The organism is Embleya sp. NPDC050493 (assembly GCF_044458105.1).
In the GTDB taxonomy this organism is placed as follows: Bacteria; Actinomycetota; Actinomycetes; order Streptomycetales; family Streptomycetaceae; genus Embleya.
Window position 1 is genome coordinate 1 of sequence record NZ_JBITHP010000049.1, and the last position, 52,434, is coordinate 52,434.

Here is a 52,434-nt window from a genome sequence, read left to right on the forward strand (position 1 = left end):
AACGTTTGCCCCGTCGCGGTGTTCGGTGCGGTGCATCGGTGTCGCGCCGGAACGTTCTCGTACTGGAGTACTCGGACGTTTCGGCGGGGCGGCGAAGTGCCGTGCTGGGCGCCGTGGCGGGGTGAACGTTGCCGGGCGCGGCACTAGCGCTGTTCCGCCAGCCACTGGTCGAAGGTGGTCGGGGCGAGGTGCGCGCCCTCGGCCGGCAGCATGACCTCGCCGGCCATGCTCGGGCCGAACAGGGACGACCACGTCGGTACCAGCTTCACCGCGTGGCCGCGCGCCTCGTTCGTGCGCCGGGCCATGTCCACCAGGTCCTGGGTCTCGGGGCCGGCCACGTCGACATGCCGGCCCCGCGGCTCGCCCGTCGCGATGTCGGCGAGCACGTCGGCCACGTCCGCGGGGGCGATCGGCTGGACCAGCAGCGGCGCGATCGGGGCGACGCCGTCCTGCTCGGTCCAACTCGCCACCATCGCGGCGAAGTCGTGGAACTGCGTCACCGGGACGATCGTCCACGGCACCGCGCCCTCGGCAACCAGGCGCTCCTGCTCGCGCTTGCCGGCGTAGTGCGCGTTGCCCTCGACCCGGTCGATCCCCACGATCGACAGCAGCACGTGGTGCCGGACCCCGGCGCGCTTCTCGGCGGCCAGCAGGTTGCGCGTGGTGGTGCCGAAGTACGCCACCGTCTCGTCCCGGCCGGTCGCCGGTCCGTTGGTCGCGTCCACCACGGCGTCGACGCCGGCCAGCGCTTCGTCGAGGCCGTCGCCGTCGACCAGGTCCACGCCGAGCGAACGGCTGATCCGCACCACGTCGTGGCCGGCCCGCTCCAGCGCCGCGGCGGTGAGTGCGCCGATGTTTCCGGTCGCGCCGGCGATTGCGATCCGCATGATGATCCCTCTTTCTCTCGCTGCACCGCAGACGCTATCATGGACTAAATAGGTCCACAATCTCTACGATAGACTGAGACTCATGAAGCTGCCCGGGAGCACCGAATGGGTCTTGCACTGCGCCGCGTCCCTCGGCCAACTCGACCCCGGATCCAGTGCGTCGACGACCCGACTCGCCGAGTACTACGACCTTCCGGCGCACTATCTGGCCAAGCAGTTGAAGACCCTGGTCCGGGCCGGCGTGCTCGCGGCGACCACCGGCCCCGGGGGCGGATTCCGGCTCGCCCGACCCGCCGCCGAGATCACGCTTCTCCAGGTCGTCGAGGCCGTCGACGGCACGGCCTCGCCGTACGAGTGCCGCGAGATCCGGCAACAGGGACGCGGCGCACTGCCGGCCGAGGACTGCCGCGAGACGTGCATCCTGGCGGCGAAGATGGCCGAGGCGTACGAGGCGTGGCGCGGCAGCCTCGCGGGGGTCACGCTCGCCGACATCGTCGATTCGCTGCCGCCGACGGCACCGGCCCGCACCCGCGCCCGCCTGATCGGCACCGCCTGACCCGCGGGGCACGATCGACCCCGATCCGGCGACGAGTTCCCGATTCCCGATCGGTCATCGCCTCGGAGGACGCGCGGTCGCGCCGGCCACCTCGGCCCATCGGGGTTCGGGACGACCGGGTGCGCGAGCGCATCGTGGCCGCCTCCGAGTCGCCCCTCGACCCGGGCCGGACCCGCTGCGACCGGCCCGACCGCGGCCGGCACCGGACGGAGTGTCCCGCCCGGTGCCGGCCGCCCGTTCAGCCGCCGGTCCCCGTGCCCGCCCTCCGCTCGCCCGTGCTCGCGGACGGGATCGGCGTACCGGCGTCCCGAACCAGGGTGATCGTGTCGATCTGCGCGCCCGTGGCACTGAGCGTGCGGATCGTCATCGTGGTCTCCCGCCCGGCCGCGGCCGGGCGCACGTCGACGGCGACGAAGGCATTGCCGCGGAACCGCACGCGCGACCACTCGACGGTCTCGTCCAGCCTGCCGCCCCCGGTGTGGAAGCCGCCCTTGACCGCGTCGGTGACGTCGGCGGGCCCGCCCGCGTACGTCTCCGGCGCGGAGAACTCGTAGCCGCTCTTGCCGCCGCTGCCCACGGTCAGGTACGTGGTGCCGTCGGTCGCCGGCCGGATCCGGTCGCCGATGTCCGCCCGCCGGGTGCGCACGCCGCCGCGCATCGGATCGGCCCGCTCGTAGACGTGGTTGTGTCCGTTGATCACCAGATCGACCTGGTAGCGGTCGAACAGCGGGATCCACTCCTCCCGGATCGCGCCGTCCGAGACGTGGTCGGTCGCCGTGCAGTAGGCGCAGTGGTGGAAGAAGGCCACCACGAAGTCGATCCCGGGCGTGCGCCGCACCTGGGCCAGATGCCCGGCCAGCCAGGTCGTCTGCGCACCGGCGCTGTAGCCGCGGTTGTGCGGGATCTCGTGCGAGACGTCGTTGGCGTCCAGGCTGACCACCGCGACGTTGCCGTAGCGGAAGCCGTACGTGGCATGCGCGTTGCGCGGTCCGTTGCCGGGCAGGTGCCAGCGGGCGAGGTGGCCGCCGTACCCGTCCGGCGAATACAGCGCCTCCATGTCGTGGTTGCCCATCGCCACCATCCACGGCACCGACGCGGCCACGGGGTCGATCATCCGCAGGTACTCGTCCCACACCTCCGGCTGGAGCTTGTCCGCACCCTCGGCGCTGTGGTGGCTGGAGGGCAGTCCCGCGCCCGAGGCGGCGTAGGCGATGTCGCCCGCGAGCAGGTGGAACACCGGGTTCTGCCGGAGCATCAGGGTCTGGTTGGCGGCGGCGCCGAACTCCACGCCCTCGTCGCCGAACGCGGTGAACGTGAAGGGCTCCGGGATGCCGTTCGTCGCCGGTGCGGTGCGGAACGAACCGACGGTCGCGGCGACCGAGCCGGCATCCAGGCCCTCGTGGCCGAGCGCGTAGTAGTAGCGCGTGCCCGGGTCGAGCCCGTCCAGGGCGGCGTGCAGGTGGTACTGGTCGTAGTCGAAGTAGGCCGAGGCGGGGTTGTCGGCGTACTCGATCAGGTGCGAGTGCAGGTGCCGGATCTCGGCCGGCACCACCTGGTCCAGTTGCCCGGGCGAGGTGCCCAGGCGCAGGTACGGCCGGCGCACCGGCTGCGGTACCTGCCAGCTCATCGCCGCCTGGCTGCGCGGGTCCGCGCCCAGGGCGAGGTGCCGGCCGGAGGGCTGGAGCGCGTTCCCGTCGATGTAGTCCGTGCCCGAGAGCAGCGACGGCGCTCGGCGGACGCCGGCCGACGAGGACGTGCCGAACAGCGGAACGGCCGCGCCGCCGAGGCCGATTGCCGTGAGCACGCCACGGCGGGAGACGGTACGGCGCCTGCTGCGCAGGTATTCGTGTTGTTCGGCGATGCTCATCGTCGCGGCGAGCCGGTCGGGTACGCCCGAGCGGGGCAGGTGCGGGTTCCGGTCGGGGGCGGGGCTCATCGGGTGCTCCTGGAACGTGCGGCGAACAGCAGGACGAGGCCGGCGCCGAGCGCGGCGGTGCCGAGGAGGACGGGCAGGACCACGTCGGCTCCGGTGCGCGAGAGGCTGCCGCCGCCACCGGTCGCGGTCTCCGGGACCGTGCCGGACCCGGAACCGGAACCGGCCGTACCCGAGTTGCCGGAGCCGCCGCCGTCCGAACCCGCCGTCGAGGTGGTGCTGGTAGTGGCGCCGGGGCCGGTCGGCGTCGAGGTGTGGGTCGGCCCGCCCGAGGGTTCACCGGTCGGCGGCAGCGTCGGCGGTCCGGTGGGCGGCCGCGTGGTGGGCGGCGTCGTGGTCGGCGGCGTCGTGGTCGGCGGCTCGCTGGTGGGCGGCTCGCTGGTGGGCGGGGTCGTCGTCGGTGGCGTCGAGGTCGGCGGCGTGGTCGGCCGCTCGCCACCCAGCGCCCAACAGCCGCCGGCGGGCTCGAGCGCCGTCTGCTTCGCGCCGTCGCCGCCGTGGTGGTCGGCGCTCAGCGCGACCAGCGTCCACGCGTTCGGCACGATCGCCGCGGCCTGCGCGGGCCGGGTGCCGACCACGTGCGCGGCGGGCCCCTGGGGCCACGGCTGCCCCCAGATCGGCCCGGCGGCGGTGGCCACCTCGTGCCGGGCGCCGGCCTCGTCGGCGAACGTGAACACCGCCGAGGTGATCGCCGGTGCGCGCACCCCTCCGTCGCCCAGCGCGGCCGTGAACACGGCGCGGTCGGCGGGCACTCGCCACTGGGCGGCGGTGACGCACGACTCGGGCAGGTCGCCCACCTTGACCGCCGGTCCCCGCCAGGAGGCGTGCCGTACCGGGCCCTGGTCGGTCGGGCTCGGCGGCACCCCGGTCGTGGGGATGGTGGGTCCGGAACTGCCGCCGCCGGGGGCGGGGAAGCTCCCGGCCCGGCCCTCGCCGTGGTCGCCGACCACGAGTACACCCTTGACGGGCGTCGCGCCCGACGGCACGGCGAAGGTGAGCGAGGCGCCGTCGGCGGCCACGTGCAACGCATCACCGGTGACCCGCTCGGGCGAGCCGTCGACGTACACGCCGAGCCCGCCCGCGTCGAGGCCGGTCCCGGTCACCGTGACCGTGGCGCCCGGGCCGGCACCGGGCGGGCCGAACCCGGTGACCGTGGTCGTGGGCAGCGCCGGGCGCCGGAACACCGCGGCCGGGTCGCCCGCGGTCACCTCGGCGATCCGCGTGTCCAGGTAGCGTTCGTTGCCGTCGATGCGCAGTCGCAGCGTGTCCCGGGCGTCGATGCCCACCCGCCACCGCATGTCGATGGTCACGCCCAGACCCGCCCGCGCGGAGTCGGAGGTGGTCGAGGCGAGGTCGGCGACCAGCACGGTCCAGGTCGCGTCCAGGAAGCCGGTGCCGTCGCCGAGCATGGCCCGGTACATCGCCGGATCGCCCTTGTACAGGCTCTTCATGACGAGGCCGTCGTCGTCGGTGCGAAAGTGCAGGGTACGGGTGAGCAGCCCGCCCGGGATGCGCCCGTCGGGCAGGTCGACGCGCTCCTCGCGCGGCGAGCCGGGGAAGAAGGTCAGGCCGGTGACCGCGGTCGTGGCGCGCGGGACGTCGGCGGCGGCCTCCCCCGGGGTGCTCGGGGCGCTCGCCGTGGCCGCGGTGCTCGGGGCGCCCACCTCGGCGTGCACCCTGTCGATGTGCACCAGGGACGACACGCCGACCACCTGGTCGAGTTCGCGGAACTGGTTGAGGGGGTGGTCGAATCCGGCCACGTCGGACCCGGCGTGCAGGGTCTGCCCGGTGCGCGAGACGTTCATCGTCGCCGACGCGATGGTGGCGGTGCGCTTGCCCAGCGGCGTACCGGCGGGCACGGATCGATCGGCCGAGGCGGTGCCGTCCGCCCCGGCGGCGGGCACGGTCAGCCAGTCCGCCGCACGCGAGCGGGTGTCGCCGAAGCTTTCGTCGGGCCCGGAGGCCAGTTCGCTGTAGCTCCCGGATCGGGTGACCAGTCCGGGGGTCATGGCGCGTTGTTCACCGGTGAGGTAATCGGCTCGCGCGGTGCGTGTGGGCGGCGATTCCGCCGCCGAGGAGATCATCGGAAACAGCAGGACCAGCAGTCCCAGCACGATCAGGCCGGCGGCGGCCCGTCGTAGCCGGAGAGTGCCGAGCAAAGGACGACTACGCGTTGTGCCCATGTGGAGGTGATGACCCGTCACTCATCCCGGCGCCTGCGGCTGCCCGTGGTGGAGACCGTCGGGAGCGTGCTTGGGATCGGGAAGCCAAAGGAACCGAAGTCGACGAATTCCAGCCGGCGATCGTCGACAACGATCGTGAGTATGCAAGACGGACGAGTCAAAATCCGGCCCGGCACAAACCTTCGACGGGAATTGCGCCGGCGTTCCCGCCACATCGCTCCGGGGTTCACCGACCTCCGGAGATACTCGCCTGCCGCCGCCCGGGTGATTACGCGGCGTAGCGATCGGCGGATCGGGTCGGCATGAACCGCCCGAGCCCGGCCCCGACGGCCGGCCCCGCCCAGCCCTGCCCCGCCCCACCTCCGGATGTGACCCACGTCATACAACGCGGGGAAATGGTCGCCGTGTCACAGGGTTGTGAAGCGAACTCCTGCCGGGACCGAGCTGTCGGTCGTGATACCCGTGTTCAACGAGTCGCGGCGGCTGCCGGCGACCCTGACGGCCGTACTCGACCACCTCCGCGGCACCGGGATCGACTGGGAACTGATCGTCTCCGACGACGGGTCCACCGACGATACGTACGCCGTCGCCGCGGCCGCGGCCGGGCACGACCCGCGGGTGCGCGTGGTGCGGCATCCGGTCAATCGGGGCAAGGGGCACGCCGTCCGCCTGGGTGTGGCCGGCTCGCGGGGCCGGCGGGTGCTGGTGTGCGACGCCGATCTGGCCACCCCCATCGCCGAGTTGGACCGGCTCCAGGCGGCCCTGGACGACGGCTTCGATGCCGCGATCGGCTCGCGCGGCGGGCCCTTCACGGTGGATCGGCCGCCCGTGCGGCGGATGTTGTCGGACGTGGGGGGCCGGCTGATCCGGGCCGTCGCGCTGCCCGGCACGGTGGACACCCAGTGCGGGTTCAAGCTGTTCGACGGCGCCAAGGCACGCGCCGCGTTCGCGCGCGCGTGCGTGGACGGCTGGGCCTTCGACATCGAGGTGCTCCGGCTCTTCCTCGCCTCCGGCTGGAGCTTCGTCGAGGTACCGGTGGCCTGGACCCACCAGAGCGGCTCCAAGTTGCGCCCCGGCCACTGCCTGGAGGTGCTCACCGACCTGGCCCGGGTACGGCTGCGGCACGGTCCCCCGCAGCGACCCGGGACGAGGTCGGCGCGCCCGGACGGGGGTTCGGACGCCTCCCGGGACCCTTTCGCGATCCCACTGCCGCCGGGCCGGGCCGCGTGAGCGCGGTACGCGAGGCCGTCGCCGCGCCGCGCACGATGGTTCTCCCGCGCACCGCACGGGCCGCGGACGCACTGGCCTGCGCCGCCTACCTGGTGGCCGCGCTGCTGCTGTACCGCGGACTGTGGGCCGGCGGCCCGGCCGGGCGATACCTCGTGGACAGCGGTCAGGACCAGCGCCAGTGGGAGTGGTTCTTCGCGGTGACCGCGCGCGCGGTGTCGCACGGCGAGAATCCGCTGACCACGACGCTGCAGAACCACCCCGCCGGGGTGAACCTGATGGCGAACACCTCGATGCCGGGGTTGTCCATCCCGCTCGCGCCGATCACCTGGCTGTTCGGCCCGGCCGCGACCTGGGCGATCGTGCTCACCGGCGGGCTCGCCGCGACCGCCGCCGCCTGGTACCACCTGATCTCCCGGCACCTGGTCGCCTCGCGGCCCGCCGCCGCCCTCGGCGGCGGCTTCTGCGCGTTCGCCCCGCCGATGGTCTCGCACGCCAACGCACACCCCAACCTGGCCGTGCTGTTCGTGCTGCCGCTGATCATCGACCGGCTGATCCGGCTCGCCGCCGGCCGCCGGCCGATCCGCGACGGCATCCTGCTCGGCCTGTTGACGGCCTATCAGATCTTCCTCGGCGAGGAGGCGCTGCTGCTCGCCTCGACCGGCATCGCGCTGTTCGCCCTCACCTACGCGTGCGTCGCGCCGGCCGCGGCCCGCGCCGCACTGCGCCCGCTGGCCCGCGGCCTCCCGATCGGCGTGGCGCTGTGCGGTGTCCTGATCGCCTATGCGCTGTGGTGGCAGTTCACCGGCCCGCAGAGCTACACCAACCTGCTGCACGGCCCGGCCGGCAACGACCTCGCGGCGCTGACCGCCTACGCCGACCGCTCGCTCGCCGGCGACATCGACGTCTCCGCGCGCCTGTCGATGAACCGCACCGAGGAGAACGCGTTCTTCGGCTGGCCGCTGCCGATCCTGGCCCTCGCGATCACCGCGGCGCTGTGGCGCACGGCCCTGACCAGGGCCCTGGCCGGCGTGCTGGTCGGCGCCGCGCTGTTCTCGCTCGGCCCGGAGATCATCCTCGACGGCGAGCCCACCGGAATCTCCGGACCATGGCGGTGGTTCGGCCGACTCCCGCTGTACGAATCGGTGTTGGAGAGCCGCTTCACCATGGTGTGCGTGCCCGTGCTGGGCATTCTGCTCGCGCTGGGTGCCCAGGCGGTGCGCGACGCGGGCGATCGGCGGTTGTGGCTGCTGTGGTGCGTCGCGCTGCTCCAGGCGCTGGTGCCGCTGCTGCCGCAGCCGCTGGCCACCGCGCCGCGCGAACCGACCCCCGCGTTCTTCGCCGACGGCACGTGGCGCCGCTTCACCGGGCCCGGCCGGGCCATCGTGACCGTGCCGCTGCCCGACCCCTCCGACGCCCGCGCGCTGGGCTGGCAGGTCGACGCGGGGCTGGGCTTCCCGCTCGCCGAGGGCTACTTCGTCGGCCCCTTCGGGCCGGACCGGCTCGGCGGCTACGGCGCGGTGACCCGACCCACCTCGCAACTCCTGCGCGAGGTGCGCGACAGCGGGACCGTGCCGGAGGTCACCGACACCGAACGCGCGCAGGCCCGCGCCGACCTGGACTACTGGCGCGCGGACGCGGTGGTGCTGGGCCCGCACGACCGGCGGGAGGCACTGCGCGCGACGCTCGACCGGTTGCTCGGTCCCGGTGTGCCGATCGGCGGGGTGTGGCTGTGGGACGTACGGGCGGGGGGTGCGGCCCGTGCCGGCTGAGCAGGCGGCCCCGTACCGTACCGGGGAGTTCGCAACCGGTACGGACACGGGGCGGGAAGGCACTCCGGCCGGCGCCGGAGTACCCGGGGAGGGTGGTCGGGTGCGGCGCGGCGACGAGCACGCGTACACCGAGTACGTGAGCGCCCGCCTGCCCGCCCTGCGCCGGGTCGCCCGACTGCTGTGCGGTGATCCGCACCACGCCGACGACATCGTGCAGAACACCATCACCCGGCTGTACGTGCACTGGCGGCGCGCGGTCGCGGCGAACGACCTCGACCGGTACGTACACCGGATGCTGGTGCGCGCCTTCCTCAACGAGCGCCGGCTCGCCTGGGCCCGGGTGCGGCTGATCGGCGCGCCGCAGGACACCCCGGTGCCGCCGGCGCCGCCCGGGCCCGACGTGGAGACTCGGGACGCGGTCCGGATCGCGTTGTCGCGGGTGCCGCCCAGACAGCGGGTGGTTCTGGTCCTGCGCTTTTTGTGCGACCTGCCGGTCGCCGAGGTGGCCGAGATCCTCGGCTGCTCGCAGGGCACGGTCAAGAGCCAGACCGCGCAGGGACTCGCGCGACTGCGCACACTGCTGGACGGGCCGGTCGTGGCCCGCTGGGAAGGGGAGTAGACCGGCCATGGACACCGACGAGCACGAGGGCGCCCGACTACTGGCCGCGCTGCGCGAGACGCCGCGGATCGCGCCCGACGAACCCGGCGTCGACATGGCCCGCGCGATCCGGGAGGGCCGGCGCACGGTCCGGGTCCGGCGCGCGCTCGCGGTGACGGGCGGCGCCCTGGCGGTGGCACTGGTGGTGCTGGTGACGGTGCTGATCGCCGCGCCGTTGCACAACGGTGCGACCGGTCCCGCGGCGGGCGGCACGTTCGACGTGCGGCAGCGCGCCTTCCAGGTGGGTTCGGCCGGCGGCTTCACACCGGTGCTCTACGAGACCGGGAAGTACCGCCAGCGGGTGATCCTGGGCCCGGAGAAGCGCAGCGGCGCGCCGGACGACGTGGCGGCCACACGGGCGACGGTGACGATGTACGCGCCGGACCGGCTGCCCGGCGGGGAGGCCGGCCTGGGCGCGCCCGCTCCGCTCGTGAACGGGCATCCGGCCGCGTGGTTGACCGGGCCGGACCCGGTCGACGGTCGGATCCAGTTGGCCTGGCAGTGGACGTCCGGCGCCTGGGCGGTCGCCTCGTTGGCCGGCCCCGCCGCCGACTCCGCCCGGGTGCATCGGGTGGCCGAGAGCGTGGCCCGGGGCAGCCGCCGGCCGACCGGGGTGCCGGTCGGGCTGGATCGGGATCTGCTGGCCGCCGGCGAACACCTGACCTCGCTGGTGTCCTCGATCGGCAAGACGACCGACCCTCCGGTGTACGCACTGCGCTTCGGCACCGACGACCCGCCGAACCTGGACGGCACCGACCCGCCCTGGTTCGCGGTCGGGTTCGGCAAGCCGCCGGTCGGTTTCGACGACCGCCGGCCCGACCGGGTCTTCCGCACCGACGGCGCCTACGTCGAATCCGACCCGCCCCTGGACCGGAACCGGCTGTCCGCGATCCTGGCCGGCATCCGCATGGACGCGTACCCGTCGGCCGGCCCCACCGCGCCGACGGACCTGCCGAGTGCGGACGACTCGCAGTCGCCGCCGCCCGCCTCCGCCCCGGAGACCGGCGAGGCGTCCACGGAGCCGGCGACCAAGAGCACGGACACCGGCCCGAACGGCACCCCGAGCACGAGCGGCAGCACGAATCCTTCGACGTCGCCGCCGACGTCGACGTCGACGTCGACGTCGACGTCGACGTCGGGTGCGACACCCGCCGGCGGCTGACGACGCGTCCGTGAGCGCGGACCGGCAACCGGGAGGGCGCTCCGGACCCGTCACCCGGCGGCGGTCGGGAACTCCGGTTGCCGGAAGCCGCCTCTTCCCGGAAGCCTCGCGCGTCGACGACGAAGCCTCCCGGTACCGTTCGCCACCGCCCGCCGGACACCCGCCTAAACTGTCTCGGATGCACGCCATCACCATCAAGCGGGCGGGTGCCGGGGATGCGGAGCGCCTCACCGCGCTGATCCGCTCGTCCGGCGCCTACACGGGCATGTACGCCTCGATCGTCTCCGACTACGTCGTGACCGTCGAGTACATCGCCCGACATCACGTGTTCGTGGCCGTCGATGCCACCGATCGGCTGCTGGGCTGCTACGCGCTGGTGTCGGAACCGCCGGAGCTGGACCTGGCGTTCGTGGCGGACGACGCGCAGGGCCTGGGCGTCGGGCGGCTGCTCGTCGAGCACATGCTCCATCGGGCCCGGGCCACCGGACTCGCCGAGGTGCGCGTGGTCTCGCATCCGCCCGCCGAGGAGTTCTACCGCCGCATGGGTGCGGAACGGATCGGCACGGTGGCCCCCACACCGCCGAAGGTCACCTGGCAACGTCCCGAACTGCGCTTCACCCTGGACCCGGCCGAGCACTGACCCGACCGGCCGGGTGCCGGTACGGGCGCGGGCCGGGTGCGGCCCGTCGTGCGCCCGCGGTCGTGGCGTCGAGTGCCGATGCGGGTCACCCCGCGCCGTCGCGGCGTCACCCCCGGACGTGGTCGGGCCGGGTGGTCACCGGCGTTCCCGGTCGCCGAGGTCGCCGTCGGCGGAGGTCGTTCCGCCCAGGTCGTGGAAGTCCTCCTCCCAGCGGTTGCGCGCGTAGCGGTGACCGACCGGGGTCTCCCACCACAGCAGGTCCTTGGCCAGTCGCACGTGGTCGAGCGCGATGCGCCTCGCCCGGAGTTCGGGCATCAGGCCGCGCAGTCGAGCGGCGAGCTCCTCCATCGTGGCCGCGTCGACGGCGGCATCGAAGCGTGTGCGTTGTCGCCGCTGCACCAGGGTGCCCTCGGGCACGAGTCGCAGCGACAGGTCACGGCAGGCGGCGCCGATCGAGGTGCCGTCCGGGCGATGCAGCGACGCGGCGGTGCGTCCCTGGTGGATCACGTACAGCGTGACCACCTGCGCAACGGCCCGGGTCGCGCGCCGGCGGTCGAGCGTGTGCGGCAGGTGCGCGGTGATCGCCTCCAGGGCCGACGCGCAGGGCCCCGCGTCGACGCCGGCCGGAAAGCGCGCCGCCAGGGTCCGATCGCCGTGCACGCGGACGAGGAACGTGTGCAACGCGTGCTCCCAGGGCGCCCAGTAGGCGGAGACGCGCGGGATCGACGGCGCCGTCATCGTGCGCACTCGGTCGGGAACGGCATGACGTGGTCCTTACTGCCGGCGTTCAACGGACGGATCCGTGTCGGCATCGCCCCGGGCCGGTTCCCCGCCGGCCCGGGCCGATGCCGCTACGTCATGCATATGACGACGGACGCCCGCTTTTTGTGACGACGGGCGCTTGCGTCGCCGTCGCTGCGCCGGCGGGTGATCCGCCGGGGGGCCGCGCTGCTCCCGACTCCGCGCAGCGCTTCGTGCCCGTTGTCGCCCCGCCTCGACTCGGGGGCACCACTACCGCGCGCGCCACGGGCCACCCCGCACCGCAGTAGCCCGCAAACACACAGTTGGCAACCTAAAATGCAGAATATGACCGATTATGGGCGCCCGTTGGAGTTCGGTGTCTTTCCTACACCCGAAAGCTCACGGGTCGACGAGATCCTCGCGCTGGTGGGCATGGCCGAGCGTGAGGGTCTGGATCTCGTCGGGGTGCAGGACCATCCCTACCAGAGCCGCTTCCTGGACACCTGGGCGCTGATGGCGGTGATCCTGGCGAACACGCGGCGGGTGCGCGTCTTCCCGGACGTGGCGAACCTGCCGCTGCGTCCCCCGGCAATGCTGGCCAAGACGGCGGCCAGCCTGGATGTGCTCTCCGGCGGGCGATTCGAACTCGGCCTGGGAGCGGGTGCGTTCTGGGAGGCCATCGGGGCGATGGGCGGTCCGGCGCGTACCCCCGGCGAAGCTGCGGGCGCGCTGGAGGAGGCGGTCGACATCGTGCGCCTGATGTGGTCCGCGGAGCGCTCGGTGCGCTACACCGGCCGGCACTACCAACTCGCGGGCGTGCATCCCGGCCCCCGGCCCGTGCACCCGATGGGCATCTGGTTGGGCGTGCTGGGCCCGCGCATGCTGAACATGCTCGGCCGCAAGGCGGACGGCTGGTGCCCCTCGAACAGCTACGCGACCCCCGAGAAGCTGCCCGACATGCAGCGCCGCATCGACGACGGCGCAGCCGAGGCCGGACGCGATCCCGCCACCATCCGACGCGTCTACAACGTCTTCGGGGCCATCACGCACGGCCCTTCCAACGGCTACCTGGTCGGCCCGCCCCGCCAGTGGGTCGAGGAACTCACCGCGCTGGTGGTCCAGTTCGGCATGGACACCTTCATCTTCGGCGCCGAGTCCGACGACCCGACCCAACATCAGCGCTGGGCCACCGAAATCGCCCCCGCCGTCCGGGAGTCCGTCACCCGCCACCGAGGCCACCCCGGACGCACTCCCACCGGCTGACCGCAAACGACCCGGACACACCTCAAATGTGCGCCCGAACCTGGCGCACGGGACACTCGAGAGCATCCGCGAGCATCGCCATCTCCTCGTCGTCGAACCACATGCGCTCCGGATTCCACACCGCTATCTCGAAACGCGCGAAGCCGCACGTCCGGTCGAAGTCCAACCTGGCCGGCGAGGTCGTCGCGCCGCAGCACGGAACCCGCACGACAACCGACCCGAACTCGCCGTCGGCGTGCTCCTCCAGGAGGTCCGCCCACCAGTCGGCGTCGATCGACCCGGCGCAGTGCGGGCAGCCGATCCGCTCCGGATTCGCGTCACAGGCAACGACGGTGACGACGTCGTACCACTCGACGTCGATCTCGACCTCGACGCCATCGGGAAGGCCCGGCGCCAGGTCCGCCACAATCGCGGCGGCTCGTTCGGCCGCGACCCGATCGGGCTGCCGATTGGGGTCGGTCGGGATGACGGAGAGTACGTCGTCGCTCAAAGTCCGCTCGATTCGTAGTGGGCGGGGAGGTCGCGTCAGGTCGTCGGCGGGGAAGGAGGCGCGACGTGCGGGCTGCGGAGCCAGGTGGCGACGGTGGTGAAGTCGGCTTCGGTGAGACCTCGGCGGGGGTCGACGTGGTGGAGCAGGGCGGAACTCCTGTGGTGTGCGGCGACCCAGGCTCGGTCGGTGTCGGTGAGTTCGTCGTCGACCCAGACGAACGGGCGGCCGGCCGCCCGGACCACCAGGGTGCGGGTCTTCCAATGCAGCCCGGCCCGCTCGTCCCGATCGTCGACCTCGGTCTGTTCCGGCCAGATCACCACGGCGAGCTCCGGCAGGCCGAGACGAGGGGCGATGTACGTGTTCGCCTCCTCCATCCAGGCCGTGGCCCAGACCAGATCACACGGCAGCCGCAACAACCGGGGCCCGTGCCCGGGATCGAGCCTGGCCAACAGCGGGTTCGCATCGGCGTCGCACGCCCGGGGATCCGTGCCGTGGTTCGGATACTCGGCCGCCCCGAACGGGAGAAGCGGTCCGTCGACGTCGAGGAAGAGCAGCGCGCGCTGCGGCGGACCGGTCACGCCCGCACGATAGCGGCCAGGCCGGACAAGGCACGGGTATGGGTACGGGGCGACCGGGGCGACCGGGGCGACCGGGTCATGCTCGCGCGATCGCGTTCCCGCGCGGCCGCGTCCCGTGTGGCCGCGCCATCGCGTCGCGCTGCCTCCGCAGCCGGTGCCGGTGCCGGTGGGGTGCGCCGTCGCATCGGAGTGCTGCCGCGCGATCGTGCCCTGTGCCAAACGTCCCGCCCCCCGGGACCCTGCGTGCCTCGTTCCCCGTGCCCCACTCCCACTCTCGCTCCCCGCCTCAGCGGTCCAAATACGCCAAGACCGCCAACACCCGCCGGTTGTCGTTGTCCGACGGTTGCAGGCCGAGCTTGGTGAAGATGCTGCCGATGTGCTTCGCCACCGCTTTCTCGGAGATGAACAGGCCCTCGGCGATACCCGCGTTGGAGCGACCTTGGGCGAGCCATTCCAATACCTCGCGTTCGCGCGAGGTCAGGCTGCCCAGGTGGGTGTCGCGGTCCTTGCCGGTCAGAAGTTGCGAGACCACCTGCGGGTCCATCGCCGTTCCGCCCCGGGCCACCTGTCGAATGGTGTCGACGAACTGCCCGCCGTCGAAGACCCGATCCTTGAGGACGTAGCCGACCGCGCCCGCTCCGTCGGCCAGCAACTCGTGGGCGTACAACGGCTCGACGTACTGGGACAGCAGCAGCACGGGCAGGCCCGGCACCCGACGCCTGGCCTCCAGGGCCGCACGCAGGCCGTCGTCGGTGAAGGTCGGCGGCAGGCGGATGTCCACGATCGCGACGTCGGGCCGCAGTTCGGTGAGCGCGGCGAGCAGGTCGGGCCCGCTCTCCACCGCGGCCACGACCTCGTTGCCGTACGCCTCCAGCAGTCGGATCACCCCGTCCCGGAGGAGGAAGTGGTCTTCGGCGAGGACAATGCGCACGGGATCTCCATCGTCACCCGGGTCGGGCCGTTCGGCGGGCTGGTCACGGCCAGGGCACCGTCGAACGTGGCGAGCCGGCGCTCGATGCCGCGCAGGCCGCTCCCCCGGCGGGGATCCGCCCCGCCCAGCCCGTCGTCGGTGATCCCGATGCGCAGCCGCCCGAGAGCGTAGCCGATGTCGATCCGGACCCGGTCGGCGCCCGAGTGCTTGGCGGCGTTGGTGAGAACCTCCGAGACGGCGAAGTACGCGGCCGATTCCACCGGCGCGTCCGGACGCCCCGGCAGGTCGATGTCGACCTGCACGTCGAGGGGGCAGATCATGGCGAGCGAACGTACGGCGTCGCCGAGGCCCCGGTCGGCCAGGATCGGCGGATGGATACCGCGGACCAAATCGCGCAGTTCCTCCAGCGCCATGGACGAGGATTCGCGGACCTGGACCAACAGCGCGCGCACGGCGGCGGGATCGCTGTCCAGGAGGTGCTCGGCCGCGCCGAGCGTCATGCCCATCGCGACCAGCCGTGCCTGCGCGCCGTCGTGCAGGTCGCGTTCGATCCGCCGGATCTCGGCCGACTGCGTGTCGGCCGCCTCGGCGCGGGTCGCGGTGAGCTGTTCGATCCGGTACGCCATCTGCGCCTTCTCGCTCGGCGCGAGCACGGCCCGGGTGTACCGGGCGTGCAGACGTACCGCACGCGGCGCCAGCCACAACGCGAGGGGCAGCTGGAGCAGACCGAGCACGCCCGCGAGGGTCGCGGTGGTCTGATCCCGGACCGGGACGAACAGGTACCAGAGGCCGTCCCATTCGTGCGACAACGGGACTCCGTAGAACGCCAGCCCGATCGCCCAGAAACCACCGAGGAACAGCACACTCGGCCCGGCCGCGAGGGTGGCGCCGACGATCGGGTCGAGCACCAACCAGAGCCAGTCGCGCCAGGTCTGCGGATCCCGGGCGATCCACCGCAGCCGAGCAAGGAAGCCGCGCCCACCGGGAATCGGCTCGGGCGCGGGCAGGTAGCAGGCCGGGATCCGCACGTTCGACCACCGATCCGCCAGCGCACGCTGCCGATTGGCAAGCCGCCGCACCGCGCATACGACCGGCGCCAGCAGGAGCAGACCCAGACCGGTACCGAGCAACGACACGACCACCGAGACCGCCAACGACAACAGCGCCGCCCGGAACGACAGCCACCACAGCACCAGCGATCGCCGCAGGGCAACGAACCCCTCCGCAAGGGAGAAACCACCGCCCATACCAGGCAACCGGGCTTCGGCTCCCGAATCCGCATGAATCATCCGCCTTGCGCCCTTCTCCACGGCTTCGGTACATCGGCCGCATGGCCGCGTCGCCAGTATGCGGGGAGGCGGCGGGCATGTCGGTGGAGGTAAGTCCCCTCTTCACACGCGAATCGAGCCAGGTCTTGACGGGCTGTCAGGGCGCGGCGATACCCGGTGTGACCGCCGGCCGAGGACCACGGTCGGAGGAAGGGGTGAACGGGTGAAGGTGAACAGGGAACGGGTGAACGGGTGAACGGGCCGCCGGGCGGGGCCGCCACTCGTTCCCGGACCCCCGTTACGCCGAAGACGCCGGTGTCGCCGCGTCGATGACGGCCTCGATCGCCTGCTCGTAGACGTACCCGTGTCCGTTCACGAACACCTCCGCGCGCGAACCCGGGCCCACCTCCCGGTCCGGGACGTGGAGCCGGACCACCCCGGCGGGCGTACGCAGCTTGAACGCCTCGTAGCCGCCACCGCACGCGTCCACGTCGACGTTCACCTCTTCGTCCCGCAACACCAGGCCGCGCCGCGCGAGTTCGGATCGGAACAGCGCGAGGTTCCGGGCGAAGGCGACCACCCCGATCGCCTCCTCGGCGAGTTCCTCCACCAGGTCGGCCCACGCGTAGGAGTCGGTGTCGCATTCGATCGACCAGGGGCCGTTCGGCTCGGCCGCACGGACCACCGCGAGTTCCACGCCGGGCATGGCGATCCAGTGCTCCATGTCCGCATGCGGCCGAACGGCGAACAGGCGGTATTCGGGCCGCCCTTCGTCGTCCTCCTCGGCCGCGTCCGGATCGACCAGCCCCTCGGCCGCGCAGCCACGCGCAACGAGCTCGGCCGCGAACGCGACCATGTTCGCGCGCGCCAACGCCTCGATGCGGGCCGGCTCCGGCTCGGGGCTCGGCATGACCGAATCGGACTCCTCGGGCATCGACTCGCCCCTCCTCGCAACGTCGCCGTGGCCGTCGTCCGCGTCCTGCGCGTCGTGCGCATGCGCGTCGTCCTCGTACACGAGGCCATCCTCGCGGGCCCGAAGCGCGAGTGGCGACGGGGACATCCATCACCATGGGCACGAGGCCGGATGGTGCTTCGGACGCACGATCACTTCGGCGGCTTCGAGCCGAGCTGCCGAGCCAGTCGGACCCTCGACGCAGCGGCACCCGCCCCACGCCCAGCCCGCTCGCCCGGGCCAGGCTGCCGGGCCGGGCTTCCGGGTCGGGCTTCCGGGTCGGGCTTCCGGGCGGGCGTCCGGCCGGGCTTCCGGGCCGGGTCTCGGCAAATGCCCCGCATCACCGGGACTTCGACGGCACCCGGGCACGAGGTTGGCGAGACGGGACATCGCGCACCGGGCAACGAGTTCGAGCCAGAGGGCCTATTCTCGAACACATGTCCGAACGATTGCCCGACAGCCCGCCCGATCGCCCGTCCGACAGCCCGGCCGGTCGCCTGCCCGAGCGTCTGCTGCCGTTGCTCGACGTCCAGCTCGGGTTCGAGCGTGCCCACCTTGCCTGCCTGCGCGCGGCCGAAGCCGGCGACGAGGACGCGCTGCACCGCGGCCGGGCCGCTCGCTTGTCCGCCATGCGGGCGCTGATCACCGCGCGTGCCGCCGCGGGCGCGGACAGCGCGCCCGACCGGGACCTGCTCAGGCTGGCCGCGCTGGCCGCCCTCGAACAGGAGTCCGCCGACCCCGCCTGACGGCCCGCCACGCCGACGGCCCACCCCGCGGCAGCGCGTTCAGCCCGTCTTCCTGCCCGGCCGCGTGGTCGTGCTCTTCTTCGCCGAGGCGCGGCCGCTCGCGGTCTTCGCCGTCGTCCGGCCCTTCGTCGTCGTGCGTGTCTTGGTGTCCGTCTGCTTCGCCGGCTTGGGGTGGTCCTTCTCGGCGGCCTTGACGCTCGCGGTGAGCACGGACATCAGGTCGACCACGTTGCTCTCACTCGCCTCCTTGACGACCGCCTCGTCGGGGTGCGTGCCGGTGGCCTTGGCCTCGACCAGGGCGTCCATGGCCCGCTGGTAGTCGTCGTGCACCTCGCCCAGGTCGAAGTCCTCGCTGAGGGTGTCCATCAACGAGGCGGCCATCTTCATCTCCTGCGGGCGGATGGTGACGTTCTCGGTGGGCGCGATGCCCTCGGGCGCGCGGAGTTCATCGGGCCACAACATGGTCTGCAGGGTCAGGATCTCGCCCTGGGCGCGAACCAGCGCCAGGCTCTCGCGCGTGGAGAGGGTGATCTTCGTGACCGCCGCCCGGGACTGCCCGGCAAGCGCCTCGCGGATCAGCACGTACGGCTTGGCCGCCGCCGGTGTCGCGGGCCCCAGGTAGTAGGGCTTGGACAACATCAGCGGGTCGATCTCGGCCTCGTCCACGAAGGCGAGCACGTCGACGACCTTCTTGCTCGGCAGCGGCAGCTCGGACAGGTCCTCGTCGCTCAGGACGACCTGTCGACCGTCCGCGGCCTCGTACGCCTTGGCGATGTCCGCGTAGACGACCTCCTCGCCGTCCAGCTCGCACACCCGCTTGTAGCGGATCCGGCCGCCGTCCTCGCGATGCACCTGATGCCCCGGCGAGCGGTGCTCGGACGTCGCCGGATACAGCTGGACCGGGATGCTCACCAGTCCGAACGAGATTGCGCCCTTCCACGTCGCCCGCATACCAACCCCTGACCGATTTGATATGAAATAACCACCTTCAACGGTAGGCCACCACGGCACGGCCCGCCTCGGCCGCAGGGGGGCCGCGGCTTCGGTGCGGGCAACGGACGCGGCACGGAGGCGGCCGAGGGGCCGCAAACGACGGACTGGCTCATTCGACCTTCCTCCCCCGGCCGGACCGAAGGTCCGGGTCGGCGGCGGCAAGCTGCTCGGCGACCCGACCGACCCGACCGACCCCGATCGGCCCGCCCGGCAGCGCAGGCCGGCGCGACCCGCCGGGTGGGGGGCGAGCGGTGGGCGCGGGCGTACTCCGGGCGTGGGTCGACGCGCTCGGCCGAAGATCGGTCGGGTGTGCCGCGATGAGTTTCGGGGCGGCGGCGGGTCCAATCATGTGAACGCGGTCCCACACCTCCCGAGGAGAGCACGATGACGTCCAGCGCCCCCACCGTCGGATACGCCCCGGTGAACGGCATCGAGCTGTACTACGAGCTGCACGGCAACGACGGGCCGCCGCTGGTCCTGCTGCACGGCGGCGCGCTGACCATCGACCTGAGCTTCGCCGCACTGCTGCCCGCGCTCGCCGCGAACCATCGCGTGATCGCGGTCGAACTCCAGGGCCACGGCCACACCGCGGACAGCGACCGCACGATGTCGCTGGAGGTCTTCTCCGACGACATCGTCGCGTTGCTGGACCATCTGGGCATCGAACGCGCCGACTTCCTCGGCTTCAGCCTCGGCGGTCTGGTCGCACTGCGCACCGCGGTACGCCACCCGCAGCGCATCGACCACCTCGTCCTGCTCGCGACGCACTACCGGCACGACGGCTACCACGCGGAGATCACCGCGCCCGAGCAGAACTCCCCGCGCCTGCCGACCGCCGCCGACTTCGCCGCGATGGTCGACGCCTACGCCCGGGTCGCCCCCGACCCCGCCCACTTCGAGACCACCCTGACCAAGCTCCAGCCGCTGGCCCACGGCTTCGTCGAGTGGACGGAGGACGAACTGCGTTCGATCGCCGCCCCCACCCTCCTGGTCATCGGCGACACCGACTTCATCCGGATCGAGCACGCCGCGCGCATGCACGACCTCATCCCCGACGCCCACCTGGCGATCCTCCCGAACACGACCCACATGCAGGTGCCGAGCCGCACGGACCTCCTCGTCCCGATGCTGGCTTCGTTCTTGCCCACGAAGGTGTGAGGGAGCACCGGGGGCCGGGTGGGGTGGTGCGGGGGCCGCGATCGCAAGGGTCGCCGGCCCGCCCGCGCCCGGCAACGGCAGGCACCGAAGCCTGTTCAGGCCCCATCCCGCAGTCGCGGGCGCCCGGGGATGAGCAGGCGGATCCGGCGACGGCGCAAGCCCGCAGGGCCGTGCATACCGGTCCGCCCTCGCGCACACGCGGCAGGAGCGCTCCACCCTCGCTCACATGCGGCAGGAACCGGGCGTCACGCCGGTGGCCGGGCGAGTTTGGCGGCCACGGCGTCGAGGACCCAGTCCAGGCCGGTCGCGAAGGACACCTCGGCGTCCACGTCCGTGCCGTCGTACACCGCCTTGGCCAGTGCCGGGAAGCGGCCCGTGGCCAGCATCCTCGTCAGATACGGGCCGGAGGCGCGCTGCCAGTCGCGCTTGGACAGACCCGTGGCGCGCTCGGCTCGCAGGTTCGCGATCTCGCGCCTGATCGCGCCGGTGAAGTAGGCGCCGACGGTCTCCACAGCGCGCATGACGGTGTCGACGTCGGCGAGGCCGTCGAGGGCGGCCAGCGTGGTCTCGGTCACGGCGAGGGCGTTGGGGCCCAGGGTCGGGCGGCCGCCGAGCAGGTCGGCCAGCCATTCGTGACGGAGGGCGGCCAGTCTGGTGCGGTGGGCGAGAGTGCGCAGCGCCTCCCGCCAGTCGCCGGGCTGCCGCTCGGGGAGGATCTCGGCGTAGACCTCGTCCACCATGAGGTCGAGCAACTCCTCCTTGGTGGAGATGTATCCGTACAGCCGCATCGGGCCGGCGTCCAGTCGGGCGGCCACCTTGCGCAACGACACCGCCTCGAGCCCGCCCTCGTCGGCCAGCGCGATGGCGGCGGCGACGATCCGCTCCCGGTCGAGCGGCGCGGGGCGGGTCGGCGGCTCCGGTCGGTCCCACACAGTCATGGTCACACCGTACTGTTGCGATACAGCGTAGTGGTGCAATACGGTGTATCGACATGAGACATCGTATCGCCGTGGTCGGGAGCGGCCCTGCCGGTCTTACCTTCGCCCGCGTCCTGAATCGCCACGATTGCCCCGTCACCATCCTCGAACGCGATCCCGCCCCCGACGCCCGCCCCCCGGGCGGCGCGCTGGACCTGCACGAAGGCCTGGGCCAGCTCGCGCTGGACAAGGCGGGGCTGCTGGCGGAGTTCCAGGCGCTGTCTCGTCCCGAGGGGCAGGCCATGCGCATCCTGGACACGGACGGGACCGTCCTGCGCGACTGGCAACCGCACCCGGACGACCGGGCCAATCCCGAGATCGACCGCGGGCAACTCCGGGACCTGCTGCTCGGCCCTCTCGACGTCCGGTGGGGGCAGGGCGTGACGCAGGTGGTACCGGGGACCGGGGACGGCGTGGCGGTCCATTTCGCGGACGGGCACCAGGAGACGTTCGACCTCGTGGTCGGCGCCGACGGCGCCTGGTCCCGGGTCCGCCCGGCAGTCTCCTCGGTGACGCCGCACTACACCGGCATCACCGCGGTCGAGACGTCCCTGGACGACGTCGACACCCGCCACCCCGACCTCGCCCGGATGATCGGCGACGGTTCCTTGGCCGTGTACGGCGTGAACCGAGCTCTCGTCGCCCAGCGCAACAGCGGCGGCCACGTCAAGGTGTACGCCCAGTTCCGCGCCCCACTGGACTGGCACACGGACCTGGATCCGGCCGACGTCGAGGCCCTGCGATCGAGCCTGTTGGCTCTGTTCGACGGCTGGTCCGCTCCCGTGCTCGACCTCCTCCGCCACGGCACCGATTTCGCCCACCGCCCCCTCCACGTCCTGCCCGTCTCCCACACCTGGACGCACGTCCTCGGGGTGACGCTCCTGGGCGACGCCGCCCATCTGATGCCCCCCTTGGGAGTGGGCGCGAACCTCGCGATGCTGGAAGGCGCCGAACTCGCCGAGGCCCTCGCCGCCGACCCCGCGGATCCGGACGAGGCCGTCCGCGCCTTCGAGGAACGGATGTGGGCACGGGCCGGCAGGTGGGCGGAGTTCACCATGGCCGGTCTGGAACGCCTCGTCAGCCCGGACCCCGCCCAAGCCCTCGCCCTCTTCGACCGGCTCCAGCCGTCCTGACCGCCGGGACGAACCGTGCGATGTGGGTGAGCGGCCGGCAACCGGCATGATTCGGGCCTGCGTTCGCCGGTGTGGCGTGAACGACGACGTGCGAGGCCGGAATCGGGGTAGCAGGCAATACTCGGGGCGACGGGTCGAGTTCGACCTTGCCCGGCTCGGATCGTGTCGGCCCGACCCGGGTCGTGTCGGCCCGGGGCGACCCGACCCGGGTCGGCCCGAGCCGTGACACGTCACGTCGTCCCGGGTCGACGTTCGGAAAGGATGGGTGCGGGTGTCACACGGACAGGTCGGAATCCGGAGTTCGCCGGATCCCGCTGTCCCGGGGGCGAGTGGACCCGCCGTCGAAGCCCCTCGACGGGGCAGGTTGCGGGTCTATCTCGGTGCGGCGCCCGGGGTGGGCAAGACGTACGCGATGCTCGACGAGGCGCATCGCAGACTCGCGCGCGGGACCGATGTGGTGGTCGGGGTGGTGGAGTGCCACGGCCGGCCCCGCACCGAGGAGATGCTCGACGGGTTGGAGGTCGTGCCGAGGAGGCAACTGTCCCATCAGGGTGCTTCGTTCGCCGAGATGGACGTGGACGCGGTGATCACCCGTCGGCCCCGGGTGGCGTTGGTGGACGAACTCGCGCACACCAACGTGCCGGGTTCGCGCAACGCGAAGCGGTGGCGTGACGTCGAGGAGATCCTCGACGCGGGAATCGACGTGATCACGACGGTGAACGTGCAACACCTCGAATCGCTCGACGACATGATCGAGACGATCACCGGCGTGGCGCAGCACGAAACGGTGCCCGATGGCGTGGTACGGCGTGCCGACCAGGTCGAGCTCGTGGATCTGACGCCGGAGGCGTTACAGCGGCGGCTCGCGCACGGGAACGTGTACCCGCCCGAGACCGTAGGCGCCGCACCGGCGGACTACTTCCGGCCCGGAAACCTGACGGCGTTGCGGAAGTTGGCGCTGTTGTGGCTCGCGGACCGGGTGGGCGAGCAACTACACGATCACCGCCACGAGCACCTGGACGATCAGCTACCCGATCCCCTGCCCGACCACTGCCACGACCACGGGACCGACCACCCCCGCGGCCCCGGAACGGGCCACCCCCACTCCCCCGGGCCCGACCACCGCCGCGGCCGCGGAATCGACCCCCGCCACGAACACGGGATCGACGCGACGTCGCCGGCCCGGGAGCGGGTCGTGGTGGCGCTGACCGGCGGCCCCGAAGGCGACACGCTGATCCGCCGCGCGGCGCGGATCGCCCGGCGGGCGGCCCCGGTTGCGGAACTGCTCGCGATACACGTCGCCCGCAGCAACTCACCGTCCGGGGGCTCGCCGGCCAACCTGGCCCGTCAGCGCAGATTGGTGGACTCGCTGGGCGGCACGTTCCACTCCGTGGTCGGCGACGATGTACCCGGCGCCCTGCTCGACTTCGCCCGCGGGGTGGACGCCACGCACATCATCCTGGGCGGCAGTCGGCGCAAATCCTGGCAATCCCTCCTCGGCCCGGACATCGGCGCCACCGTCGCCGCCCACTCCGGCGACATCGACACCCACATCGTCGCCCACGAACACATCGGCCGCGGCCGGGACACCACGCCCAAACGCTCGACCACCGCCCCGTGGCGAGCCATCGCAAGCTGGGCGGTCGCCCTGCTCGGCCCACTGATACCGGCCGCCGCGCTCGTGCCGATGCGGGGCGGTGTGGCGCTGCCCGGAGACATGCTCCTGTTCCTGGCACTCACCGTCGGGGTCGCCCTGTTCGGCGGCCTGTGGCAGGCGGTGGTCACGGCCGTGGTCGGATCCCTGCTGCTGGACTACTACTTGACCGCGCCGACGCACACCCTGAAGATCGCCGCCCCGGGCAACATCCTGTCCCTCGTGATCTTCGTCGTCATCGCCCTGGCGGTGGCGTCGGTCGTCGACCTGGCCGCGCGCTGCGCCCAACAGGCCGCGCGCAGTCAGGCCGAGGCGGACACGCTCAGCTTCCTGGCCGGCAGCGTACTGCGCAGCGAAGGAGCGTTGCCCGCGCTGCTCGAACGGGTCCGGAAGACGTTCGACGTGGAGTCGGTCGCCGTGCTCCAACGCGACGGGCCCTGCCAATCCTGGGAAAGCGTCGGCTCGATCGGCCCCAATCCGCCGACCCGGCCCGAAAAGGCGGACGTCGAGGTCCCCGTGGACGAGTCGCTCGCGCTGGTGTTGTCCGGCAGCGCGTTGCCCGCCGACACGCGTCGTGTCCTGGGCGCGTTCGCCGCGCAGGCCGCACTGGTACTGGAACGACGCACCCTGGTCGCCGAGGCGGCGGAGGCGCGCCGACTCGGCGAGGGCCACAGCGTCGACACCGCCCTGTTCGCGATCGTCGCCCGCGACCTGCGCGCGCCACTGGCCGCGATCAAGACCGGCGTATCCGGGCTGCGTTCGCGCGAGGTGCACTGGACACGCACCGAGCGGGCCGAGTTGCTCGCCACCATCGAGACGGGCGCCGATCGGCTCGACCAACTGATCGGCAACCTGCTCGACATGAGCCGACTGCGAATGGGCACGATCGAACCGCTGCCGAGCGACATCGCGTTGGACGAGGTGGTCCCGGGTGCGGTGGCCAGGGCCGCGCGGACGGCCGTACGGGTGTCCGTACCCGACACCCTGCCGACCGTGCGCGCCGACGGCGAACTGTTGGACCGGGTGGTGGCGAACCTGGTCGAGAACGCCGTCCTGCACACCCCACCCGACACACCCGTGGTCGTCGCCGCGAAGGCGGTCCGCGACCGCATCGAACTGCGCGTGGTCGACCGCGGTCCCGGCCTGCCCGACGACGCCAAGGACCGCGTCTTCGAAGCCTTCGCCCGCCACGGCGACGCCCCACGAAGCCGCGGCGTCGGCCTGGGACTCGCCGTGGCCCGCGGATTCGCCGAAGCCATGAACGGCTCCCTCACCGCCGAGGACACCCCCGGCGGCGGCCTCACCATGATCCTCACCCTCCCCGCCTCCACCACCCCACAACCGAACAACCCCCCACCCGAACCAACCTCCTGACCAAGCCGCCCAATCCCCCAAGCCCCACCCCGACCGGCAGCCCAACAATCCCCGCGACCCCCGCGTCACGAACTCGCCCCGACACCGCCCGTCCGGCCTCGCCCGCCGCCGGCGAAGCCGCGGATATCCGGTGTGTGCGATCTCCAGGAAAACAACCGAACAGCCCTTGGGATCAAGCCGTGCCCGAACGCACCGCCGCCGCGGCCCGTACCTCGGCAACCTCCATCGGGTCGTCACGCAGCTCCACGATTCGCACCCGCGTCATGGCGTTGTCCGGCGCCTGGGCGACACCGAGAAGTCGGGCCTGCTCCTGACAGTCCCAGAGCGACTCCGTACGGGCGCAGCCAGCATCTCCCGGAACCCTGCCCGAGGCCGGCTCCCGCCGCCACGCGATTTCCTCCCGTGCCGCGGGGGGCCTCCTTGAGAGCCGGCCCCTGTCCTGGCACCGGGGGAACGGCCGCACGGTGCGGAACCGGGTGATCGGCTGCGCTCGCGACGCCATGTCACGCCACGCCGCGTCCGCGTCCGGCGGTTGTCGGTCGAGCGTGCTTTTGTGATGTGACGCCGGTTACAACGACGGGACCGCCGATGAGTTTTGTCGGCGCGGCTGGTCTACCCCTCGACACCACGAGAGCACGAGAGAACACCGGCCGCACAAAATGTGCGTGGCACAGCCGGGTTCACCACCGAAGGAGCACAACATGGGCATGATCAAGGTGCACGAGTTCACCACCGTCGACGGCATCATCGGCGCGCCGATGTGGACCATGGACTACGCGTTCACACCGGCCCTCGGCGAGGCGATCGGCGGCTTCATGGCCTCGTGCACGGCGATCCTGCTCGGCCGCACCACGTACGAGGAGTTCGCCCCGGCCTGGTCCACGCGCACCGCCGAGGACGACCCGGGCGCGCCGTTCTTCAACGACACCCCCAAGTACGTCGTCTCCTCGACGCTGAAGCAGGCGGACTGGAACAACTCGACCGTGCTGGGCGCGTACGACGCGGAAGCCATCCGGCGGTTCAAGGAAAGCATCGACGGAGACATCTACGTCAGCGGCAGCGCCACCCTCGTCCGCGCACTCCTCGCCGACGGCCTGGTCGACGAACTGCACCTGCTGGTCTACCCGATCGCTCTCGGCACCGGCCCGCGGCTGTTCCCGGAGGGCGCCCCGCAGACCAAGCTCGAACTCGCGGGCAGTCAGGCCATCGACAACGGTGTGCTGCACGTGACCTACACGCCGGCGACGACGGACTGAGCCGAGCCGGCAGGCTGGTACCGGCCTGCCGCCGAACCGGGGTGGGCGACCGGGATCGTTCCCCGTCCGGCAGCGCTCTCGGCGGTCATGCTGCTCTGGAGGGCGCACCCGAACCACCGCCCACCACGGAGGAAAAGCAGTGAAGCGCATCGGCATCATCGGAGTGGGCGAGATCGGCCGGGCCATCGTGGCGGGCCTGTGCGACGGGGTCGACCGGTCGCCGGACGTGTTCCTGTCTCCCCGGGGAGCCCGCGCGGCCGCGGAGTTGTCCTCGCGCTACGAGGGCGTACGGGTCTGCGCCGACAACCAGGAGGTGGTGGACCGCTCGGACGTGGTGATCGTCGCCGTACGCCGCCAGGACCGGTACGAAGCCCTCGCCGACGTGCGGGTAAACGACGACAAGACCGTGGTGAACGTGATGGCCGGCGTCGCCAACGACGACCTGCGCCGGACCCTGGCCACCGACGCGCCGCTGGTACGGGCGATCCCCCTGCCCTCCATACGCGAACGTCGCTGCGTCACGGTGACGTACCCCTCGCACCCGGTGGTGGATCGTCTCTTCGAGCACCTGGGCGGAGCCCTCCCGGTCGCGGACGAGGCGGCCTTCGACGTCTTTTCCGCGCTCACCGGGACACTGACCACCCACTACGCGTATCTCGCCACGCTCACATCCTGGGCCGTCGGCCACGGCATCGCCTCCGCCGACGCCGACCGCTACGTCCGCGGACTCTTCCAGGGCGTCGGCCGCACCCTCGGCGACGAAACTCGCTCGTTGCAGCGACTCGCCGCCGACCACGAGACCCCGAACGGAAGCAACGAACGCATCCGCACCACGTGGTTCGACCCGGCGAACTCCGCAGCACTCACCAAAGCCCTCGACGGCCTCCTCACCGATCTGCGGTAACCCTGGGCGTCTCCCGAACCAAGACCCTCCACCCGTAGCCGTCCCGTGAAACGAACTCGGCCTGCCGGCTACGACTTTGGGACATCGGTGCGGTCGTCAACGCCCAGCCGATGATCTCGAGTGTCCGAAACGGTCGACCGACCCCGCCACGAGGACGAGATGAGCACGCCCGCGCCCGGCGGAGGCCGTTCCGGCTCCGACCCTTCATGGCGCGAAGTCCCCCATCAACTCGGGCGGGTTGGCGGCCTTGGTCGCCTCCTCCTCCCAGCCCGGGCAGTCCATGTCGAACACGACGACGGGCAGCGGGCGGCCGAAGATCCTCTCGATGGTACGGCTCGCGTGCAGGTGACGGGCGAGGTCGATGACGGCGTCGTGGAAGTGCAGTTGGAGGAGGCCGGACTTGGCGCCGAGTTCGTCGTCGTCCAGCATCCGATCGAGATCGAACTCGCCGTCGTACCAGATGCCGATGCGCCTGGCCTCCTCCTCGTAGAGCGGGCCGCCGACCGGGTCCTCGGGGACGTTACCGAGTTTGTCGAAGCCCTCCAGGATCCAGAAGGCATAGTTCCAGCGCACCTCCCGGGGATCGGAGTTGCCCCGGCGTATCTCCTCCTCGTACCGGCTCTCCGTGTTGTAGCCGATGTCCACGTACGGGTGGCGGTCGTCGGCATCGATGCGCCAGATGTTGAAGGCCAGGACGTATATCTCGCGCTTCAGCTGCTCGGGGACGCGCTCCAGGATGTCGGCGGCCGCCTGTCGCAGATGCGCCGGGAAAGTCTTCGGTTCCGTCACAACGACACCCTCTCACCCATCCACCCGAGGTCGGCCGGATCCGCGCCGGGCGGGTCGACCCGCTTCCGCAACGCCGTCACGATGGGAAATTCACCTGGATCCGGTGGGTCGATCGGCCACGGTCACCTCGAAGTCGGCCGCCGCCGTCACCTGGTACGCCCTTCCACCGGCGCGAACCGCCGCGGACTTGTCGAGTGCGCGTGTCCGTATGCGGGTCGGCTTATCATCGCCAGGGCCTGTTAATAGGATTATCGTTTACCGAGCCGCACGTGGTCGTGCATATCGACGGGGCGAAGCTCGAACCTCCTCGAAAGGTCACCCGCGTCGCGTTTCCGTACGCGACAACAAACCAGGAGCCGGCCGGCGCCTGTACCGTTCGACACCCGGGAACCGCGACGGGCCGCCGAGCGGCTTCGAGCACCGCGGCGGGCACGGCGGGGTGGGGCAGGTATCGGGAACGCACCGGTTGACCCGGCCTGCGCTGCGCCTTGCAACTCCAAGTGGCGGCGATCACCATGAGCGGATGGGGAACTTCGCGGTGGTCGACCGGGATCGGATCCTCGTGCCCGATCCGGATCCGCTGGTCGCCGGACTGGTCGAGGAGGGGCTGCTCCCCGTGGCGGCGATCCGGGACGCCGATCCTGACGCGGCGCCGCCGGAGATCCGCACGGTCTCGGGGCTCACGGTGTTCGTATCGGCCGTTCAGCGCGAGATGTTGGCGCAGTTCTGTGCCGCAACCGGCGTCCCTCGACGGCGACGCCGGGACGTGTGGGCCGATCTTCTCGAACCCTTCGTCGACACCGAATTCGGCGACCGACTCCAGGAGGCCACGGCCCTGCGGCTCGGTGAGGTCGGCCTTGGGCCCGCCGAAGTCGCCGCCATCCGAGCGCAGGTAGCGCCGGCCATGTCGGCATACAACGCTTTCCATGCGGACTGGTGCCATCTGGGCCTGTGCGACCTGATCGATGCGACCGACGCCGACAACTACCGCCGCGTGGCTACGTTCTCGGGTATCGACCCGCATGCGACACCGGCCGACCTGCCGGCGAACTTCCCGAACCACACCGCGTTCCTGACCTGGGCCATGCACATCGCCGATCTCGGCCACTACGAAGGCCACGCCGCCTAGTCCGTGTCGGTGGATCTTGGTGCGGCCCCGGTGGGGATGGTGGCGAGGAGCGGGCGCGTCGTGGCGTTCGTGTCGACGCACGATCGTTGCCGTGGAAGCTTGGCTGCGAAATTGGGCTGTTACGGGTTGCGGGTGGGGGGTTCCGGTGTGGTTCGGTCGTCTCGGTAGGGGGCCAGGAACTCGGTCAGCGCGGACAGCGTCGCCTCCGGGGCTTCCTCGGCGGGGTAGTGGCCGCATTCGGGGATGACCACACTCTGCACGTCGTCGGCGGCGAGCCTCATCGTTGCGCCGACCCCTTCGCCCGCGTTCTCCGCTCCCCCGATCGCCAGGACGGGGATGTTGAGCCGTCGAGTCCTGCGCTCCTGGTTCTGTTCGATGGTCGTATCGAGTGCCCGGTAGAACTCGAAGCTGCCTCGCAGGGCTTCCGGGTCGGCGGCGAGGATGTCGACGTAGTGTCGGACGGCGTACTCGGGCAGCGCCTTCGCGGCCTTCGAGGCGAACTGGTGGCCGAAGTACAGGTGTTCCCGTCCGCGGACCAACTGCTCGTTGACGTCGGCGAGTCGGTTGAAGCCGAAGTGCCAGAGACGGTTGTTGGCCTCCCGGCTGCCGAAGAGCGGTGGCGACGGGGACAGTCCCGGGATCGCGGCCTCGGCGACGGCCAGGCGGTCCAGCCGGTCGGGGTGATCCGCAGCCAGGGCGTAGCCGGTCCACATCCCGATGTCGTGGCCGACCATGGCGAAGCGGCCGTGCCCGAGTGTGTCCATCAGCGCGACCAGGTCGCGGGCGAGCGTGCCGGTGTCGTACCCGTCCGCGGGCTTGTCGGACAGTCCGACGCCACGCGGATCGACCGCGACGACGTGGAAATCCCGGGCCAGCGCGGGCATCAGGAGGCGCCATGCGTACCAGGTCTGGGGCCAGCCGGCGACCAGCAACAGTGCGGGGCCTTCGCCGCCGGTGACGGCGTGCAGGCGCAGTTCGCCGGTGTCCACGTACCGGCTGGTGAAGGTGTCGGTGAATCCGGTCGGGAGGTCGGGGACTCGGGAGACGGAACCGAGGCCTTCCGGCATGGGCAGTCGGGTCACTGTGTGGACGTCTGGTGCAAGGTCGTCGGTCATCGGGTGGCCTTTCGGATGAGCACGGGTGCGGGAACGGGTGAGGAGGCACCGGTCGTCGCCACGCTAGCCATCCTGGATCGATCGGTCAAAGATAATTTGACCGATCGATCCAAGATGGGGATAGGCTCGTCACTGGAACCCGAAACGGGAGGTGCCCGCTGTCCGGCCGGAAGCAGTTCGATGTCGGCGCGGCCCTGGACCAGGCCATGCGCGTGTTCTGGGAGCGCGGGTACACGGATGCCTCACTCGATGCCCTCACCTCCGCCACCGGTCTGGGCCGCGGCTCGCTGTACGGCACCTTCGGCAACAAGGACGCCCTGTTCGGCCGGTGCCTCGACCTCTACGCGTCGATCCACGGCACGCGGTACGAGCAGGCGCTTGCGGCTCACCCCGATGATCCGGTGCGCGCGGTCGGGGCGTTCTTCGACGTGGTCCTGAGCCGTATCGCCGACCCGTCGGTCCCCGCGGGGTGCCTCATCGTCCAGTCCGCCGCTCAGTCACCGATGTTGAGTGAGGAGATCGGCATTCGGGTGCGCGGCCTGCTCGACGTCCAGCGCCGGCGGGTACGCGCGGCCCTGGCGCGCTCGTCGGCGTCGCCGGGCTCGTTGAACGCCTCGGATGCCTCGGACGCCTCGGACGCCTCGGCTTCGTCGGATGCCTCGGCTGCGTCGGACTCCCCGGACTCGTCCGGCTCCTCGGACTCGTCGGGGTCCCGGATCGACGCCCGAACGCTCGACGAGCTCGCCATGTTCGTCGTCGCCGTCAACCAGTCGTTGGCCGTGCTGAGCCGTGCCGGGGCTTCCGACGCCGAGCTGCGCTCCGTGGCCCGCCTCGCCTGCGCGACGGTGGCCAACACTCTCGCCGCGGATCGGCCGGCGGGGCCGGAGGACGGGTAGCCGTGGGGCGCGGCGGTGTGTCCCGCGAAGCCGCGGCGTCGCGGACGCCGGGGCTCACCGGCGTAGGTTGTTCGCACAGCTCTCGGGGTCGGGGCTGCACAGCCAGCCGTTGACGGCGAAGCGGCTGTCCGCGTGCCGCCGGCTCGGGCAGTCGACCGGCCGTACCTCGTGCCAGGCGGTGGGGCGGAAGAACACGATGCTGTCGTGCTCGGGCTGCCAGTCCCGCCAACTGCGCTCCTGCCACTCGCCGGCCGTGTCGGTGTGCAGCGGCAGCACCGCGTCGAACACGCGCAGTTCGCCGCCGCCGAAGGGCCGGGGTGTGCGATGCAGGTAATACACGAACGTGAGCAGACGCCGGGGCTCGAACTCGGTGCTGCTGTCCTGGTGCGGCCGGTAGAAGTCGCCGTCGTTGTGCACGTTGAGGCTGTAGCTGGGGTCGGTGTGTCGGCAGGAGACTCCCAGGGTGTGCTCGACCGCCTCCAACACCTCATCGATGGCCGACATCAACTCCGGCGCGGCGAAGTCCTGGCACGAGCGGGACCGGCGAATGTCGGGAACCACCTCCCGATCTCCCACCATGGAGGGCCGCAACGTGTCGCCGACGGAGGCGATGGCGCGCTCCAGCAGGGCGCCGGCCGTACGCTCACCCAGGAATCGGGTGATGCGGCAGACCGTCACCGGAAGCCGCCAGATCGCGTCCGTACACACCGCCGACGGCCGATCCGTCCCCTCGATTCGATCCGTCACCGTTCCCTCGGACCGATCCGTCACCGTTCCCTCGGATGATCCCGTCACGGTGTCGTTTCCCGCCAAGGTGTCCTGCCCCGTCATGGTGTTCCGCCTTCGGATGCGTTCACGCTCGCGGCTTCGCGTAGCCGATCCACCTCGGCCGCGAGTTCTTCCACGCGGCGGTGCAGTGCCTGGACGCACACCAGGGCAACGCCGAGGCCGTCGACCACGGGGATCCTGGTGTCGTCCCGGTTGAAGCCGAAGGCGGCGTGCCAGTCCTGGGCCATCGGGCCGAGATGGCGCACGTCTTCGGCCTCCCACAGGTAGCGCCAGGTGCTGACGGGCAGCGCGGCCACGGTCGCCAGGACCTCGTAGCCGTTGACCGCGCCAACCGGGGCCACGACGCCACTCTCCGGAACGCCCGCCGTACGAGGGGCTGGGAGACCGTGGTCGGCGGAACAAGGCGCCGGGGCACCGTCGTCGGCCGAACGAGGGGTCGACGACCCTGGGTCGGCTGCCGCCCGGGAGCGCCGGTGGAAGATCCGCATCCCTATCGACTCCAGTCGACCGGGACCACGTCCTGCTTGAGCGCACGATCGCTGCAGACGGCGCACGGGCCGCTCGGGAGACCGGGACCCTGATCGGTGCCGACGGTGATCGCTCCGTGCGCTCCGACCGGGGCGTGGATGCCGTCGCCGACCAGCGCGGCCTCGTACCCGCCCAGCAACTCCTGGAGGGTTCCGGGGCCCAGATTCTCCGGAGCGGAGATCGCGGCGATGCCCGAGTCGTCCGTGTAGGCCATCCCCAACGTACGGCCACCCATGGTGGCGAACACGATCTTCGCACCGCGGATGGGCTCCCCGGTCACCGCGTCGGTCGCCATCGCGTTGATGTTCTCCAGTTGCATCTGGGTGACATTGAGACTGGCTTGACTCGCGGTGAGCCTGGTCGGTTTCAGGCCGGGGCATTCCGCTCCGGTGCACGGGGTGCCCGACGGGGTGGTCGCGGACGCGCCGACACCGCTTCCCGCGCCCAGCGATGCCAAGGCCGCCGCCATCACCGCGACAGTCCTACGACCTGCAAAACTCATGTCCACTCCCCTGGGAACGCCGAGCATGATTCGCGCCGGCACGTGACGCGGCCGGGGCGCCGCCCCCCTTCGGACGACGCTACGGAGCGTATTCACACCCATCCGGCCCAATCCAGCCGACAAACGAGAGTTCCCACTATCTGATGAATCGCTGGTAGGAACAGCACGGTGGCTACGACAGCGGCGACGGCGATTACGGGAAGTCGCGTGCCACGGTCGCGACGTGGATCGTGGTCGCGACGTGGATCGCGGTCGCGGCAACTCAGGACAGCCGTGACGGCGATTGCGGCTGCCGCGTCCTACTCGCCGTCCCGACGGCCGACGGCGGGGCCGGTCGTCTGATGTCCACGTTTGCCGGTCGGTGCGGCTGCCTCCCGGCCCCCTTCGGCCTGCTTGCCCCCAAGGCCCGTCCCCCGTACCGCCGTTCACGGCCGCCCAGCGGCCGTGTCCCCGAAACGGCCCGCCCGTTCCGGGGACACGGCCTTCACGGCATCACGTCGCCACGCCGGTACGACGACCGAGCGGGCGCGGGTCGCGCGCCGCGATGAAGTCCTCACAAACCCTCCGGTCCCGGAAGCCCACATGCCCGGCAGGCCGGTTGTCCACCTGGCCTGCGGTGCCCGGGCCTGCGGTCCCCGGGCGTGCGGTCCCGGGCCGGCGATGAGGATGCCGACCTCCTCGATCTCGCCGTCGAGGCGGATCGGCAATCGTGGCTGTCGGGAAACCGGCACACGCTCGCCTCCGTGGGTGCGAGCGCTCGGGCCGGTTTCACCGATGGCGGGGCGTGGTCGCGTCGGCGGAGCGGAGGGCGGGATTGGGCCGCGGGTGGCGGGCGGCGGCCGGGGAGTCCGATGAGCCGTACTGGTGACTCGGATCGGCTTCGGCTCCGTGCTGCCGCGCCCGCCGTGCTCCGTGGCGGTGTCGCGTGGCCGTGTCGCGTGGCGGTATTGCGTGGTGGTGTTGCGTGGCAGTGGTCCGTGCGGGTGCTCAGGCGGCCTTTGCTCGGCCTCCGGAAACCTGGCGCAGGGCGTCGTCGAGGTCGGACTGGGCGCGTTGCAGCCAGGCTGTGGTGATGTCCACGGCGTCGCCGATTTCGCCGCTGCGTCGGTGCAGGTGCGGCTGCTCGCCCTCCTCGGCGGCGCGGGCGTGCTTGATCGCGTGGTGGATGCGTCCTGCGGCGGCGAGTTCGCCGCCTGCCACCTGGAGCCAGGCCCGGGTCGTCTCGTCGGCGACCTTGCCGGTGTTCGCGGAGTCGGTCAGCGCCCGCGCGATCGCCTCGATGCTCTTGCCCGCCAGCTTGCGCGTCACCAATGCCGGCGGCAGACCGGGAAGTTGGTCGAGCTCGGCCAGGACCACACTTTCCAGCAGGGCCAGGCTGTACGTCACTCGACCCAGTTTCAGCAGATACTCGTCATCCGGAATCATCGAGCCATTGTGCGATATGGGTCGGACACGATCGTGACGCCACACGGCGTGTCGCACCCAATGCAGCCGGACGCGCCAAGTTCGGCGCGCACGGCACGCGGCGCAGGTGCGTCCTCGCCCTACCGCGTCGGCGCATCCGGCCCGCCGGCAGTCACCCTCCCCGGCCGCGAGCGCGCCCACGGCCGCGATCCGTACGGCTCGACGACGGCGCGCTGCGGAGTGCGCGGCCCGGAGCGGCTCGGGTTTCGCGGCGGCTGCGGGTCCGCGCGGCGGGCGCGGGCGAGCAGGCGCAGGCACTCGGCCGGGTTGTCGCGGACCGGGCGGCGGGTGATGGCGGAGCCCATGGCGCAGACGTTGTCCAGCCGGTGGTGGGTAAGCGCAAGCACGCTGCGTACCAGCGGCCGGTACTCCGGCGGTACGTCGCCGACCAGGCGATCACCGGCGTCGAGCGCGGCGCGCGCGGTGGTCGCGGTCGCGGCCAGCAAAGCCCGTACGCCGGGCGTGTCCCGGCCCGATCCCAGATCGGCGCGCGTGACGCCGTACCGTTCCAGGTCGGATTGCGGCAGCCGCATCCGGCCCGCACCCAGGTCGTCCGCCAAGTCGCTGAGCAGATCGGTGCGTTGGAACCCATCGGTGAACAGGCGCACCGATGCGGCGAATTCCTCGTCCGGGACGAGATGCGGGGTGAGCCCGGTGCTGAGCATCGCGCCCGGCCAGGTCAGCGCGTCGACGTAGCGCTGGTAGGCGTCCTCGTCCGCGAACTCGGGAAAGTCCAGCTCGGCGCGGGTGCCCTCCAGGTAGGCGTCGGCCCACGTGCGGGGCAGGTCGTGCACCCGGGCGGCGTGCAGGTACGCCCGCAACAGCGGATGCGTCGCGGTGTCGGTGTCCAGCGCCGCCCGCACCCGGGTGGCCCACGCCTCGAATCGCCGCCGACGTCCGGCCTCGTCACCGCGGTCGCAGACGTCGTCCGTGAAGTACCCCATCGCGGCGCCGACGAGCGCGTGCGGCGCGAACTGCGGCGGTGCCAGCAGCCGCAACGCGGCCCATCCGGCCGTCTCCCGGCGTCGCATGAACCGCTCGGCGGCCGTGTAGTCGGCGCGCAGTGTGCTGTCACGCACGCCCGCCGCATCCAGACAACGCCGCCACGAGCGCATGAAACCCCCGAAGGTTGGTCACCACAGGCTGATTTGCCGCACGGAGAGTATCAGCACGGACCGGGGCAAACCCACGTCCGCAGCGCGGCGGCGGCGGTGGCGGTGGCGGTGGCGGTGGCGAACGGCGCCGGTCCCGAGGCGCAACCACGGGTCCCACACTCGATACCCCGTCACCCCGTGGCCCCGTCACCCCGTGACCCGGTCACCCGGTCACCCGGTCACCCGGTCACCCGGTCACCCGGTCGCCGGAGCACGAGCGCCCGAGTCGTCGGGAAGGAGCCGCCCGACGATTGGGGGTGAGATCGCCGGGCGGTCCGGGCACCGACCACGGGGGTTGTCGGCGCATCCGCAACGATCCGCCGTACAACCGCCCGTGCGCAAGACCCGATGCGCCACCCGCACGACCTGCAAGCCTCCCGCAGGACCCCGGAAAGCCGGGTTCCGGCTCACCCGACTCCGGCGGCGGCGTGGCGCGCAAGGTCCGGTCCGGGAATCAGCTGAAGACCACCGAGCGGAGCTTCAGGCGCTCGGAGGCGGAACCGCCGTTGGGGCGAAGGGTGTAGTAGTCGCCATCGCAGTCGACGCCGGTGAAGACGGTGGCGGTGGCGTCGGTGTCGTTCCTCGGCGAATGGACCGGATTCGACGAATCGGGGTCGGCGACTTCGGGCAGCGTGATGCATTCCCGGCCGGGCGGGTCGCTCAATCGGGCTTCCTGCGCCTGGCCGTTGAGGCCGGTGTACTTGTAGGAGAACTCGCCGGTGGCGGCGCCGGCGGAGGTCGGCAGGGTCACGACGAGCACGAGCGCGCCGAGTGCGGCGACCGTGGTGTTGCGGAGACGCATGGGAGGGTTTCCTTTCCCAACGGGACGGTTCGGCCCCACCCTTTCGCGGCCGACAGTCGGATCCGTCGCGTGGCACGCTGCATCACTCCCACGAGCAGGCTGAATCGATTCCCACCCGGCCGAGTGGGCGACCCCGTACGCGCATTCGGAGCAATCGGCGCCCCGCCGAAACCGCGAAGCCGACGCACCTCGTCGGCCACCGGCCGAGCGAGGACCACACCGGCCAACCAGCCCCGCGTGGCCCCCGCCCCGACACCGGAGCAGACGCCGTGCCGCCCAAGCGATCGAACCGCCGACCCGGCCGCCGCAGGCCCTGCCGATGCGCCCGAGCCGGGACCGGCGTCCGTGCCGACGGGCCGGCCCGCACCGGACTGTCCCGGGTAGCGGCGCGCGGTGTGGGCGGGCATGCCGACCCGCTCCGGCATCTCCGCGACCCGTTCCTCGGCCGGTACCCGCTGCGACCGTCCGTGGACCAGGAGCGGTTCGGCCAGGGTCTGCCCGATCGTGCGGGCGGGGTTCAGCGACGAGGACGGGTCCTGGAAGACGACCTGGAGGCGGTCCGCAAGCCCGCGGCGGGTGTTGCGCGTGGCGTGCGTGATGTCCACGCCCTCGAACCGGATGCGGCTTCCGAGTGCACCGGGTTCAAGCCGAGCACGGCCCGACCGATGGTGGACTTCCCCGAACCGGACTCCCCCACCAGACCCACCGTTTCGCCCGCTCCGATGCCCGGCGAGGCACCGTCCACCGCACGCAGCGGTGCGATGCCCCGCCCCTGGCGGAACTCGACTGCCGGATCGGTGATGTCCAGGAGGTCGGTCATCGGTGGGTTCCCTCCGCGAGCAGGTGTCCGGCATGGATGCAGCGTCTCCACCGGGCGGGTTCCGGTTCGGCGAGCGCGACCGGGGCACGCGTACACGCGTCGGTCACGCGTGGACAGCGCGGGGCGAATCCGCACCCGTGCGGCCGGTCCCCGGGAGGGGGCACCGTGCCCGCGATGGTGAAGAGCGTGCCTCCGGCGCCGGCGTGGTGCGGGTCGGCCGCCATCGGACCGGCGGTGTACGGATGCAGCGGAAGATCGAACATCGGCTCCACCAGGGCCTGTTCGACGACCCACCCGGCGTACATCACCACCGCGCGCCGGCATAGGTCGGCAACGACGCCCCAGTAGTGGGTGACGATCAGCACGGCCATGCCGGTCCGGTCCTGGAGGGCGCGGAGCAGGTCGAGGATCTCGGCCTGGACGGTGACGTCCAGGGCGGTGGTCGGCTCGTCCGCGATCAGCAGCCGGGGCTCGCCGGCCAGGGCCGGCGCGATGGCCACGCGTTGCGCCATGCCGCCGGAGAGCTGATGCGGATAGCGTCGGGCCACCGCGTCGGGGGTGGGCAGGTTGACCAGTTCGAGCAGTTCGCGCACCCGGCGCCGGGCGGCGGGCCGGTCGCAGCGGCGATGACGGCGTACGGCCTCGCCGAGTTGCCGGCCCACCGGGAAGGTGGGGTCCAGGGCGACCATCGGCTCCTGCGAAACATAGGCGATGCCCGTACCGCGTACGCACGCCAACTCGGCGGGCCGCCGGACGAGTTCGACGCCGTCGAAGACGACGCTGCCGGCCCGGACCCGGCCGCCGCCCGGAACCATGCCCAGAATGCCCAGCGACGTCACGGAGTTGCCGCAGCCGGATTCGCCGACCAGACCCACCGTCTCGCCCAGCATCACGTCGAGGCCGAGGTCGTGCACGACCGGGAGGCCGCCGATCTCGATCGACAGGTTGCGCACCGAGGGCATGCGGCGGGGTCGGCGGATTCGGCTGCGGTCGACTCCGCTGTGACCTCCGGCGGTTCGGTCGCGGTGCGCCGACCGGCGGGGCCGGAGCCCTTGGGGACCGCCCAGTTCTCCACCGCCGCATCGCGCACCGCGTCGCCGAGCAGCGTGAGCGCGATCACCGTGATCACCATCGGGACTCCGGCCGGGACCAGCATCCACGCGTCGCGATCGATGGCCTCGGAGGCGTCCGCGACCAGGCCGCCCCAGGAGGGATCCGGTGGTTGCGCGCCGAGGCCGAGGAAGCCGAGTCCGGCCTGGATGGTGACCACGATCGCGGCGAACAGCGCGGCTTGGACGATGACGATGTGCGCCATCCGGGGCAGGATGTGCCGACTCAGGATGCGGGTCTGGGACAGGCCCGCGACCCTGGCCGCGTCGACGTACGACTCACCCCCGCGTCGTCGCCCGTCCGGTTGTCGGGCGTCGCGCCGCGTCGGGCTGCGACCCGGCTCCGTTCACCGGCGCCACCCCCGGACGCCTCGCCACCGATCGCCTCCGGGCCCACCGAACGCGACCGATCGATAGGGCCCGTACGCCACATCGTCGACGACGGCCTGTGCGCCGACCGTACGTGGCCGCGTACACCGCGAAGTCGTCGCCCATGACCGGCGAATGCCCGTTGTGGAGCAAGTCTCCGACGAGTCGCGCGACGAACGTCCGCAGTGGGCGGCGCGGCGTTCGCGGGCTCCGGACCGGCGGTGTCGCCGGCCGGAGTGGGCCGGCGGGGGCGGCGTGCCGGCAGGGGTGCGGCCGGGGAGGTTCCTTGGATAGAGTGCCGCGGCTGATCGGCCACGCGTACCACGGAGGCGACTTGACCAACCATCCGGGATATCCAGGCTCGCAGAGCCCCCCTCCTCCTCCGCATCATGGCCAACCCAAGTGGGCGTGGTGGGTGGTGGGCATCGCCATTCCGCTGATCGGCATCATCGTCACCATTACCGTCAGTCGGTCCGATTCGGATTCGGATTCGAAGACGCCGTCGGCGAATTCGGCTCCCGTGCCCGGCGTGCAGAGCCCGCAGGCTCCGCAGGTCTCGCAGAAACCGCCGACCACCACCGGCGGCGGCGGGCAGTCGACCTCGAACGCACCGGCACCCGGCGGTCAGCCGGCCCGGGTCCTGTTCGGGCCGGGTCCGGTCACCGTCGACCCGAACAAGCAGTACGTCGAGTTCGACACCAGCCCGCCGCTGGTCTCCCAGTCGAACAAGGCGGTGGACCTGTTCTTCGCGTACACGCTGGGCGACCCCGATCTCATGACGGTGGGCTCCACCAATACCCTGGCCGCCCTTCCCCAGGGCAGCCCCGAGCCGACGGCGGAGGTGTGTGCCGAAGCGGTCGCCAAGCGCGGCACCTATGTGGGCGGCAAACTCGCCCAGGGCGCCCGCTACTGCATGATCACCAACGAGGGACGCACCGGGTACATCAAGGTGACCGGACCGGCCGCCGCCGGAGTTCCGCTGCGTCTGGAAGCGACCGTCTGGGATCTTCCCGGCTGAGGCCGGGCATTCGCCGCCGGCCACCCCGTGTATACGGGCACGTCCGTACGTCGTTCCCGGGTTCGCGCGCGAGACGAGCAACCGTGTCGGGGGCCCGCGCCCGACGCCCGCGCCCGGCGCGCGTGCCCGGCGCGCGTGCCCGGGCGGCGTAGCGCGACCCACGCGCGACCCGTACGCCCGATACCCGCGTCCGACATGCGCGCCCGCGCCGCGCGCCGCGCCGGTGCCAACCGCGGTACGCCGCGCGCGCCGCGGCGCTCGCACGCGCCGTCGCGTTTGCCGAACCGGCAAAGAAGCTTGCCGAAACCTCAGCCCGGTCGCATGGTCGTCGTGGAGGTGGTCACGATGACCGATCGGCCGATGAATGACGGCTACGACGTGGTGATCGTCGGCGGTGGAGCCGCGGGACTGAGCGGGGCGTTGACGTTGGCGCGCGCTCGGCGCTCGGTGTTGGTGATCGACGCGGGTGCCCCGCGCAACACCCCGGCCGAGGGCGTACGCGGGCTGCCGGCCCTGGACGGGATCGCGCCGACGGAGTACCTGGCACGTGTCCGGGCCGAGGTCCGCGGCTACGGCGCGCACGTGGTCGACGGCGAGGTCGAGGCGGTCGGCCGTACGGGGGACGGGTTCGCGGTGACGTCGGCCGACGGCCGTACCGTCCGCGCCCGTCGGCTGCTGGTGACCAGCGGGCTGGTCGACGAGTTGCCGAACGTACCGGGGTTGCGCGACCGGTGGGGCCGGGACGTGCTGCACTGCCCGTACTGCCACGGTTGGGAGATCCGCGACCGCGCCGTCGGGGTGCTGGGCTGCGGGCCGCTGTCGGTGCACCAGGCGCTGCTGTTGCGCCAGTGGAGCGCGGATGTCACGTTCTTCGCGCACACCGTGCCGCCGACCGACGAGGAGGCGGAGCAACTGGCCGCCCGCGGCATCCGCGTGGTCGCGGGCACGGTGGCCTCCCTGGAGGTCGCCGGGGATCGCCTCGTGGGCGTGCGGTCGGCCGACGGCACCGTGGTCGAGCGTGCGGTGTTGGTGGTGGCACCGCGCATGGTGGCCCGCGCCGGATTCCTGACCGGGCTCGGATTGTGGCCGGTGGAGCATCCGTCGGGGGCCGGCGAGCACATCCCGTGCGATCCGGGCGGCGCGACCGACGTGGCCGGCGTGTGGGTCGCGGGCAACGTCGCCGATCCCTCCGCCCAGGTCGGCGCCGCGGCGGCAGCGGGTGCCGCCGCGGCGATCCGGATCAACGCCGACCTGGTCGCCGAGGAGACCCGACGCGCGGTCGCCGCCCGCCGGGACCCGTTCTCGGCCGAACACGAGGCGCGTGTGTGTGCAAGCGTGCTGGGCGACCGCCGGCACGGTCTGTGAACCGGGCGCCGGCGCCGGCGCGGCCGGTGGTCGCTTCCGCTGATCGGCGGCGGGCGGGTCAACTCGCCGAGGTCACCGCGACGGCTGCCCGGTCGCGACGCCACGCGTAGCCGCCGAGCAGAATGGCGACGACGGTGGTGGCGGCGGCGAACAGGTAGATCGAGCGCAGCCCGGGACCGTCGTTGACCACCCGGCCGCCGAGCCAGGCCCCCAGGGCGGCGGCGAGTTGGTACGCGGACGCGTTCACCGCCATGGCCAGGGTGGGCGCCTCGGCGGCGGTGGTCAGCACCCGGGCCTGCATCCCGGGAATGACCGAGAAGCCCAGCGCGCCCACCACGAACACCATGATCGCGGTGAGCACCCGGTTGCCGCTGACCGTCCAGATCAGCACCAGGGCCGCCGCGAGAGCGGCGAGCAGGCCCGATTGGGCCGCCATCGGCGCGCGGTCGGACAGTCGGCCGCCGATCACGTTGCCGACCGCCGCGCCGACGCCGTAGGTCAGCAACAACAGGGGGATGGCCCCGTCCGCGAAGCCGGTCACGTCTGTCGACAGGGGCGCGAGGAAGGTGAACACGGCCAACAGGCCCGCGTTGCCGACCGCGGTGAGTGCGATCGCCAGTTGCACGTCCCGCCTGCGGAACACCCGCAGTTCGGCCACGGCGGAGGTCGCGGGCGCGGCCTCACGGACGTCCGGTACCAGACGCCGGACCAGCATCCACCCCAGGGCGCAGCACGCGGCGATGGCGACGAAGGTGGATCGCCAGCCGAAGCCGTTGCCGATCAGGGTTCCGATCGGCGCGCCGAGGATCATCGACAGGTTCATCCCGAACACGAGCGTGGAGACGGTGGATGCCTGCTTGCCGGGCGGTGCGGACGAGGCCGCGATGACGATCGCGTTGGCGAAGAAGGTGGCGGTGACCAGTGAGGTGACGATCCGCGCCGCGAACAGCACCGGGTAGTTCGGCGCGAGGGCGGAGGCGAGGTTGCCGGCGACGACGATCGCGAGCAGGCCGGTGATCAGCGGCTTGCGCGCGGTGCGGGACGTGAGGGCGGTCAGCACCGGGCCGCCGACGATCATCCCGATCGCGTACGCCGTCACCAGCAGTCCGGCGGCCGAGATCGACACGTCCAGGTCGCCGGCGACATCGGGCAGAATGCCGGCGATCACGAACTCGCCGGTGGTGACCCCGAATACGCACACCATGAGGGCAAGCACCCCGGCCGGGACATCGGGTCGTATCGAACGCATGTCTTCTCTTCCCCGTGATCGATCGATGCGCCGCAGGTGAGCGGCGCTTGCTTGTTCGGCGTCCGGTCCGCCGTGGGCGCCCGGCTCTTCGGTGCCTGCTTCTCTTCGGCTTTCGGCTTTCGGCTTTCGGCTTTCGGCTTTGGGCGTTCGGCTTTCGGCGTTCGGCGCTTCGACGCCCTGTTCTTTACTGATCAGTACAGAAAGTGGGCATGCCTGATCGCCCCGGCGGCACACCGGCGCCCTCGGGATCGCCTACAGAGCGGCGAGCGCCCCTTCGACCACGTCCAGCAGGGCATCGCGGTCGTCGGTCACCTTCGCGAGCACCCGCAGGCCGTAGTACGCGCTCTGGAACGCCCTCGCCACCTGGAGCGGCGGCCTACCGGCGGTGAGTTCGCCGGTGGCCTGGCCCACCGCCACCAGTCGGCACAACGCCTGTTCCAGATCCACGAACTGGCGGTGCACCAGTGCCGCGACGGCCTCGTTGCGCCCGCCGGGTTCGGTGGCGGCATTCAAGGCCAGGCAGCCGCGCCGCCCGGGGTCGGCCATGTCGACCTCGATCATGCCGAGCATCAGATCCCGCAACCGCTCCCGCACCGACCAGGATTCGGACGCGGACGCGGAATCGGATTCGGCCAGCAGGTCGAGCTGCGCCCGGGCGGGCACCTCGGCGTAGCGCCGGAGTGCCTCCTCGTACAGGCGGTGCTTGCTGCCGAAGGCGTTGTACAGGCTCCCGCGACCCAGCCCGGTGCGCTCGCACAGGTCCTGGGTGCTGGTGCCCTCGTAGCCCTTCTCCCAGAACACCGCCATCGCGGCGTCCACCACGGCCTGGTCGTCGAACTCGCGAGGACGGCTCATGATCCGAACGCTAACCAGTTCTGTACACATCAGTCAAGAACCTGATCGAGCCGTCGCCCTCACCCCCGGGCCGAAGGACACGCCGGGCCGCCGTCGCACGCTCGGGTGGATCCGGCGGGGGTCGCTCCGGGGTGAATCCGTACGCGACGGGCGCGCGACGTGCGGCCGGCCGGGGGCGAGTCGCGGCGACGCGGCGGCGTGGGCGCTCCGCCATAGACTCCGAGCGTGGCCGGACAAACGAGTACGACGCCGCTGGCGGATGTGCGCTTCGTGGGGTTGCGTTTTCGGCTGGAGACGCGGGGGTTGCAGCGCCCGGTCCCGGTCGAGGTCGCCGCACTCACCCATCACGGTCCGGGCGATCACGTCGCCTGGCGCGCGTATGCCCCGATCGAACCTCCCGCGCCCGGAAGCCCGCCACCCGCGCCGATCACCGTCCCGGTACCGCCCGCCGCACCCGGTTCCCTCGCCGCAGCGCTCGCGGACATCGAACGCCACGTGGTCCGCGACCTCCCGCACGCGGTGATCGGGCTGCCGCCGTTCGCCGAGAAGACGCTCGTTCGGGAACAGCGCGCCTATTGCCCGCTGCTCGCCTCGTGCGTCGTCCTGGACGTGATGACCCTGGCCGCGGTCGTCCGTCCGACCGCCACACCACAGTCCTTCGACTCCAGGCTCCGGCACATCGGCCTGCGCCCTCCCCACGAACGCGCGGTCACCTGGGACGCGTACGCGCTGGCCCACCTGTTCCACACCACCGTCGCCCAAGGCATCGCCGCGGGCCGCTGGTCCACCCTGGAGGACCTCATCCGGGTCGCCGGGTCCTCCGTGCCCGCCGTCGAACCCGAATTCATGCCCGCACTCGACGTGCAGGAGTCCCTCTTCGACTGACCCCGCCCCTGGGGGACCGCGGGGCCGCGCTGCCGTTCGCCGAAGCGGGTCAGCGGGGTGGGGCCGAGAGCGGGCCGCTGCCCGCCGTGCGCAGGAGGGGTTTGGTCATCGCCCGGGTGATCGTCGGGTCGCGGCCGTCGACGTAGGGGTCGCGCAGGGTGTAGCCGGCTCCCGCGAACAGCGCCAGGGCCCGCATGTTGCGGCTGCCGGTCTCCACCACCAGTCGCCGGGCGCCGGCCTGGGCGGCGGTGTGCTCCAGTGTGCCGAGCAGACGGCGGCCGTGGCCGTGGCCGCGCTGCTCGGGGCTGACGTACAGGCGTTTGATCTCCGCCGCCCGACCGGGCATCGTGCGCCATCCGCCGCAGCCGACCGGGGCGTGTCCGCTGTAGGCGAGTACGAACAGGCCCTCGGGGGGCTCCAGATCGCGAGGCTCGGTGGTGTCGGGATGATCGGCGAAGCCGTACAGGCCGACCTGCTCCGAATACAGGGCGTACAGGAGGATCTGCGTGTCCGGATGGGTGTAGGGACGCGGCACGAGACGAACGTCGGCAAGGGCGTTGGGGCCATCGGCGCCGAACGGCCCGTGGTGGCCCGGCGCCGCGCCCAGCACGGCCCCGCCCTTGGCGCGGTGCGCGAAACGGATCAACGACCTGCTCCCTTCCCGCCGACCCCGCACATCGGGGCTCCACCACGATTCTCCGTGAAGCCCCCACACCCCGAACAGTGGCCCCGGCCAACAGACCCCAAACAAGTCCCGCCAAGTCCCCACCCCCATCCGGCCGCTCACCCCCTCGGCCCCGCTCCCGCCACCCCGGGCCGACCCTCGACCTCTACGCCGAGCGCCGGATACCGAACGTCGGCGTCGAAGACCGCTCCGGCGCGGGCCCGGGCCCGCAACCCGCCCCCGACGAGGTCGACGAAGCCCGCGTACTCGTCGGGATCGGCGCCGTCGGGGCAACGACTCGCCCCGCACACCGGGCCCGCGAGCGGGTTGCCCGGGTCGGCGGGGCGGAGCAGGATGCGGGGATGCGTTTCTCTGTCAACATCCCGAACTTCGGTGACTTTGCCGATCCCAGGACGGTGGCCGCGGTCGCGGTCGCAGCCGAACAGGCCGGCTGGGACGGCCTGTTCGTCTGGGATCACGTGGTGCACGACAAACAGGCGCGGCGGGGTCAACCCTTCGGGGATCCGTGGATGTTGCTGACCGCGGCGGCGTTGGCCACCTCGCGGATCCGACTGGGCACCCTGGTCACCCCGGTCCCGCGCCGGCGTCCCCAGCAACTGGCCCGTCAGGTGGCGACGTTGGATGCGCTCAGCGGTGGGCGGGTGATCTTCGGGGCCGGGCTGGGCGGGCCGGTCGAGGACGAGTACGGCGACTTCGGCGAGCCGACCGACCCGGTCGTCCTCGCCGAGCGCCTGGACGAGGGCCTGGGCCTGTTGGACCGCTACTGGTCGGGCGAACCGGTGGACCACGACGGACCGCACTACCGGGTTCGGGACGTGACGCTGCTGCCCGCCTCGACGCAGCGTCCGCGACCGCCGGTGTGGATCGGCGGGTTCTGGCCCAATCGGCCGCCGATGCGCCGCGCCGCGCGCTGGGACGGCGCCGTCCCGTTGTTCGCCTCGGCCCGGCACGGTCACGCCCCGCCGGTCGAGCAGGTCCGCGACCTGGTCGCGTACGTGCGTAAGCACCGCGACGACCGATCCGAGGCCCCCTTCGAGTTCGTCCTCGGCGGCGTCAGTCCCACCGATCCGGCCCGGGCCCACGACCTGCTCGGGCCGCTGATCGACGCCGGCGCCACGTGGTGGGACGAACGCCAACGCATGGACAACGCCGACCTGTACCTGTCCGCCCCGATCCTGCGCCGGATCGAAGCGGGGCCACCCGTCTTCTAGTTCGCGCCGCCCGTCGCGGGCTCGACCGTGCCCGCCGCGCTCTCGCGCACTCCGTTGCGGCGCCGACGGCCGATGACAGCGGCACATCCCGACCGTAACCCGATCGGAGCACCACTCGATGAACGACACCTCTCTCACGAACGCCCTGCACCTGCCGGACGGCACCGCGATCCGCGGGCGCGGTTTGCGCCGGCCGTTGCCGGACGGGCCGGTCCCCGCATTCGGCCTCTACCTCGGCTCCGACCGACTGCGCCGCCGGCACGAGGAGGGGCTGTCGTGGCCGCACACGTGGATCGACTGGCCCGACTTCCTCCTGCCGCGCGATCGGGACGCGGCCGTACACGAGATCCGCGCCCTGTACGAACGGGCCCGTACCGGCGCCTCGGTCGAAGTCGCCTGCGCCGGCGGCGTCGGCCGCACCGGTACGGTCATCGCCTGCCTCGCCGTCCTGACCGGGCTCGACCCCACCGACGCCATCGCCTGGACCCGACGACACCACCACCCCCGCGCCGTCGAAACCCCGTGGCAGCGCCGCTGGGTGACCCGCTTTCCGGCCGGGTGACCCCGCGCCTTCGACGCACAGGACGGCGCCCACCCGATCGCGCACACCGGCCATCGTCTCCGCCGGAGCCGATGGGCCGCGCCGGGCACCGCCATTCGTGCGCCGCTCGGCACGCCCGCCGTGGCCTGGGCAGGTCACCACGGCGAGGGCGCGGCGCGGCATACGGGCCGTCCGCGCCGCACCGGACGGCGGACATCGCGCGACCCGCGCCCTGCTTGCCAAGCGCACATCGTGCGCGACCCGCACACCGCCCGACGAGCCGCGCCGGCGCCTACGCGCCCAGGTCGGCCAGGCACTTCAGGGTTGCGTCGATCGACGGGCGCCGAGCGGGCAGCAGGGGCAGTCGTACGTCCGGGGTCGGAATCCGGCCCTGCGCGTGCAGGACGCCCTTGATCACGGTCGGGTTGGGTTCGCCGAACGCCGCGGCCGACAGCCTCGCCAGCGCGTGGCCCAGGTCCCGGGCCCGGGCCGGGTCGCCGTCCCGCCAGGCGTCGGCCAGCTCCACGAACCGGCCGGTGGCCAGGTGCGCCGAGGCCAGGATGCCGCCCGCCGCCCCCAGGGCCAGCAGCGGTGACAGGAACAGGTCGTCGCCGGCCAGCACCGTGAAGTCCGGCGGGAGGTCGCCGAGCAGGTCCACCGCCTCCTGATCGATGCCGCCCGTCGCGAGCTTGACCCCCACGACACCGGGAATCCGGGCGAGTTCGCGCAGTCCGGCCGCGTCGAGCGCCTGCCCGGTGCGGTACGGGATGTGGTAGACGATCAGCGGCAGCGGGCTTGCGCTCGCCAGCCGGGCGAAGTGTGCCCGAACGCCTGCCTGCCCGGGACGCGTGAAGTACGGGACGGGCACCAGCGCGGCGGCGGCCGTCGGCCACCGCGCGAGGTCCGCGAGGGCACGCGCACCGGCCCGGGTGTCGTTGCCGCCGGCGCCGATCGTCAGGGCCGCGCCGCGGGCCGCGCACACCCGCGCGCACACGTCCACCACCGCGCGCTTCTCGTCGGCGTCCAGCGTGGCGGCCTCACCGGTCGTCCCCAGCGCGACGATCCCCGCGGCGCCCGTGTCCAGGACGCCGTGGGCGAGGCCCTCCAGCGCCTCCTCGGCGACGTCCCCATCGGCGGCGAACGGCGTGACGAGCGGTACGTGAACCCCGTGCAGGGGTGGGCATCGGTTCATACCCACCAGGGTGGCCCGCGCATTTCGTTCAGGTCCAGTTCACATTTGTGAATCCGAGCGTAAGCTGAGCCGATGCTCGATGTGCGCCGCCTGCGCCTGCTGCGCGAACTCTCGCTGCGCGGCACGATCGCCGCGGTCGCCGAGGCGCTCGCCTTCACCCCGTCCGCGGTCTCCCAGCAACTCGCCACCCTCGAACGCGAGGCGGGCGTCCCCCTGCTGGAGCGCACCGGCCGGCGGGTCGCGCTCACCCCTGCCGGCCGAAACCTGGTCCGGCACGCGGAGGCCGTCCTGGACCACCTGGAACAGGCCGCGGCGGAACTGGCCGACACGCGCCGCGGCCTGGCGGGCCCGCTGCGGATCGGCACCTTCCCCACCGCGACCCGAACGATCGTCCCGGCCGCCCTGGCCCATCTCGGCGACCGGCACCCGGGGCTGGAGCCGATGGTGCTGGAGATCGACCCGGCCGGCGTCGCGGGCGCGTTGCGCGCGGGTGATCTGGACGTGGCGTTGATCCACGAGTACGACTTCGTCCCGCCGGCAGACGAACCGGGCCTGGCCGACCGGCCGTTGTGCACCGAGGCGATGTACCTGGCGGCGCCGACCTCCACGCCGGCCGCCTCCTCGGTGCTCGCGCACTGGCGCAACTCGCCCTGGATCACCGCGACTTCGGGCACGATGTGCCACGCGATGACGATCCGGGCCTGTCAGGCCGCCGGGTTCACCCCGCATGTGCGCCACCAGGTGGACGACTTCGCCACCGTACTGGCACTGGTCGCGGCCGGTCAGGGCGTCGCCGTCGTACCGCGGCTCGGCATCGCGGATCCGCCGCCCGCGGTACACCTGACCCGGCTGGCGATCCATCGCCGCACCAGGGTCGCCTTCCGCAGCGGCGCCGCCGCGCACCCCGCGGTGGCCGCGGCCGTCGAAGCCCTGCGCGCAGCCGTACCGAGCGGGCTGACCGAGACACCACCGCCGCCGTCACCACCGGCCGCCCCGCACACCCCACGGCGAGGCCGACGACCGCGCCCCTGATCCCACCCACCCGGCCGCACGAGCCTGCCGACACCCGCCCCGGGCGCACCTCGGCGGGCCGGCTCGTCGTGTACACATCGGTCGGCGTCGCGGGACAGGACGCGGTGGTGGCACTGGTGGTCGCCGCCGCCCGGGAGCGATCGATCGGCACGGAGATCGCGTGGCTTGGCGGCCGGGCGGTGGCGGGTCCGCAAAACCGATCGGCCGGGTCGACCCGCGAGCCCCGCCGGGTGGCTCCGGTGTGCGCGGCCCGGCAGGGCGTATGGCACGCTCCATCCGAGCACGTCGCGCCGTTCGCCGAACCCTCGGTGGTCGCGCGGGATCGAGACCGAGTCGTGGAGCACGCCGATGAACGACGGTACGCGGACCATCCGATGGGGGATCCTGGCCACCGGCGGCATCGCCGCCGAGTTCACCGGGGCGCTGCAGAGCCTGCCGAACACGGAGGTCGTCGCGGTCGGCTCGCGCAGCGCGGAGGCCGCGAAGGCGTTCGCCGAACGATTCGGCATCCCCCGCGCCCACGGCAGCTGGGCCGAACTGGCCGCGGACGACGACGTCGACGTCGTCTACGTGGCCACGCCGCACTCGGCGCACCGGTTCGCGGCCGGGCTGTGCCTGGAGGCGGGTCGGGCCGTGTTGTGCGAGAAGGCGTTCACCCTCGATGCCCGGGAGGCCCGCGAACTCGTGGAACTGGCGCGCGCTCGCGGGCTGTTCCTGATGGAGGCGATGTGGACGTACTGCCACCCGCTGATCCGCCGACTGCGCGAGGTGATCGCCGCCGGCGAGATCGGCGAGATACGCAGCGTCTCGGCGGCGTTCGGCTTCGCCGGAGAGTTCCCGCCCGGGCACCGGCTGCGTGATCCCGCGCAGGGCGGCGGCGCGCTGCTCGATCTCGGCGTGTACCCGGTGTCGTTCGCCCAGTTGTTGCTCGGTGAACCCGACGCGATCCGCGCCTGGGCGCACCTGACCCCCGAGGGCGTGGACGACAACACCGGAATCGTGCTGGGCTGGAACAACGGCGCCGTGGCCACCCTCGGCTGCACGTTCACCGCGGACACCGACGCACCCGCGACGATCACCGGCACCAAGGGCCGGATCGAATTCGCCGAGGGCTTCTTCTATCCGGACCGCTTCGTGATCCACCGGCCGGGCCGGCAGCCGCAGACCGTCCTGCTCGCCGAGGCCACCGCCGACCCCGAACGCGGCACGATGCGCCACGAGGCCGCCGAGGTGAACCGCTGCCTGCGCGCCGGCGAGACCGAATCGCCCCTGGTGCCACTGGCGGGCACCCTCGCGGTGATGCGCACCCTGGACACCGTCCGCAAGCAGATCGGCGTCACCTACCCGGGAGTGGACTGACCCGTCCCTGATGCCCCAGTCGACCGGCTCGTCCCGCCAACCGGCGTGTCCTTCACGGGATTTCCGTAGCACAGGTCACCGAGGTCGCCTCGGTCGGCTCCGGAACGCAGCCGGCCCCGCGCCCTTCCCACGCCGTTTGCGGCAAGTTCAGGAATCCGTCGCCGATATGCCGGAACCTTTTCGACAGGAGGGTGTGCGCTGCCCGACCCCCTGAGACAAAAGGACTGGTCACCTTGCTTACGCATTGGCGTGGAAGAGTCCGACTCGTCGCCGTCGCCCTGTCCGTCATGGCCCTCGGGTTGTCCGGCTCACCGGCGTCCGCACTGACCCCGCCCCGAACGCAGGCCCAGGCAGCAGCCGGAGCCCAGGCCCAATCCGCGGTGCGGATCAACGAGGTCGAGTCGAACGGCGGTTCACCCGGCGACTGGGTCGAGTTGGTCAACACCGGCTCCACGGCCGCCGACGTGTCCGGCTGGGTCGTCAAGGACAACGACAACTCGCACTCGTACACCATCGCCGCCGGCACCTCGCTGCCTGCCGGCGGGCATCGGGCTCTGGACGTCGACTCCTCGTTCGGGCTGGGCGGTTCCGACTCGGCACGCCTGTTCCGACCCGGCGGCTCCACCCTGGTGGACTCCTACTCCTGGACCGCGCACGCCGGCACCACCTACGGCCGCTGCGCCGACGGCACCGGGGCGTTCACCACGACCACCGCACCCACCAAGGGCGCGGCGAACGCGTGCGGGCAGCCCTCCGGGACCGCCTGGCCGGGCGGCGCGAGCGTCACCGTGGCCGACGCCTCGAACGTGTTCGGCACGAACCTCAGCGGTCTCTCGTTCCAGAGCGCCGGCGTGTTGTGGGCGGTGCGCAACGGCCCGAGCAGGCTCTACCGGCTGGTGCCCGACGGTGCGAAGTGGCGCCCGGATCCGTCCGGCGGCTGGGCGTCCGGCAAGCCGCTGAACTACGCCGACGGCGGCGGCGATCCGGACGCGGAGGGCGTGAGCGTCACTCCCGACGGGATGTTCGTCGCCACCGAACGCGACAACGACGACGACGGCGTCAGCATGCCGAAGATCCTTCGCTATGACGTCTCCGGCACGGCCGGCGCGCTGAACGCGACCGCCGAATGGAACCTCACCGCCGATCTGCCCGCGGTGGCCGCCAACAGCGGTCTCGAGGGCATCTCCTGGATCCCGGACACGTTCCTCACCGCCCACGGTTTCCGCGACGAACACACCGGCGCGACCTACGACCCGGCCGCCTACCCGGGCCACGGCAGCGGCCTGGTCTTCGCCGGTTTGGAGGCCAACGGCACGGTGTACGCCTACGCGTTGAACCAGAGCGGCGGCGGGTACACCCGGATCGCCACGATCGCGAGCGGATTCCCCGCGCTGATGGACCTCGAATTCGAGCCCGCGACCGGCCACTTGTGGGCCGCCTGCGACGACACCTGCCAGGGCCGGGCCGCCGTGCTCGACATCGACACGCAGGGTCGGTTCACCGCAACCGCCCGGTACGACCGCCCGACCGGGCTGCCGAACCACAACAACGAGGGCTTCGCCATCGCACCGCAGGCCGCCTGCGTCGCGGGCGTCAAGCCGGTGGTGTGGGCGGACGACGGCAACGACGACGGCCACGCCCTCCGCTCCGGCACCCTCGCCTGCACCCCGTAGGCAACCGCACAACCGAACGATCCACGCGGGACGGGCGATGCCATCCGGCCATCACCCGTCCCGCCGTCCGAGCACCGACCCGTCGCCCGTGGGCAACCGGTCCACGGCGCGCCGGGCATCAGATCCGAGCAATCAGCACATACCGCTCGTCATCGACCGGCCCACTCCCCGCACGCAGCGTCAACGCCCCCGTCCCACACCCGACATCGAGCACGTCGACCACTCCGGCCGGCATCCGGGACCGAAGCAGGCGGGCCCATGCGAGCCGCGTGACCTCGGTCGCCAGATCCGTAACCGGGACGGCGGCCGTCTCGCCGACCGGCCTCGACACCGCGGGCCCGCACCCGTGGCGGGGCCCCCCCCCCCGGGGGGGCCCCCCCCGCCCCCGGCCGGCGGGGGCCCCCCCGGGGGTGGGGGTCGGCGCGGCTGCCAACATGGGGGTGTGGGGGGGGGGGGGGGGTGGGACG

48 protein-coding genes and 1 pseudogene are annotated in these 52,434 nt (G+C 72.2%); 23 read left to right on the forward strand and 26 right to left on the reverse strand.

Translation table 11 applies throughout. From position 1 onward, the window contains the following. Positions 1-143: 143 nt before the first annotated feature. Positions 144-887 (reverse strand): SDR family oxidoreductase, encoded by a 744-nt coding sequence (locus ACIBM5_RS45150; protein WP_396012523.1) that lies wholly within the window; start codon positions 885-887, stop codon positions 144-146. 82 nt (positions 888-969) lie between these two features. Between ACIBM5_RS45150 and ACIBM5_RS45155 the strand changes: the two genes are divergently transcribed. Continuing rightward, a complete protein-coding gene (locus ACIBM5_RS45155) occupies positions 970-1,443 on the forward strand; it encodes an RrF2 family transcriptional regulator (protein ID WP_396012524.1) in 474 nt (157 codons plus the stop codon). 238 nt (positions 1,444-1,681) lie between these two features. Here the strand turns inward: ACIBM5_RS45155 and ACIBM5_RS45160 are convergent, their stop codons facing one another. Continuing rightward, positions 1,682-3,379 carry a purple acid phosphatase family protein gene (locus tag ACIBM5_RS45160; protein ID WP_396012525.1) on the reverse strand — a complete coding sequence of 566 codons (1,698 nt, stop codon included), beginning with the start codon at positions 3,377-3,379 and terminating at the stop codon, positions 1,682-1,684. Next, on the reverse strand, positions 3,376-5,559 hold the full coding sequence (locus ACIBM5_RS45165) for a hypothetical protein (protein ID WP_396012526.1): 2,184 nt from the start codon (positions 5,557-5,559) through the stop codon (positions 3,376-3,378). The genes ACIBM5_RS45160 and ACIBM5_RS45165 overlap by 4 nt, the downstream gene beginning before the upstream one ends. A gap of 417 nt (positions 5,560-5,976) precedes the next feature. Here ACIBM5_RS45165 and ACIBM5_RS45170 point away from each other — a divergent pair, with 417 nt between their 5' ends. The 5 genes from ACIBM5_RS45170 to ACIBM5_RS45190 all read left to right on the forward strand — a co-directional run bounded on the left by ACIBM5_RS45170 (position 5,977) and on the right by ACIBM5_RS45190 (position 11,018). After that, the gene (locus ACIBM5_RS45170; protein WP_396012527.1) at positions 5,977-6,789 is read left to right on the forward strand and encodes a glycosyltransferase; all 813 of its coding nucleotides are present in this window, start codon (positions 5,977-5,979) and stop codon (positions 6,787-6,789) included. Then, positions 6,786-8,558, forward strand: a complete 1,773-nt coding sequence (locus tag ACIBM5_RS45175) for a glycosyl transferase (RefSeq protein WP_396012528.1) — start codon at positions 6,786-6,788, stop codon at positions 8,556-8,558. Before ACIBM5_RS45170 ends, ACIBM5_RS45175 begins: the two co-directional genes overlap by 4 nt. A 100-nt stretch (positions 8,559-8,658) precedes the next feature. Further along, the gene (locus tag ACIBM5_RS45180; RefSeq protein WP_396012529.1) at positions 8,659-9,177 is read left to right on the forward strand and encodes a SigE family RNA polymerase sigma factor; all 519 of its coding nucleotides are present in this window, start codon (positions 8,659-8,661) and stop codon (positions 9,175-9,177) included. Between the two features lie 7 nt (positions 9,178-9,184). Next, entirely contained in the window at positions 9,185-10,378 is a 1,194-nt protein-coding gene (locus ACIBM5_RS45185; protein WP_396012530.1) for a hypothetical protein, read from the forward strand. 178 nt (positions 10,379-10,556) lie between these two features. Then, entirely contained in the window at positions 10,557-11,018 is a 462-nt protein-coding gene (locus ACIBM5_RS45190; protein WP_396012531.1) for a GNAT family N-acetyltransferase, read from the forward strand. Positions 11,019-11,153: 135 nt separating this feature from the next. Here ACIBM5_RS45190 and casB read toward each other — a convergent pair whose 3' ends face one another. Then, positions 11,154-11,756, reverse strand: coding sequence for a type I-E CRISPR-associated protein Cse2/CasB (casB, locus tag ACIBM5_RS45195; RefSeq protein ID WP_396012532.1), 603 nt, complete (start codon positions 11,754-11,756; stop codon positions 11,154-11,156). Positions 11,757-12,104: 348 nt separating this feature from the next. On the opposite strand from casB, the gene ACIBM5_RS45200 reads away from it, so the two are divergent. Beyond that, positions 12,105-13,022, forward strand: a complete 918-nt coding sequence (locus tag ACIBM5_RS45200) for an LLM class flavin-dependent oxidoreductase (RefSeq protein WP_396012533.1) — start codon at positions 12,105-12,107, stop codon at positions 13,020-13,022. 22 nt (positions 13,023-13,044) lie between these two features. Here the strand turns inward: ACIBM5_RS45200 and ACIBM5_RS45205 are convergent, their stop codons facing one another. From ACIBM5_RS45205 to ACIBM5_RS45225, 5 genes are all read right to left on the reverse strand, one after another. Further along, a complete protein-coding gene (locus tag ACIBM5_RS45205) occupies positions 13,045-13,512 on the reverse strand; it encodes a hypothetical protein (RefSeq protein ID WP_396012534.1) in 468 nt (155 codons plus the stop codon). 35 nt (positions 13,513-13,547) lie between these two features. Then, complete coding sequence (locus ACIBM5_RS45210) at positions 13,548-14,090, reverse strand: HAD domain-containing protein (RefSeq protein ID WP_396012535.1); 543 nt, start codon at positions 14,088-14,090, stop codon at positions 13,548-13,550. A 286-nt stretch (positions 14,091-14,376) separates the two neighbouring features. Further along, positions 14,377-15,021 carry a LuxR C-terminal-related transcriptional regulator gene (locus tag ACIBM5_RS45215; RefSeq protein ID WP_396012536.1) on the reverse strand — a complete coding sequence of 215 codons (645 nt, stop codon included), beginning with the start codon at positions 15,019-15,021 and terminating at the stop codon, positions 14,377-14,379. Further along, on the reverse strand, positions 14,973-16,268 hold the full coding sequence (locus ACIBM5_RS45220) for a sensor domain-containing protein (protein ID WP_396012537.1): 1,296 nt from the start codon (positions 16,266-16,268) through the stop codon (positions 14,973-14,975). Before ACIBM5_RS45220 ends, ACIBM5_RS45215 begins: the two co-directional genes overlap by 49 nt. Before the next feature lie 319 nt (positions 16,269-16,587). Further along, the gene (locus ACIBM5_RS45225) at positions 16,588-17,304 is read right to left on the reverse strand and encodes a hypothetical protein (protein ID WP_396012539.1); all 717 of its coding nucleotides are present in this window, start codon (positions 17,302-17,304) and stop codon (positions 16,588-16,590) included. Positions 17,305-17,678: 374 nt separating this feature from the next. On the opposite strand from ACIBM5_RS45225, the gene ACIBM5_RS45230 reads away from it, so the two are divergent. Further along, complete coding sequence (locus ACIBM5_RS45230; protein WP_396012540.1) at positions 17,679-17,987, forward strand: hypothetical protein; 309 nt, start codon at positions 17,679-17,681, stop codon at positions 17,985-17,987. A gap of 39 nt (positions 17,988-18,026) precedes the next feature. On the opposite strand, the gene ACIBM5_RS45235 is transcribed toward ACIBM5_RS45230, so the two are convergent. Then, positions 18,027-18,938 (reverse strand): Ku protein, encoded by a 912-nt coding sequence (locus ACIBM5_RS45235; RefSeq protein ID WP_396012541.1) that lies wholly within the window; start codon positions 18,936-18,938, stop codon positions 18,027-18,029. 426 nt (positions 18,939-19,364) lie between these two features. Here ACIBM5_RS45235 and ACIBM5_RS45240 point away from each other — a divergent pair, with 426 nt between their 5' ends. Next, positions 19,365-20,138 (forward strand): alpha/beta fold hydrolase, encoded by a 774-nt coding sequence (locus ACIBM5_RS45240; protein WP_396012542.1) that lies wholly within the window; start codon positions 19,365-19,367, stop codon positions 20,136-20,138. Between the two features lie 245 nt (positions 20,139-20,383). On the opposite strand, the gene ACIBM5_RS45245 is transcribed toward ACIBM5_RS45240, so the two are convergent. Beyond that, positions 20,384-21,076, reverse strand: coding sequence for a TetR/AcrR family transcriptional regulator (locus ACIBM5_RS45245; protein WP_396012543.1), 693 nt, complete (start codon positions 21,074-21,076; stop codon positions 20,384-20,386). A gap of 53 nt (positions 21,077-21,129) precedes the next feature. Here ACIBM5_RS45245 and ACIBM5_RS45250 point away from each other — a divergent pair, with 53 nt between their 5' ends. From ACIBM5_RS45250 to ACIBM5_RS45265, 4 genes are all read left to right on the forward strand, one after another. Beyond that, the gene (locus ACIBM5_RS45250) at positions 21,130-22,248 is read left to right on the forward strand and encodes an FAD-dependent oxidoreductase (RefSeq protein WP_396012544.1); all 1,119 of its coding nucleotides are present in this window, start codon (positions 21,130-21,132) and stop codon (positions 22,246-22,248) included. Positions 22,249-22,612: 364 nt separating this feature from the next. After that, a complete protein-coding gene (locus ACIBM5_RS45255; RefSeq protein ID WP_396012545.1) occupies positions 22,613-25,276 on the forward strand; it encodes an ATP-binding protein in 2,664 nt (887 codons plus the stop codon). 701 nt (positions 25,277-25,977) lie between these two features. Next, complete coding sequence (locus tag ACIBM5_RS45260) at positions 25,978-26,532, forward strand: dihydrofolate reductase family protein (RefSeq protein ID WP_396012546.1); 555 nt, start codon at positions 25,978-25,980, stop codon at positions 26,530-26,532. Between the two features lie 139 nt (positions 26,533-26,671). Next, complete coding sequence (locus tag ACIBM5_RS45265; protein ID WP_396012547.1) at positions 26,672-27,436, forward strand: NAD(P)-binding domain-containing protein; 765 nt, start codon at positions 26,672-26,674, stop codon at positions 27,434-27,436. 204 nt (positions 27,437-27,640) lie between these two features. Here the strand turns inward: ACIBM5_RS45265 and ACIBM5_RS45270 are convergent, their stop codons facing one another. Further along, positions 27,641-28,225 carry a hypothetical protein gene (locus tag ACIBM5_RS45270; protein WP_396012548.1) on the reverse strand — a complete coding sequence of 195 codons (585 nt, stop codon included), beginning with the start codon at positions 28,223-28,225 and terminating at the stop codon, positions 27,641-27,643. A 523-nt stretch (positions 28,226-28,748) separates the two neighbouring features. Here ACIBM5_RS45270 and ACIBM5_RS45275 point away from each other — a divergent pair. After that, positions 28,749-29,354, forward strand: a complete 606-nt coding sequence (locus ACIBM5_RS45275; protein WP_396012549.1) for a hypothetical protein — start codon at positions 28,749-28,751, stop codon at positions 29,352-29,354. 119 nt (positions 29,355-29,473) lie between these two features. Here the strand turns inward: ACIBM5_RS45275 and ACIBM5_RS45280 are convergent, their stop codons facing one another. Further along, a complete protein-coding gene (locus tag ACIBM5_RS45280; RefSeq protein ID WP_396012550.1) occupies positions 29,474-30,421 on the reverse strand; it encodes an alpha/beta fold hydrolase in 948 nt (315 codons plus the stop codon). A 206-nt stretch (positions 30,422-30,627) separates the two neighbouring features. On the opposite strand from ACIBM5_RS45280, the gene ACIBM5_RS45285 reads away from it, so the two are divergent. Further along, positions 30,628-31,365 (forward strand): TetR/AcrR family transcriptional regulator, encoded by a 738-nt coding sequence (locus tag ACIBM5_RS45285; protein WP_396012567.1) that lies wholly within the window; start codon positions 30,628-30,630, stop codon positions 31,363-31,365. 54 nt (positions 31,366-31,419) lie between these two features. Here ACIBM5_RS45285 and ACIBM5_RS45290 read toward each other — a convergent pair whose 3' ends face one another. From ACIBM5_RS45290 to ACIBM5_RS45330, 9 genes and pseudogenes are all read right to left on the reverse strand, one after another. Beyond that, entirely contained in the window at positions 31,420-32,112 is a 693-nt protein-coding gene (locus ACIBM5_RS45290) for a 2OG-Fe(II) oxygenase (RefSeq protein WP_396012551.1), read from the reverse strand. Positions 32,113-32,192: 80 nt separating this feature from the next. Beyond that, entirely contained in the window at positions 32,193-32,495 is a 303-nt protein-coding gene (locus tag ACIBM5_RS45295) for a tail fiber domain-containing protein (protein WP_391583689.1), read from the reverse strand. A gap of 149 nt (positions 32,496-32,644) precedes the next feature. Next, a complete protein-coding gene (locus tag ACIBM5_RS45300; protein ID WP_391583690.1) occupies positions 32,645-33,184 on the reverse strand; it encodes a hypothetical protein in 540 nt (179 codons plus the stop codon). Positions 33,185-34,171: 987 nt separating this feature from the next. Beyond that, a complete protein-coding gene (locus ACIBM5_RS45305; protein WP_396012552.1) occupies positions 34,172-34,609 on the reverse strand; it encodes a hypothetical protein in 438 nt (145 codons plus the stop codon). Positions 34,610-34,728: 119 nt separating this feature from the next. Beyond that, on the reverse strand, positions 34,729-35,727 hold the full coding sequence (locus tag ACIBM5_RS45310) for a squalene/phytoene synthase family protein (RefSeq protein ID WP_396012553.1): 999 nt from the start codon (positions 35,725-35,727) through the stop codon (positions 34,729-34,731). Between the two features lie 529 nt (positions 35,728-36,256). Beyond that, positions 36,257-36,604: a hypothetical protein gene (locus tag ACIBM5_RS45315; RefSeq protein ID WP_396012554.1), complete on the reverse strand. Its 348-nt coding sequence runs from the start codon at positions 36,602-36,604 to the stop codon at positions 36,257-36,259. A gap of 517 nt (positions 36,605-37,121) precedes the next feature. After that, on the reverse strand, positions 37,122-37,424 hold the full coding sequence (locus tag ACIBM5_RS45320) for an ATP-binding cassette domain-containing protein (protein ID WP_396012555.1): 303 nt from the start codon (positions 37,422-37,424) through the stop codon (positions 37,122-37,124). Further along, positions 37,421-38,377 carry an ABC transporter ATP-binding protein gene (locus ACIBM5_RS45325; protein ID WP_396012556.1) on the reverse strand — a complete coding sequence of 319 codons (957 nt, stop codon included), beginning with the start codon at positions 38,375-38,377 and terminating at the stop codon, positions 37,421-37,423. Before ACIBM5_RS45325 ends, ACIBM5_RS45320 begins: the two co-directional genes overlap by 4 nt. Beyond that, positions 38,314-38,802 (reverse strand): annotated as a pseudogene (locus tag ACIBM5_RS45330) (ABC transporter permease); the annotation flags it as partial. The pseudogene ACIBM5_RS45330 and the gene ACIBM5_RS45325, both read right to left, overlap by 64 nt. 629 nt (positions 38,803-39,431) lie before the next feature. Here ACIBM5_RS45330 and ACIBM5_RS45335 point away from each other — a divergent pair. Beyond that, a complete protein-coding gene (locus tag ACIBM5_RS45335; protein WP_396012557.1) occupies positions 39,432-39,920 on the forward strand; it encodes a hypothetical protein in 489 nt (162 codons plus the stop codon). Positions 39,921-40,265: 345 nt separating this feature from the next. Continuing rightward, positions 40,266-41,285, forward strand: a complete 1,020-nt coding sequence (locus ACIBM5_RS45340; protein ID WP_396012558.1) for an NAD(P)/FAD-dependent oxidoreductase — start codon at positions 40,266-40,268, stop codon at positions 41,283-41,285. A gap of 58 nt (positions 41,286-41,343) precedes the next feature. On the opposite strand, the gene ACIBM5_RS45345 is transcribed toward ACIBM5_RS45340, so the two are convergent. Both ACIBM5_RS45345 and ACIBM5_RS45350 read right to left on the reverse strand, forming a co-directional pair. Next, the gene (locus ACIBM5_RS45345) at positions 41,344-42,534 is read right to left on the reverse strand and encodes an MFS transporter (protein ID WP_396012559.1); all 1,191 of its coding nucleotides are present in this window, start codon (positions 42,532-42,534) and stop codon (positions 41,344-41,346) included. 252 nt (positions 42,535-42,786) lie between these two features. Next, positions 42,787-43,389, reverse strand: coding sequence for a TetR/AcrR family transcriptional regulator (locus ACIBM5_RS45350; protein WP_396012560.1), 603 nt, complete (start codon positions 43,387-43,389; stop codon positions 42,787-42,789). A gap of 225 nt (positions 43,390-43,614) precedes the next feature. Here ACIBM5_RS45350 and ACIBM5_RS45355 point away from each other — a divergent pair, with 225 nt between their 5' ends. Then, positions 43,615-44,274: a hypothetical protein gene (locus tag ACIBM5_RS45355; RefSeq protein WP_396012561.1), complete on the forward strand. Its 660-nt coding sequence runs from the start codon at positions 43,615-43,617 to the stop codon at positions 44,272-44,274. A 49-nt stretch (positions 44,275-44,323) separates the two neighbouring features. Here the strand turns inward: ACIBM5_RS45355 and ACIBM5_RS45360 are convergent, their stop codons facing one another. Continuing rightward, complete coding sequence (locus ACIBM5_RS45360; protein WP_391583702.1) at positions 44,324-44,920, reverse strand: GNAT family N-acetyltransferase; 597 nt, start codon at positions 44,918-44,920, stop codon at positions 44,324-44,326. Positions 44,921-45,300: 380 nt separating this feature from the next. On the opposite strand from ACIBM5_RS45360, the gene ACIBM5_RS45365 reads away from it, so the two are divergent. After that, complete coding sequence (locus ACIBM5_RS45365) at positions 45,301-46,170, forward strand: LLM class flavin-dependent oxidoreductase (protein ID WP_391583703.1); 870 nt, start codon at positions 45,301-45,303, stop codon at positions 46,168-46,170. 118 nt (positions 46,171-46,288) lie between these two features. After that, entirely contained in the window at positions 46,289-46,732 is a 444-nt protein-coding gene (locus tag ACIBM5_RS45370) for a protein-tyrosine phosphatase family protein (protein WP_396012562.1), read from the forward strand. A gap of 271 nt (positions 46,733-47,003) precedes the next feature. Here ACIBM5_RS45370 and ACIBM5_RS45375 read toward each other — a convergent pair whose 3' ends face one another. Next, positions 47,004-47,903: a 4-hydroxy-tetrahydrodipicolinate synthase family protein gene (locus ACIBM5_RS45375; RefSeq protein ID WP_396012563.1), complete on the reverse strand. Its 900-nt coding sequence runs from the start codon at positions 47,901-47,903 to the stop codon at positions 47,004-47,006. Between the two features lie 72 nt (positions 47,904-47,975). On the opposite strand from ACIBM5_RS45375, the gene ACIBM5_RS45380 reads away from it, so the two are divergent. The 3 genes from ACIBM5_RS45380 (at position 47,976) to ACIBM5_RS45390 (ending at position 51,967) form a co-directional block, all read left to right on the forward strand. Then, positions 47,976-48,935, forward strand: a complete 960-nt coding sequence (locus tag ACIBM5_RS45380; protein ID WP_396012564.1) for a LysR family transcriptional regulator — start codon at positions 47,976-47,978, stop codon at positions 48,933-48,935. A 348-nt stretch (positions 48,936-49,283) separates the two neighbouring features. Further along, positions 49,284-50,294, forward strand: coding sequence for a Gfo/Idh/MocA family protein (locus tag ACIBM5_RS45385; protein WP_396012565.1), 1,011 nt, complete (start codon positions 49,284-49,286; stop codon positions 50,292-50,294). A 287-nt stretch (positions 50,295-50,581) separates the two neighbouring features. Beyond that, positions 50,582-51,967 carry a lamin tail domain-containing protein gene (locus ACIBM5_RS45390; protein WP_396012566.1) on the forward strand — a complete coding sequence of 462 codons (1,386 nt, stop codon included), beginning with the start codon at positions 50,582-50,584 and terminating at the stop codon, positions 51,965-51,967. Positions 51,968-52,434 lie beyond the last annotated feature (467 nt).

Excerpts from the sequence above, each read along its gene's own strand:
- ACIBM5_RS45150 (WP_396012523.1), bottom strand. The coding sequence starts at position 887 with ATGCGGATCGCAATCGCCGGCGCGACCGGAAACATCGGCGCACTCACC.
- ACIBM5_RS45155 (WP_396012524.1), top strand. The coding sequence starts at position 970 with ATGAAGCTGCCCGGGAGCACCGAATGGGTCTTGCACTGCGCCGCGTCC.
- ACIBM5_RS45160 (WP_396012525.1), bottom strand. The coding sequence starts at position 3,379 with ATGAGCCCCGCCCCCGACCGGAACCCGCACCTGCCCCGCTCGGGCGTA.
- ACIBM5_RS45165 (WP_396012526.1), bottom strand. The coding sequence starts at position 5,559 with ATGGGCACAACGCGTAGTCGTCCTTTGCTCGGCACTCTCCGGCTACGA.
- ACIBM5_RS45185 (WP_396012530.1), top strand. The coding sequence starts at position 9,185 with ATGGACACCGACGAGCACGAGGGCGCCCGACTACTGGCCGCGCTGCGC.
- ACIBM5_RS45190 (WP_396012531.1), top strand. The coding sequence starts at position 10,557 with ATGCACGCCATCACCATCAAGCGGGCGGGTGCCGGGGATGCGGAGCGC.
- casB (WP_396012532.1), bottom strand. The coding sequence starts at position 11,756 with ATGACGGCGCCGTCGATCCCGCGCGTCTCCGCCTACTGGGCGCCCTGG.
- ACIBM5_RS45200 (WP_396012533.1), top strand. The coding sequence starts at position 12,105 with ATGACCGATTATGGGCGCCCGTTGGAGTTCGGTGTCTTTCCTACACCC.
- ACIBM5_RS45220 (WP_396012537.1), bottom strand. The coding sequence starts at position 16,268 with ATGGGCGGTGGTTTCTCCCTTGCGGAGGGGTTCGTTGCCCTGCGGCGA.
- ACIBM5_RS45230 (WP_396012540.1), top strand. The coding sequence starts at position 17,679 with ATGTCCGAACGATTGCCCGACAGCCCGCCCGATCGCCCGTCCGACAGC.
- ACIBM5_RS45235 (WP_396012541.1), bottom strand. The coding sequence starts at position 18,938 with ATGCGGGCGACGTGGAAGGGCGCAATCTCGTTCGGACTGGTGAGCATC.
- ACIBM5_RS45240 (WP_396012542.1), top strand. The coding sequence starts at position 19,365 with ATGACGTCCAGCGCCCCCACCGTCGGATACGCCCCGGTGAACGGCATC.
- ACIBM5_RS45245 (WP_396012543.1), bottom strand. The coding sequence starts at position 21,076 with ATGACTGTGTGGGACCGACCGGAGCCGCCGACCCGCCCCGCGCCGCTC.
- ACIBM5_RS45250 (WP_396012544.1), top strand. The coding sequence starts at position 21,130 with ATGAGACATCGTATCGCCGTGGTCGGGAGCGGCCCTGCCGGTCTTACC.
- ACIBM5_RS45260 (WP_396012546.1), top strand. The coding sequence starts at position 25,978 with ATGGGCATGATCAAGGTGCACGAGTTCACCACCGTCGACGGCATCATC.
- ACIBM5_RS45275 (WP_396012549.1), top strand. The coding sequence starts at position 28,749 with ATGGGGAACTTCGCGGTGGTCGACCGGGATCGGATCCTCGTGCCCGAT.
- ACIBM5_RS45280 (WP_396012550.1), bottom strand. The coding sequence starts at position 30,421 with ATGCCGGAAGGCCTCGGTTCCGTCTCCCGAGTCCCCGACCTCCCGACC.
- ACIBM5_RS45300 (WP_391583690.1), bottom strand. The coding sequence starts at position 33,184 with ATGAGTTTTGCAGGTCGTAGGACTGTCGCGGTGATGGCGGCGGCCTTG.
- ACIBM5_RS45305 (WP_396012552.1), bottom strand. The coding sequence starts at position 34,609 with ATGATTCCGGATGACGAGTATCTGCTGAAACTGGGTCGAGTGACGTAC.
- ACIBM5_RS45315 (WP_396012554.1), bottom strand. The coding sequence starts at position 36,604 with ATGCGTCTCCGCAACACCACGGTCGCCGCACTCGGCGCGCTCGTGCTC.
- ACIBM5_RS45320 (WP_396012555.1), bottom strand. The coding sequence starts at position 37,424 with ATGACCGACCTCCTGGACATCACCGATCCGGCAGTCGAGTTCCGCCAG.
- ACIBM5_RS45340 (WP_396012558.1), top strand. The coding sequence starts at position 40,266 with ATGACCGATCGGCCGATGAATGACGGCTACGACGTGGTGATCGTCGGC.
- ACIBM5_RS45345 (WP_396012559.1), bottom strand. The coding sequence starts at position 42,534 with ATGCGTTCGATACGACCCGATGTCCCGGCCGGGGTGCTTGCCCTCATG.
- ACIBM5_RS45350 (WP_396012560.1), bottom strand. The coding sequence starts at position 43,389 with ATGAGCCGTCCTCGCGAGTTCGACGACCAGGCCGTGGTGGACGCCGCG.
- ACIBM5_RS45365 (WP_391583703.1), top strand. The coding sequence starts at position 45,301 with ATGCGTTTCTCTGTCAACATCCCGAACTTCGGTGACTTTGCCGATCCC.
- ACIBM5_RS45370 (WP_396012562.1), top strand. The coding sequence starts at position 46,289 with ATGAACGACACCTCTCTCACGAACGCCCTGCACCTGCCGGACGGCACC.
- ACIBM5_RS45375 (WP_396012563.1), bottom strand. The coding sequence starts at position 47,903 with ATGAACCGATGCCCACCCCTGCACGGGGTTCACGTACCGCTCGTCACG.
- ACIBM5_RS45380 (WP_396012564.1), top strand. The coding sequence starts at position 47,976 with ATGCTCGATGTGCGCCGCCTGCGCCTGCTGCGCGAACTCTCGCTGCGC.
- ACIBM5_RS45385 (WP_396012565.1), top strand. The coding sequence starts at position 49,284 with ATGAACGACGGTACGCGGACCATCCGATGGGGGATCCTGGCCACCGGC.
- ACIBM5_RS45390 (WP_396012566.1), top strand. The coding sequence starts at position 50,582 with ATGGCCCTCGGGTTGTCCGGCTCACCGGCGTCCGCACTGACCCCGCCC.